Source organism: Paenibacillus sp. LC231 (assembly GCF_001860525.1).
GTDB lineage: Bacteria > Bacillota > Bacilli > Paenibacillales > Paenibacillaceae > Paenibacillus_AQ.
This window is the reverse complement of the sequence record NZ_JFOM01000049.1, coordinates 230,686-288,356: the sequence shown is the minus strand read 5'-3', so window position 1 is coordinate 288,356 and position 57,671 is coordinate 230,686. Positions and strand designations below refer to the sequence as shown.

Genomic DNA, 57,671 nt, shown 5'->3' with positions numbered 1-57,671 from the left:
CTGGAGCAAGATAATCTTTACCTATTCAATTCGTTCCAGGTTACCGTTTGCGTCCATTTTAAAGCGTGTCTTAAGTTCCTCGTCTTCTTCATTTAAGAAAGCAAGTCTGCGTGCCCGATCCATAATCTGAATCAGTGCCTTATAATCGTCATTGACTACATGATAGTCCGTTTTCACTTCGCTGACTTCCTTCAATAACCTTTGATTCTCACTGCGGAGTCTTGAAAGCTCTTCCTCTTTTTCACGCAAGTTCTTCTCAAGCAATTTATACTGACGTGAACTTTCCTGAAGCCCGCCCTTCCACTGACGAAGGAAACGGATAACGGCATCGATGGACAGTGTTTCTTCGCTTGCACCATCATTCTTATAGACATCGTGCTCCAGTTCCGGAGCAGCCAAACCGGCAACCTGCGGTCCGCTTACCGAAGGCTGTTTTTTATAATAACTTCTCTTTTGACGCTGAGATTTCGCCAAGCTGATAGCATCCTCATATTTCTTGCGAACGCAGCTGTTCCAACGAAATCCACAAGCCGCCGATGTCCGGCCGATTCTTTCTCCCACTTCCTCAAAGGCAGCCAATTGGGTGCTGCCCTCACGAATATGACGAAGGGTCACCTCCGCCAATATTAGGTCGTCCTCTGCACTCCATGCATCCTGTCTCACTGCTGACATACCATAAAACCCTCCTAACGACATCCTAAAATAACCGTCTTCAATACCGTAAATCGGCTGCTGAATAGGGTATAAAAACTGCTTAATTCATTTCTATGCCTCTCATAGAGTTCATAGAATCTATTTGATACTAAAATGTATTTCCATTTTGATTACAGATCATACTCTTACGAAGGCAAAAGGGAAGATTCGTCTAAATTATTCACGAATTCATTGTCCTGCTTCTGGTTAATAATAAAAAATAAAGGGTTTTCTTGAGTTAGGCGTTTACACGTTTTTCCCATAACGCTATAATGTTCATAGTAGCATTATGTGCGTACATACGAGAGGAGGATATAATCGTGGCACGGATGTTTCGAGTCCTTGGCTTTTTCACCCTGACTATCGGGTTGATGGCCTTTGCCGGAGATCATATTGAAATGGCACTGCTTTTCTTCCTGCAGACTGCATTTTTCGTGATCCTGGGATATTTGAAATTCACGGAGAGAACCTATATTCTTCTCTTCTGGGCTTATATGATCGTGACCTTCACAGGCTTTAGCTATTGGACGGTCTTCATTATGGGCAAACCACTCTAATAGGTAAAACCATGCAAGCGATGTTTGTGATCCGCCGGCGCTCAACCTGGACAAACTGGGGCACGCAGGTGGATTTTCCTTGCAATTAGAGAATGAGAGTACTTAAAAGAGCGATCAGGTGCTTTAGCTGCCGGATCGCTTTTTTAATGCCCAAAGGTTGATATTTGAGTCGTATACGTCATATATTGGTTAAAATGAAGGGACAAACAGCGGTTGGATTCCTTTCGACTAACAACCATTCAAGGAGGACTCCCGTTTGAATGTACGAATAAAACAACCTCTCCTCCCGGTCATGCTGTGTATAACCCTGTTGTTCTGCTTCATAGGGGCTCCCGCTTCCGTATTTTCCGAGCAGGATGCAAGCCCGGTTATGCCTGATTCGGAAGAGGCGCGCAAACTTCTGGAGGACAGCCTCTCCATTGTGGAGATCGATCATGAAATCGAACGGATAACCAAACGTATCGCCAAATTGCAGCAGTTCCAGAGCGAACTGCAAACTAAAATTCAGGAGATGGGCTTGCGAATCGAAGACCGGCGAGATCGGGCGGCTGCCGTCCTTCGGTCATATTACATGGGTGAGCGGGATAACTTATTCCTCATGCTGTTGTCTGCAAAAGACTTAGCCGGTTTTTTCCGGATCATGGACTATTACGATATGATTATTCAAAATGATCGGGATACACTTGCGGAATATAACCTTCAGTACCGCTCCCTTGCCTTCGCCCAGGCTGAAGCCGCACGCAATGCTTCTCAGCTCGTCGAAGTAAAGGACAGCCTTGTCAAGCAGCGTGAACGGGTGCTGGCGCTTGAACAGCAGGTTGAAGGAGCACTGACAGCCAGCGCCAATCCGGATGCCATGAAGAAATTGATTGAGGAGTTCACCCTTTATTGGGAGAACGTGGGCCTGTATGAGGTAAAGCGTCACTTCCAGGCTTTAGCCAGCGCCATGGAGAATTTGCCCCAATTTGTTCAGGGTAGCAAGAATATGTTGAAAACAAACGGCAAGGAGTACACCATCGACATCCATGAGAATGATCTCAATGCATTTTTAAGATCCGAAGATGAAATCTTTAACAGCTTTGCTTTCCATTTTGACGATGGAAAAGTAATAGCCTCGGGTGAGAGCGGAAATCTCTCGCTTCTGATTGAAGGAAAATACACCGTCATTAACGAACCGGAGAATGCCATCATGTTCCAAGTCGACAAACTTGTGTTCAATCGGCTGGAATTGCCTGACACCACGCGCAAAGCGCTGCAGGAAGAATTCGACATGAACTTTTATCCCAAGCAGCTGGTGTCTTTCTTAAAAGCAACGCAGGTATCCAGCCAAGATCAAAGATTAGTGGTCAAAATGGAGCTGGATTTATAGAAAAAGCTGCCCTTCGCTCTGAACTGCACCCCAATTGTTAGACACATCTAACAGTTGGAGGTGCAGTTCACTCGGGCAGCTTTTTCTTTTATGGTTGAGCAGGCGTGTACATTTTCATATATTCTTCGATCGTGATTTCGCCAAGCAGCAATCGATTCGCTGCTTCGCTATACGTTTGGAAACCTTCCGACTCTCCAAAATCCAAAGCAGCCGGCTCATTCCTGGAGAGGAGCACCTGGGCTGGAACGGCCGCCTTTTGCCAAATGCCCCGGTCACTTAGGTTCGTACCCGTGACATACAGCTCCGAAATAACGGGGAGCGTTCCCGCCGCTCCGCTCCATTCACGCTGCATCTCTTTGCCGGTCATATACGTAATCCATTTCATGGCAAGTGCCGATGATTCCGTGTGTGCGGCTACAGCAAAACTTCGGGTTCGGACAACCGGCGTATCCAGACGGGCCTCCCCCATTGCCAATGCATGCGACATTCCGTTGTCATCTTGATCTGATAAGCTCGAATACGGCTTAATGACCACGGCTGCTTCCGTCTTATCGTTGGTGGTCAACTCTACCTCTGCTTCCATGGCACCTTGCGCTGATTCTGCCCATCTTCCCTGATTGCGAATCAGCATATGAAGAACCTCTTGATCCGGCTTGGAGGGATCACCCTCGAGCAAATGAACCGCCGCACCGAACGCGTAAGGATCATTCGAATCAAATAAGAGGACAGGGCTTGCTTTATGCACCTCCGAATATTCCTGCCATGCCTGACGGCTCTGTGGCATTTTAAAAGGTTCGCCGTCCTTCCCCTTGGTCTGCCAGGTCATAATGTAGGGGTCTATATCAAACGGCATTCCCCATTGATACCCGTTCCACTGCAGCGGTGGCAGAAGGCCATTCAAGATGTCTTCGCCCGGCAGCGTGCCCTGAGAAGCATCAACAGGCAGTAGGCATCCACTCATTGCAAGCGCTTTAATATAGTGTGAATCCGTTAATACAATATCAGGTCCTTCACCAAGGGACATCTCGAGCAGAAACGACTCTTTGCTTGTTTCACTCGTTTCCAGGGGCAAGATTTCAACCTCAGCACCGGTCTCTTCCATAAAACGCTCATTAAGAGCTTTTAGTTGTCTCAGTTCATCCGGCTTTACCTGAACACCGACCTTGATCGGACCCAGATCGGTCTCCGGTACCTCCGGCCTTTGCTGCGGAGGATTAGGCTCATCCCCCGGGGGCTCCCGTCTAGTGTGATGAGTGAAGTCAAAGCTGGGAGATAAACTGGATAAAGACAACAGTAAAATGGCAAATAAGAACCAATATTTCTTCCGCTTCATATCCCATCTTCACTCCTTCAATAGTCGCATGCCCTTATTTTACCAAACTTCTAGTACTCTTGTCCTATCTTTTTTGTTAATTATCTAGTCCAGATTTTACTAGTTACGATGGGAAGGAAAAAAGACTGTCCTATGAATCTGGAACAGTCTTAAACCTACAAGTTATTTTAGAAATCATTTCTCGGGAAATATAAGGTTATAACAAGTCGGCAGCCAGCTGAGCCAGCTTGGAGCGTTCCCCTTTAGTCAGTGTAATATGCCCGCTCAGATTTTCTTGCTTGAATCGTTCAACCACATAGGTCAACCCATTACTCACAGCATCCAGGTACGGATGATCAATCTGCTCCGGATCTCCCATAAGGATCACCTTACTTCCTTCTCCCGCCCGGGAAACAATCGTTTTGACTTCATGACGGGATAAGTTTTGGGCTTCATCCACAATGATGAACTGGCCTGGTATCGAGCGGCCCCGGATATAAGTCAGTGCTTCCACCTGGATGCTGCCGAGCCCCATCAATATTTTATCGATATCGCCCGATTTCTTGGTGTCGAACAAATATTCCAGATTGTCATATATCGGCTGCATCCATGGTCTTAGTTTCTCTTCTTTTTCGCCAGGCAAATAACCGATATCCTTCCCCATCGGAACGACCGGACGCGCAATGAGCAGTTTTTTGTATTTATGCTCATCCTCCACCTTGGATAGGCCTGCTGCCAATGCCAACAAGGTTTTTCCCGTTCCGGCTTTCCCGGTAATGGTGACTAGCGGAATATCGTCGTTTAGAAGAAGCTCAATCGCCATTCGCTGTTGGGCGTTGCGGGCGCTGATGCCCCATACAGGTTCGTTGCTTAAATGGAGCGGCTCCAATCTGGTTGCATCCTCATTCACATGAAGGAGAGCTGACTTTCCAGTCCCCATCTCATCCTTCAGAATAACAAATTCATGCGGATAAAGCGGATAAGACAATTGAAGAGGTTTAATCGGCAAATAACGATAGCTGTAGAATTCATCGATCACCGAAGGATGTACCTTTAAGGTAGAGAATCCAGGATACAATTCACTTGGATCGGCTGTACGGTCCGATAAATAATCCTGGGTCGTGAGTCCGAGCACATCCGCTTTAATTCGAACAAGCACATCCTTGCTGACTAGAACGACGGGTCTTCCGTCCTCCTTTGGCTCCTCCTCCAATTTATAATTTAACGCGACAGCCAAAATTCGGTTGTCGTTGGATGCTTCGCTAAATAACTCCTGTACCTTGACGAAGCTGCGATGATTCAGCTCAACCTTCAACGTCCCGCCGTTCTCCAGAAGAACTCCGGCATGAAGATGACCTTGCTCTCTTAGCCCATCGAGCAATCGGGAGACCGTGCGGGCATTTCGGCCGATTTCATCTGCGTTTCGCTTCTTCGAATCAATCTCTTCAAGAACCACCGCAGGAATGATGACTTCATGCTCCTCGAATGCATAGATCGACTGAGGATCATGCAGCAATACGTTCGTATCCAGCACAAATATTTTTTTCATCTTATCCCTCCACTGCTTCTTCATCAGGTACACACATAAACCTTTCCGTCCGGGACATAATAAGCGTAGCGACTGGAGTAATTTAGCGAACTCTACTACGAAAGGACAGATCAATCCATGAGAGCTGCTCTATCCATCATGCTAGCGGTGTTGTTGCTCGCAGGCTGCGGGACCGCCAATAACAATGCATCACCCTCTCCTCGTAATCAAACCAATGGAACCACTGCTAACAATGTTCAGAATATGAATGAAAACAGAGGTTATACCACTAACAATGTAGACGGCTGGACTCCGGATACAAATACGGGACAGGTTGGCAACGCAAATGATAACAACGGACAAGTTGACGCTACAACCGCAAATCACTTAAAATCACTGGCAGAGAGTGTCCCCGGCGTTAAAAATGCAAACTGTGTTGTCATGGGAAATACGGCTGTTGTTGGACTTAATGTAGATGGAAATTTAGATCGGGCAGAAGTCGGAACCATTAAATACACAGTCGCGGAAGCCCTTCAATCCGATCCGGCAGGTGCCAATGCACTTGTTACGGCTGATTTAGACGTTACAAACCGGATTGCCGATCTTGGCCGGCATATTCAGGAGGGAAATCCGGTTTCAGGACTTGCCAGTGAACTCGCTGACATCGTAGGCCGCATCATTCCTCAGCTGCCTAAAGATGTAACACCTCGTGATCGTAATGCACAAGATAACGGTGCACAGACGGTAAATCCGAATAATCGGGGAAATGCACCAGCCAACCCGCACCGTAATAAATAGGCAAGAAGACAAATCCTGTCATAACCCGAGTTTGTCCGTCACCTGTCTCCAAATTTCATACAAAAAAGCCCAGTGAAGCTCACTGGGCTTTTTTTAAGGTCATAACAACGCCATTAGCGAGCATTTCTGCTTCGCCAGAGACGTCGTGACCCGTATCATATTCAGAGTTTTGTTGCCTGTTCGGTGTGGAATTGACACCCATGTCGAATGAACACGCCTGAGAAGACATGGAATCAGAAGGATGACATTTGAAAGGCTCCCATCCCCACATGGAATCTGCTACCACAAATCCATGGGCAGGGTAATCCGTCTGCCGAGTACAGATCAATGGGTGTGTCGTATGCATCATAAGGTAGGACATGCCTTCGGCCTCCTGTACAATGATCTCCATCTGATACATTGTATTATAGCATACAATAAAACTTGCCTTCAATTGTCACGGAGTTGTTGCAGAATCCGCTTCTGTCCCCTGCTCCCCGGCGGCGTTATGCTTGCCGGCAAGCTCGTCTTGCAGCGCTTGTCTGGCTGCATCCAGCTCGCTGCTGCTTATATACACATAAGGGCTCTTCCAATTGCCTGTAACCGGCATGAATTTCACATCATCTTTTCCGATATCATAATATGTCGCAATCAAATTCCGGATCTGCTCCTGCTCGAAATCGGTGGTCATGTTATCGCTGACCGCATCCAGAGCATTGCCCACCTTCGCAACGCCTCCGAGCGATTTCATCTTATCGAGCAGGGAATGCAATACTTCGCTTTGGCGGGCATTACGTTCAAAATCGCTTGACTCCTTCGTTCTCGGCGAACAGCTATTACTCGATTTACGGTAACGAACATAATCCAGCGCCTTCTTGCCATCCAGCTTCTGAGGACCCACAGTGAGGTTAATGTCGGTCCCGTCGGCAGTATCGCGGTAACACATATTGTATTGAACGTTAACATCCACTCCGCCGAAGGTGTCCACCACATCACGGAATCCCTGGAAATCGATAACCGTTACATAGTCGATATTAACGCCGAGATACTTGCTCATCATGACTTTCATTTCTTCTTCAGCCGGAATGCCGCTGCCCGGTTCCTTTTTCTCCGCAGCATTGTAAGCCGCTTTAAACCTTGGGTAATAAGCGTTCAGCTTCGTCGCTTTATATCCCTCGAGTTCAATGAGCGTATCCCGCGGCAGAGAAACCAGCGTCGACGTATTGGTTTCCGGATGCATGGTGGCGACCATGACCACATCCGTCAAGTAAGTCCCCGTTTCCGGGCGATGATCCGTTCCTAAGAGAAGCACCGTAATCGGTTTTTCTTTTGCGGATTGGCCTGGAGCTACAGGTTTGTCGATCCCGCTTTTTTCAATGATCTCATTGCCTTTGAAGAACAAGTAGCCGGCATAACCTGCTGCAGCCAGAACTGCAATTAACAAGACGATAAGAATGAGCTTAAAAAATGATTTCCATGCGCTTTTTTTCTTTTTTGGAACTGGCTGTTTCTTGCCCTTCCCCCCACTTTTGGCTCTCGGAGGGAGATTGGTATGAGTAGGATTCATATCATAACACCTGATTTCATTCAAATTAGATGAATGTCCGATAAACGCTTCAAATTTCGAAGCATTTACCGGACCATGGTTGACTTCTCTCTCTTATAAACGATGGGGATTGACAAAAAGTTGCCGTATTGTTGTTACCTGTGTTGCTAAATTTCTACAAAGCTTAAGACTTTGGTTCGGTCTGTGCCTTCTTCTTCTGACGATCTTCAACAAAATATCGAATACGCACCATCAGCATCAATGCCACTGCTACTAACAAGCACTGGATAATCGGCAGCTTATCAATCTGAAACACAAGCAGGATCGCCGAACCCAAGGCCATCAAGACATACAGGAGAATCTCCTTCAACAGAGGGAGCTTCTGCTTCACCCGGAATACCTTGTTGTAAACGTAGGTGATCAGCACAAAAATCACGATATAAGAGATGAGTGGGTGCGAGGCAAACCATTCTTGCATGATAGGTTCACTCCTTTTGGACAAGTAGATCTCTATCTATTATAGATTTGCTTGCGCCATTTTACGATGTTTTTCTGCACGTTCGCGCTCACTCTTGTTCAAAATCTTCTTGCGAAGACGAACGGACTTCGGCGTAATCTCGCAATACTCGTCGTCGTTCAAGTATTCAAGGGCTTGCTCCAGTGAGAAAATAACCGGTGTTTTCAATTTAACCGTATCGTCCTTCGTTGCCGAACGAACGTTGGTCAATTGCTTCTCTTTACAAATATTAACGACGATATCGTTATCGCGGGTATGCTCCCCGACGATCATACCTTCATAAATCTCAGTCCCCGGTTCCAGGAACAGGGTACCGCGATCTTCGACCGACATCATGCCATAGAACGTTGAAGATCCGTTCTCCGTGGAAACCAGCACGCCTTGGTGACGTCCACCCACTTGACCGCCGATAAGCGGACCGTAGCTGTCGAATGCGTGGTTCATAATGCCATAACCGCGTGTGAGGGTCAGGAAATGGGTACGGTAACCGATAAGTCCGCGAGCAGGAATCAAGAATTCCAGACGCACTTGGCCATTTCCGTTATTCACCATGTTCACCATTTCAGCCTTGCGCGTTCCAAGGCTTTCCATAACGGAACCCATGCTTTCTTCTGGTACATCGATCATCAAACGTTCGATCGGCTCCATTTTGACGCCATCAATTTCTCTAACGATAACTTCAGGCTTGGAAACTTGAAGCTCATAACCTTCACGGCGCATATTCTCAATCAAAATACTGAGGTGAAGCTCACCGCGTCCCGATACGATATAAGCATCAGGGCTGTCCGTCTCATCCACTCGCAAACTTACGTCCGTTTCCAGTTCTTTAAAGAGACGGTCACGCAGCTTACGGGATGTTACCCATTTGCCTTCGCGTCCGGCAAAAGGACTGTTGTTAACAAGGAACGTCATTTGCAGGGTTGGTTCATCAATTTTAAGGACAGGCAGTGCCTCCGGATGCTGTGGATCTGCAATGGTCTCTCCAATGTTGATGTCTTTGATCCCTGCAATCGCCACGATGTCGCCTGCGCCTGCTTCGGCAACCTCGATCCGCTTCAATCCCTGGAAGCCGAACAGCTTCTCGATACGAGCATTCTTGGTCGAGCCGTCACGAAGCATAACCGTAACCGGTTGGCCTTGCTTAATAACACCGCGGTTCACGCGTCCGACGGCGATACGTCCAAGATATTCATTGTAATCCATCAAGGTAACGAGGAACTGGAGAGGCTCGTCCACTTTCTCTGTAGGGGAAGGGATATGGTCAATAATGGTCTCGTAAAGGGCAAGCATGTTATCATCTTGCTTCTCGGGATCCATACTGGAAGTACCGTTTAAGGCAGATGCATATACAACGGGGAAGTCCAATTGGTCGTCATTCGCACCAAGCTCAATGAACAGATCCAGCACTTCATCGATCACTTCAGCTGGGCGGGCGGCCGGACGGTCAATCTTGTTCACAACGACGATTGGAGTCAAGTTATGTGCAAGAGCTTTACCTAACACAAACTTGGTCTGAGGCATACATCCTTCATAAGCGTCAACAACGAGCAGAACGCCGTCAACCATTTTCATAATACGCTCAACTTCACCACCGAAATCGGCGTGTCCAGGTGTATCCACGATGTTAATCAAGAAATCTTTATACGTAATAGCCGTATTCTTGGCTAGGATGGTAATTCCGCGTTCGCGCTCCAAATCATTGGAATCCATCGCGCGTTCCTGCAGCGTCTCATGCTCCCGGAAAATACCGGACTGCTGCAGCAGTTGGTCTACAAGTGTTGTTTTGCCATGGTCAACGTGAGCAATAATGGCAATGTTGCGAATCTGATCTCTTGATTGCATAAATATATCTCAAATCCCTTCTGTTCGAATGAGCCACAAAGAAAGCGCCGGACGACATGCCGACGCTTCAACATACATCCTATAATATAGGTAAACGAGCGGGAAAATCAAGTCTTTTCAGAAAACTTCCAGCAACTTTTACCTCTTACCAATTACCAGCCTCTGCTCCATTTATTATTGCGCCCGGAACGATTCCGCCCGAAGATCATCCAAACGCCCGCTGCAATCAGGATCAGGGCAATGATGTAGAACGCTCCAGTCTCAAGCCAGGTGAAGAAGAAAATCAAAACAGAAAGCACCGTCAGTCCAAGCGCAACCGGCAGCGCAGCGCCTGGTCGCGGGCTCTCGTACAGATAATATTCATACAAGCCGACAGCCACGCCGAGAATTAACACAGGCCATAATGAAGCCATCAGTCCCCATCCCCCAATAATACATATGAAGAACAGAAGGCCATATACCGTCAGAATACCGCCCGGAATCAGAACCGCGGCAGTGGCACGGCGACCAAAAAACATGATATGCAAAAAAATACCCGGCAGCAGCAGGACGAGCGGCCATAACGTTCTTCCCAAAAATCCAAATACACCAAGCTTGCCGAGCAAAATAACGACTCCAGCAACAACGATGAAAATACCCAGCGCCAAATCTTTTCTGGAGGACATTTGATCACCCTCTCTTCAATATATGTATCACCAAAAATAGCGGTTTCTAAAAGAAGCAGTTACGTTAATTTTAGCCCAAACCGACAAAAAAAACCATATCCCGAGCTTGTTCCACTTGAAATATCCTTTCCCCGTCCCATATACCTGTATGGACCCAACAAAAAATGGACGACTGCACGAGACAGTCATCCATTTTTCAAAACTTTCCTCTTATGCCGCCAAAGGGTTGTTAAAATAAACTCCCGTTACAAGGGCCGTCTCACCGTCTGTAATCCGCCAATGAGAACGACGGCACCTGCAATGACAATCGGCAGCAGATTGTGGGCATAAGGCATCCAGTAAGCCAGAAGCAGCCCTACGCGGGAATCCTGTATGAGCATTTCGCCTGCTGTAAAAGCTAGAATACCGGCACCTATGTAAAGCAGCACGGGAAACTTGTGAAGCAGGCTTGAGATCATCCCGCTTCCCCATACAACGATGGGAATGCTTAATAATATTCCGATGACAATCAAGGCGAGATCGCCTTTTGCCAGCCCCGCGATGGCCAAGACATTATCCAGGCTCATCACGAAATCGGCAATCAATATCGTATTGACTGCGGCCCATATCGTTGAAGCTTTGGCCAGGTTTGCATGGTCATGTTCCTTTTGCATCATGAGTTTGACTGCGATCCAGATCAACAGTAAGGCGCCGCCAGCCTGCAGGAATGGGATTTTCAGCAGCAAAACAGCCAAAAAAGTCAGAATACACCGTAAGAGAACAGCCCCAGCAGTCCCGATCCAGACCGCCCGTCTGCGGTGTATTTCGGGAAGGTCTTTGCTGGCCATCGCGATGACCAAGGCATTGTCGCCACTGAGTACAAGATTGATCATCAAGATCTGTCCCAACAAAAAAATCGTCTCCACCAGAACAACACCTCCACTTTACACATATGTGGCAATTGTCCAGGCTATGCTTGCACATCGGGAAAAATAGGCCTATAATAAATCCACTTTTGTTTAATGGTGGAACCGTATTCTAAGAGGAGTGACATTCATGGAAACCACAGCCGCTGAATTTTTTCTTGCATTAATCAACATTGTATTTTTGGATCTGATCTTGGCCGGGGACAATGCCATCGTGATCGGTCTTGCAGCACGCAATCTTCCGAAGGAAACCCAGAAAAAAGCAATTATCTACGGCACGGCCGGAGCTGTTATTCTTCGTATCATTGCCACCATCCTCGTGGTCTGGCTGCTTAACATCCCTTGGTTACTGCTTGTGGGAGGCGTACTCCTGATTGGCATTGCCTACAAGCTGATGACCGACGACAATAATGACCATGGCAATATCAAAGCCGGAAAAAGCCTTGGCGCTGCTATTCGTACGATCATTGTAGCGGATGCCGCTATGGGCCTGGACAATGTCATTGCCGTTGCCGGCGCAGCCAAACACAATATGATCCTTGTAACACTGGGCCTGCTCATCAGCGTACCTATCGTGGTATGGGGCAGCACGCTGTTTATCAAACTGATCAACCGTTTCCCATGGATTATCTATGTAGGTTCTGCGGTACTTGCGTACACGGCGTCCTCCATGATTACCGAAGAGAAGCATTTTATGGGATATTTCGAAGCGCACCAGATCATTAAATATCTCTTCATTGCTGCCATCATTGTCGGTGTGCTGACTGCAGGACATCTGAAAAAAAGATCTGCCGGACGCCGTCAGTCATCCAGCCAGTCATAATTAAAGGTCCATACGCATACAAAAAAACAACACCCCAAGGCTTTCTAAGAAGCTTTGGGGTGTTGTTTATGTTTGAAGCGGCGCACACTCGTACGGTTTACTCAACCCGTTGTTACCTTCGCCTGATACTCAATTAAAACCAGTCTTCGTTTACCACGGGCTCCGCATGCTTTTCTTCAAGCTCGCCGATGTTACTGTCCGGGGTAATAACCACCGTATCCGTACCTTCAATGGCTGCTTGGATCCGTGCAGGCAGCTCGGGAATGGAAGCCTCCACCTTCTCGATGATCTTCAAATTCGGATTGGTGGTGGGCGATTTAGGCACAAACAACGTACAGCAATCCTCATACGGCAATATCGATGTCTCGAATGTACCAATGTCCATTGCGATATTGATGATATCGTTCTTATCCATCATAACGAGCGGTCGCAGCAGCGGCAGCTCGGTGGCTCTGCCGATCACATTCATGCTAGGCAGCGTCTGACTGGCAACTTGTCCGAGACTGTCACCCGTCACGATCGCCAATGCCCCTTCCCGCTCAGCAAGCGAGGAAGCAATCCGCAGCATCGCTCTGCGCATAAACGTAATGATCAGATTATCCTGCCCGATGCCGACAAATGAAGTCTGAACATCGGTGAACGGAACGAGGTGCAGCTTGATTTTCCCGGTGTAGCCCGATAACAGCCTTGTTAACTCCATTACCTTTTCCTTCGCAAGTTGGCTGGTGTAGGGAAAACTGTAGAAGTGTACGCACTCAATTTCAAGTCCTCTGCGCATGGCTGACCAGCCCGCTACAGGACTGTCGATTCCCCCCGAGAGAAGCAGCATGGCCTTCCCATTCGTACCAATCGGATATCCGCCGGCACCGGGAATCACTTCATAATACAGATACGTCTCGTTCTCCCGAATTTCCACACGAAGCTCCATATCGGGCTGCTTTACCTTTACTTTAAGCTGTGGATAGGTTCGCAGCAAGGGCGATCCGACTAAATGATTCATCTCTTGCGAGGAATGAGGGAATTGTTTCCACACCCTTCTCGCATTGACTTTGAAGGTCGACGGGTCAGCCAGTTCCTTCTGTCCCACAAAATCAACCGCGGTTTCGATAATACGGTCTAGCTCGGAAGGACATACACGAACTGGACTGATGGATACAAGGCCAAATACTTTTTTAAGGACATGGATCAAGGCCTCGGGAGATTCTCCGTTAAGCTCGACGTACAAACGGCCGTATTCCTTAACGATTTTCGCTCCCGGAAACGGTTTGAGCACGCTTCGAATATGATTCAAGACCGATCTCTCGAATCGGTTGCGGTTTTTGCCTTTTAGAGTAAATTCGCCAAAGCGAAGCAGCAGTTTATCGTAAGTCATCTCCGGTTACCCTCTCTTTCTATAACGGGACGCAGGTTCCCGCAAACTTTTGCCAAGACTTCGACAAGCCGCGCTGCATCGCCGAGCTGATGCTCTTTGCCGAGACTGATACGAATTCCGGAGGAAGCAACGTCCATGTCCTTCCCCATCGCTAACAGGACCCGGCTGGGCTCGCTTAATTTAGAGGAGCAAGCGGATTTGGTCGAGACGAGCATGCCCATCTCTTCCAGAGCATGGACCATCACCTCCGGTTTTAGTCCCGGATACGAAAAATGAATGATATGAGGCGCATTTTGCTCGTTGCTGTTTAACACCAATCCCGGGATTTTGCGGATGCCCTGAACCAGAAGCTCCCTGATTTCCGTCATCCTTGCATAAAACTCGGGCTGGCGTTCTCTGGATAATCGCATGGCCTTCGACATCGCTACCGCTCCGGCAACATTCTCCGTTCCTGCCCGGTGTCCATTCTCCTGCGATCCTCCCGATACCAACGGGAACAATTGCACGCCTTGCTTAATATACAATACGCCCATTCCTCTCGGACCGTTGAATTTATGGGCAGACAGGCTGTATAAGTCGGCCTGCCACTGGGAAAGTGTCACCGGCAATTTGCCAAATCCCTGTACCCCATCGATATGCAGCAGCGTTCGTGAATTTCGCTCCTTAACGATACGCCCCACTTCAGTCAGCGGCTGGACGGCCCCGGTCTCATTATTTACATGCATGATGCTGACGAGTACGGTATCTTTGCGCACAGCTTCCGTCAAGGCAGCCAGATCCACCACGCCGGCGGCATCTACCGGCAGATAAGTCACTTCCCATCCAAGCGTTTCCAGCTGCTTGCAGCTTTCATATACGGAAGGATGCTCTGTTCCCGTCGTGATGATATGCCGGCCACGGCTGCTGTACTGCATCGCAGCCCCTTTAATCGCCATGTTATTGCCTTCGGTTGCCCCGGAAGTGAATACGATCTCCGTCGGCTGAACGTCCAGCGCGGCTGCACATACCTCTCTTGCCTTTTTCAACAGTTTAGCGGCAGCCTCGCCTGAACGATGAAGTGCTGACGGATTCGCATAATGCATTTTCATGACTTCTGCCAACGTGTCCACTACTTCATCATAGGGAGGGGTCGTAGCAGCGTGATCCCAATATATCAAGGTAATTTCCCCTTTCCATCATACGCATCGTACGCTGTAAAACGTATATTCCAGACCTTTATATTTACACAAAAAGACCAAACGGTAAAGCCGCACTCCATCTTTAGATCGGAAAGCGGCGTGTATCGTTTGATCTTCTATCATCTTCCTATTTAACCCTATGCGGGTTTATAACGTGTATTTTGATCGTGCGTTCATGACTTTACCGATGTATGCTTGGGTTTCCTGGGGTAATTCATGAGCAACGGACATCAGCTCTTCATCACTGGATACTCCCAAATTCGCGATACGGGTTGGACCTGCATTATACGCTGCAAGCACCATAGCCATTTCTCCGCCAAACCGCTGAATCAGATTGGACAGGTATTTAGTACCGCCTTCGATATTCTGAGCCGGATCAAAAGGGTTGCTTACCCCAAGTCCCCTTGCTGTGCCATCCATCAGCTGCATCAGTCCCTTGGCGCCTGCAGAGGACACCGCGTTCGGATTAAAGGAAGATTCCGCATCGATGACCGCTTTGATCAGCGATACCGGCACGCCATAGCGTTCCCCGGCTGCCGTTATTAAATCCTCAAAGGTCGTTGGCTTTGTTGCTCCTTTGTCATGCACGACCCCCTCCATTGGGAAAGACGAAGCAGATTCATCTACAGCTCCTAGCTGCTGCCATAACAGCCCATCCTTAAAGGTTACGCCAGGCGCAAGCTGTGTAATCGAACGTTCAACCGGCTTGGAGGTGGAATCTTCGGTAAGCAGGCTGCTTAGCACATTGACAAATCCGGTTGCCGACTCGGTGGAATTCGTATTCATCTGTGGTATATCCGCCATTTGCTTCCATGATATCGGATCTATTTGCATCGTTTAACTCACTTTCTGCAGCGAAATTTCAAACTTGTCCTTTATTTTATCATGGAACTGGAACAATCTGCTATACCTATTCGGCAAAAAATAAGCGAATCAACCGTTCTGGTTGACCCGCCCTGTGTTCACCATCATAAAATGAATTATCTACTGAAAGGAATCAAGATAAAATAACTGAGTGTTGCCAATATGCCGAGTCCGATCGACCAGGCGCCTGTCGTTTTGCTGCCTTTGCTGTAGGCGTAATATCCAACAACCGCCGCGATGGGTCCCAGGATTACCGACCACATGAACAAGGAGGCGATGCCTAATACCAAGCCCACATATCCGACGGTACGACCGGTAGAGACGTCTGCCTTATCCTCGTCTACTCTTCGTGCCGAAACATCCACAGGGGGAGCCACCTCGGCCGCATATTCTTCACGGTGATCCTTGCGCGGGAAGTCTACCCTGTTTCGCTTGCCTTCAACAACCTTCATTTTATGCTTGCGATGTTTTTTATCCATAAACTAGCTTCCTCCATTTCCATCATCCTAAAGTGCCCAGCACCCGGACTTTATCCGGCTTATTTCCCGTCAGCCCTTCGGCTTGAAGGTTAAACAGCAGGTCTCCGAAGACTTGTCAGCAACATCCTGATGGTCGTCTACATAAGGCTCTGCTCCATACTCTTCATTGAGTTTTACATTCGCATGACGGTCAATTTCAATCATGATCATCTCGGCATGACATAGGTTTTGTTCTCCCCAGTAATGGCAATTGCTGACACTGCACTTTACTAATGGTTTGGCTTCGTTGGCCATTTTAGCATCACCTCGTCAACATTTTTTCCTTAGTTTACTGCCGGTATGCACAAGAACGATTGTCAGTTGGTGCCTCAGGCCCGAAACGCAAAAAGAGATGCCAATGGTTGGCATCTCTTGAATGTTCCTTATTATGGCTATGCGTGTCTTTTCTCTGATTGCATACGGCGTTCCGTCAAATAGTCGCTTTCGTAGTAAGCAAGATCATCGCGGAGCTCTTCATAAATCTTGGTAATGTTCATAATGACATCACGGGCAGGACGTACCGGCTTCTTCCGGAAACGAATCGCATCCTGTCCGGTGTAGGCGTAACGACCATCTTCGGAATAACTTTCATTTTTGGGATAGAAGAAGCTGTTGACACATCGGTGATACAAATTATACAAAGCCTTCTCGGCAAAATCGATATCAAAATTAGGGCGACGCTGTACAACACCCAGCTTCTCATAGGAAACTTCAGAAAACACAAGCAAATGGCGAACATCCGACAGAAATCCTTTGTAAAAATGAACGGTTTCCTCGTCCTGTTCCGTTACCAATTGAGATAAAGCATGTTCATTCAAAAACGTTTCCATAATCGAAATAGCAGATTTCAACTTTTCTCTGGACTCCGAGCATAAATTCTGAAGATTGTCTGCTGGCATTACGATAGATCCCCCTTAAATGGTCGTGACCCTACAGGTCATATAGCCTGGCGGTCGTTATAATATGTACTATCCTAACACAAATTTTGGGATAACGAAATCCCTTTCATGAATACACTTACAAGGTTATTTTTAGTACATTTCATTTTGCGCGTTCCCATCTGTTTTACTCATGATATGGAACGCATAAAAAGGATTCACTCTCCCCACGCTAAGACTACTTCAATCATGATTGCGGCGAGGAGGAAAACTTGTGAAATCCCGTACCCTGTGGAGCATCCTAGGTGCAGCGTCAGTTATTGGCGCGCTTCTGATCTTACTGTTCATCCCCGGTTCGAAACAGCCGGCTCCCACGGCTGAACCAACACAGCCTTTAAGGCCCCAGCAGGAGAACAAGGCTAAGCACTTTACGATGCTAAGCGATATCCATGCGACGGATCAACTCAACCGTCTTGATGCAAAAGGCCACCTGCGCAAAATGCTGAACAATAACGCTTTGCGCAGTCCGGGTCAAATAAAAGCCTATACGCAAAAAGAACAAAAGCTGCACAAGCATTTTCAGCAAGTACGGTGGTATAACCTTAAGCAAAACAAAATGACGGATGTTCAGGGTCTGCTTCCCAAACTGAACAAAAAAGATAAAAATCTGATCACTCATCATTTCCAAATGGCACAGCAAAAGCTGAAACGGGGAGAAACTTATGATTCACCCAAGTTCAATGTCGCGGGACAGCCTTATTTTGTTGTTGCGGAGCCGTCCAAGGATGGCAAGTATGGCGCCGCCGCTTTGGTTAATCAAGGCGTACTGCATGAAGTAAGCAATCACCAGAAGCGGAATCTTCGCTTAATTCCGTACCCGAAGGAAGGTAAATTCAAGGTCGAATCCATTCATGCGGATACCCTCTCCGATATTACCGTCAAAACGGGACATGATAATGAAAAGGCCAGTCACTTTTACGAAAATGAAATTGTGGTGTCCTTTCAAAATGAGCCGTCTAAGCAGCAGCTCCTGAACATCTCTAAGGAGATATCATGTGAAACTCCGAGGAAACTTGGTTATGCCTATGTTTTTCGTTCCAAGGATATGGACTACCATAAACTCCGCTCCTATTTCGAGCAGAAGTGGAAAACGAAGTATACCGAGCCTCACTACATCTATTTAACCAATGACCGACACCCTCAATCCAGAATAAACTCGGATTTCATGCCGGATGGAGCGAACGAGCAGGTCAATATCCCGAATGATCTGCTGTTTTCTCAATATCAGTGGAATCTGCCCGTCATTGAGACGAACCGGGGCTGGGATCTGTCCAAAGGCAGTGAAGATGTCATCATCGCCGTAATTGACACTGGTGTGGATCTTCAGCATTCCGATTTGGATGGACAGTTGGTGGAAGGATACAACATCGTCGAGAAGGACAAGCAGCCGCTGGATGATGTGGGACACGGGACGCATGTAGCCGGGATCATCGGTGCCCTGGTCAACAACGGTGAAGGTGTTGCCGGGGTAAGCTGGTACAACAAAATCATGCCGGTCAAAGCGCTTGACGGATCCGGCTCAGGCACAACCTATGCCGTCGCAGAAGGCATAATTTGGGCCACGGATCACGGAGCCAAGGTGATCAATATGAGTCTTGGCAACTATGCGGACTCCCAGTTCCTGCACGATGCCGTGAAATATGCTTATGATCGTGACGTTGTTCTTGTTGCTGCCTCAGGCAATGACAACACGGAGCGCCCTGGTTATCCTGCCGCCTATCCGGAAGTGCTGGCTGTCGCCGCAACGGATTCCAATCAGAAGCGGGCGGAATACTCCAACTACGGCGATTATATCGATGTGGCTGCTCCCGGGACCAATATTGCAAGCACGTTTCCTGGGAATCAATATGCGGCTTTATCCGGAACCTCCATGGCCAGCCCTCATGCAGCCGCCATGGCAGGTCTCATTCGATCCCTTAACCCTGACCTGACCAATCAGGAAGTCATGGACGTCATGATAAACCAAACGGTCGATCTTGGCGATAAAGGAAAAGATAAATATTACGGTCATGGTCAGATTGATATTTTCCAATCCTTGAAAGCGGTTGGCGCACCTGAAGTCCCTCTTCAAATGTGGCCGGGTCAAACGCTTCAGAATCTGGAGCAGGAGCTTCGTAAATTAAACGGCTCCAACGAATAAAATACACGAAATAAAGCAGCTAACGCGATCGAGGCGGAAGCTGCTTTATTTATTCATATCGGAGGCAAGGAGCACTTACATTTATTTCTTCCGGCGGGAACGGCTAGTACGTACTGCAGCTTTCTTCGAACGCTTACCGGAGACCGTAACTCCACCATAGCCTACATTGTCGCTCACAACTTCTTCTTCGCTGTACGTGTATATATGTTTTTCTACAGGTACGCAGTGAATCTTATCCACCACTTTAATCGGATGAATAACAGGTACGATTTGCGGTACATAGTGGTCTCTAACGACAACGATCGGCTCGCACACAATCGGTGACACAGGAGGACATGGATTTTCTTTATGACAAGACATGTTTTTGCATCTCCTTTCCGTTGATGATTATAGCTTATTATCCCGAGGGCTATTTGGTATGGACGATTATCCGTACAGGGCACATGATCTGCCAATATTTTCACGAGGCCATAAAAAAAACGTCTATCGACGTACTTTCTCAGCAGACAGACCGCGGTTAGAGGATGTTTTTCTTGCGATATCAGGAAGACCCATGCTTCGTAGTTTATTCTTTCTGATATCTAAAAGAAAAAACGCGCATTTCCTCAACACCCCTCAAGAGGAGTCCTAAGAAAATACGCGTTTGTACCATAGCGGTATTAGTAAAGCAATATGTTGTTCAGTTGGGAAAGCTTTCCGTAAGCCGGGTTCTGTGCTCTTCGTGGTCATAACGGGAACTACCCTGCCACCATGAGCGACAATCATCTATCTAGGCCGATCATTACTAATCGACTCAAGCGACCAACCCGGACGCGCCTCGGGCTAAGGCTGTCTCCTCGAAAGAGACTGCGTCCCATTAGGTCTTGCTCCAGGTGGGGTTTACCAGGAACGAAGTCACCAGCGTTCCTCGGGGTCTCTTACACCTCGGTTCCATCCTTGCCTGTGCCACCTTAAGGCGGCCATCGGCGGTCCATTTCTGTGGCACTATCCTTCAACTCGCGCTGACTGGACGTTATCCAGCACCCTGCCCTATGGAGCCCGGACTTTCCTCTCGCGGCTTTGACACCGCCAGCGATTGTCTGTCAAACTTTCCGGACAACATTCATATTATACAGTGATTTGAAGCGGTACACAACCCATTAAACATTAACAATAGCTGATTAATTTCCCAGCTTGGCCGAAGTACTCTATAGGCCAGGCGGTGTCAGAATGAGGCCTCTTTTCCTTGCCTTACATTTCTGTTCACTACACGAACTGGAATGGCTCTGTATTGATGCGGGAAGCAACAACTCGGGTTTCATACTTATGTTCCTGCAGTTTCTGTTCCATCCACTCGGCGACCTTGACCTTCATAATCTTCTCGGCATTATGACCCGGATCAATGATGGTAAGTCCTGCTGCGAGCGCATCCTGTGCCGTATGATAATCGACATCTCCCGTTACCAGCACATCCGCTCCACGGAACAGCGCCTTCATCATGTAGCGTCCTCCGGATCCCCCGATGACGGCCGCCTTGCGGATGGTGCGGTCGAGCTCTCCTACGACACGAACATGAGGGACCTCCAGCTTCTCTTTTACCACGTCTACCAGCTCAGCCAACGTCATAGGCTCTTTTAACTTGCCGACCCGGCCAAGACCAAGGGATCTCCCCTTAAGGTCCATGGCATACAGATCATAGGCAACCTCTTCATAAGGATGCGCCTTCAGCATCGCCTGGATCACTTTGTTGCGGATGGCATGAGGAACAATCGTCTCGATCCGAACCTCATTAGCACGTTCCATCTTGCCTTCCTGACCTAGAAATGGGTTGCTGCCTTCTCGCGGGACGTAGGTGCCGAAGCCCTCAATGTTGAAACTGCAGTGGCTGTAATTTCCGATCCAGCCTGCACCGGCGCCGAGCACGGCATCCAGCACCTCTTGATGATGACTCTTCGGCACAAATACCACCAGCTTGGATAACTGTTCATTATGCATGTCATGGATAGGCGACGTATTCTCGATTCCCAAGGCCTCCGCCATCCAATCGTTCATTCCGCCTTCGGTTACATCGAGATTGGTATGACTTATATATACCGCGATATCGTGTTTGATCAGCTTTTCATACACCTTGCCCATCGGTGTATCCGTCTGCAGCTGCTTCAGCGGACGGTAAATAATCGCATGATGCGCGATAATCAGATCAGCCCCAAGCTCAATGGCTTCATCCACCACATCATCATTGACATCCAGTGCAATCAGCACGGTGCGAATGTCCTTTTGCAATGTTCCAAGCTGGAGTCCGATCCGGTCATCGGGTTCGGCCACGTGCTTCGGGGCCAATTGCTCCATATATTGAATTACGGTTTGTCCTTTGGCAAGCATGCCAGCACCTCCTGAATAAACTCGATATCCGAACGAATCTCACTCGCCTTGTCGGCTGCCGTGGTGAGATCTGAACGCGAAAGCGATTGAAGAATATACTCCATCTTCTCTATCTCCGATTTCCATTTATCATAGAATACCGGATTCGGGGACTGCGTGAGCCAAGGTCCCATACGGAAAAGCCAATCCGTAGATAATCGGAGACCGCCCCCAATCGCCCTATCCTTGTAAACCTGCTCATTCGTCAGGTCTGTTGTATGCGAAGGCTCGGCGACCAGCACTTCGTAAATTTTGCCGTCTTCCTCCAGGATCCATTCCTCAATCAGCACCCAGCCATGGGAGTACAGCCATTTGCGCAAAATATCTTCTCCTACATTCGGCTGCAGGACCAGCCTGCGGACGCCTGTCAGCTTATCGATGCCCCGGTCCAAAATCGCTGCAATCAAGCTGCCTCCCATACCGGCAACCGTAATAACGTCGGCCTCACCGACTGAGAGTACGTTCAAACCGTCTCCTCTTCGCACGCTGATGACCTCAGTCATCCCTGATTCGATGACCTGCTTGACGGCAGCATCATAAGGGCCGGGATTGACTTCACCGGCGATTGCTTGAATGGCTGCTCCGCTTTCTACGGCAGCCACAGGCAGCAGTGCATGGTCGGATCCGATATCAGCAAGTCGGCTGCCGCGTGGAATCTTCTCCAGTATTTGCGTTAATCTTCTTGATAATTTCACGGTTGATACACCTTACCATTCCATATTTTCGTCCAAATCACGATCTATACCTTACCCTAACAGAGACGATACCAAACTGCAAACCGGTAAATCCGGTTGAAAAACGTCGTGCCTGTTCATTTGCAATGGGTCTGGAAAAGAGCTAAAATAAAGACCAATAAAACAAATGCAGGAAGAAATTCCATAACTAAGAAACTCATACATGCCATGCATAATTTCGAAAAAAAGGACCTGCTGCCGTTACTGCAGAAGGTCCTTGGATTAAGCTATTCGAGGAAATCCTTTAACCGTTTGCTGCGGCTCGGGTGACGAAGCTTACGGAGCGCTTTTGCTTCAATCTGTCGAATCCGTTCGCGGGTAACACCGAACACTTTGCCGACCTCTTCCAGTGTTCTGGTGCGGCCATCATCGAGTCCGAAACGAAGACGAAGCACATTCTCCTCGCGCTCTGTCAGCGTATCCAGCACATCTTCGAGCTGTTCCTTCAGAAGCTCGTAAGCTGCCGCGTCAGCAGGAGCAAGTGCTTCCTGATCCTCGATGAAATCTCCGAGATGGGAATCATCTTCTTCACCGATCGGCGTTTCCAGCGAAACCGGCTCCTGGGCAATCTTCATAATCTCCCGGACTTTCTCAACACTGAGTTCCATCTCGGCAGCAATTTCCTCCGGCGAAGGCTCACGTCCGAGCTCCTGCAGAAGCTGTCTGGATACACGAATCAGTTTGTTGATGGTCTCGACCATATGCACGGGAATTCGGATGGTACGGGCCTGGTCAGCAATAGCGCGCGTGATCGCTTGGCGAATCCACCAAGTCGCATACGTACTGAATTTGAAACCCTTTTTGTAATCGAACTTCTCCACGGCTTTGATCAAGCCCATGTTGCCCTCCTGAATCAAATCCAGGAACAGCATTCCTCGTCCGACGTAACGCTTCGCGATACTTACAACGAGACGCAGGTTGGCTTCAGCCAGACGGCGCTTGGCTTCCTCATCTCCCTGTTCAATCCGGTTGGCAAGTTCAATCTCATCATCAGCTGACAACAGCGGAACCCGGCCAATTTCCTTCAGGTACATCCGTACCGGGTCGTTAATTTTGATCCCAGGAGGCAGCGAAAGATCGTCGTCAAACCCAAAATCCTCATTATCATGGGATTCGGAATCTCCCGCTTGCCGGTGAGTACCCTCTTCATCATTCTCATTAACTACATCGATACCCAGGTCGGCCAGCTGTTCATAGAACTCTTCCATCTGCTCCGTGTCCTGATCAAATGGCGATAATTTCTCCATAATATCTTTATAGCTCAATACGGATCTCTTTTTACCCTGTTCAATCAACTGATCCTTGACTTGATCCAGCGTAAATTCCGTTTCTAGTTCAGTATGCTGATCATTCGCCATCATTCGACTCCCTCCTCCCTAGAAACAGCAATGCGCGGGGCCTCATTGTCTTTCTAGGGCGATAATCTCACTTGCAATTTGTGCGGCTCGCAAAAAATCACCTGAGCGCTCCGCTTTAATCATCTCTTCTTTTTTCTGGTCGATCTCTCTCTGCTGCGGAAATTTCAGCACCTCACGTATGCAATCATCGAGCACTTGAACATTCCACTCGGCTGGTGCTTCCATCATCATGATCGAGCTGACCGTCATTTCCAAACGATCGTCGTGGAGCGATGACATGAAACGGCTGATATCCGGAGATTTACCCTGTGCGTAAAAAGCATATAGATAAGCAGCAATTGCCGCATGATCCTCAATATTAAACGCTTCTCCCAGGCGATCGCCAACGTATCGCGCGGCCTCCGCATCCTGCAGCATCAGCGACAGCAGCCGCCGCTCTGCAGCATGGTAAGCAGGCAGAAGTACCGGGGCGGGCTGGCGCCCTTTTTTATGCCTACCATTATTCCACCTTTTTTCCTTATTATCCCCATCGCCCATCTTTTTTTGCATCGATTGCCGAAGCAGATTGCAATCCTGCTTAAGACTCTCGTAGGAAAGATGAAGCTCGGAGGACAATTCCCTCAAGTAAACTTCTCGTTCAGTCGAGGAATTCAGTACGGCGATAATGGGCAATGCCTCTTTGGCGTACGCAATCTTACCATCTTCTTCTAGCAGTATATGGTTTTTCTTCAGATATATAAGTTTAAATTTTGTTGTTGAAACAGCTGTTTCTACTACATGCCTGAAACGCTCGGCACCGAATTTGCGGATGTAATCATCCGGGTCCATTCCTTCGTTCACCAAAGCGATTCGTACTCTGAGTCCAACGCCTTCCAGCATTGGAATGACTTTTAACGCAGCAGCCATACCGGCTTTATCGCCGTCATAGACAACAACAACTTCTTCAGCCACCGATTTCATGATTGCCACTTGGTTTTCCGTTAGAGAGGTTCCCATGGTTGCCACACCATTCTGTAGTCCTGCTTCCCATGACGAAATCACATCGCCGTAACCTTCGAATAACAGAACTTGACGCAATTTGCGTATGGATGTTTTGGCCTGGTGCAGGTTGTACAATGTGCGGCTCTTATTAAATAGAAGTGTCTCCGGGGAATTCAGGTACTTCGGTTGACCGTCCCCCAGTATTCTGCCAGCAAACGCAATGACCTTGCCGCTGCGGTCATGTATCGGAAACATGATGCGTCCGCGAAAACGGTCGAGATAGCCTTCCTGTTCATTTCTTGCGGATAATAAACCGCCCTTTTCCATCTCTTTCAAGTCAAAAGATCGCTTCGTCAGGAACTGTACAAGCGTGTCCCAACGATCTGGAGCGTAACCGATTTGGAACTGGTCAATCATTTTGTCGCTCATTCCGCGGGATCGTAAATACTTCATGGCTTCCGTACCATGCTCCGTATTCTTAAGCAGGAAATGGTACAGCTTGGCGCTAAGCTCATAGGCTTCAATCAAACGTTCTTTTTCCGGATTACGAGGAATTACGGGAACTCCTTGACCTTCCGGCAACGAGATATCATTCTCTTCTGCCATTGTCTTTACGGCTTCGGGAAAAGAAAATCCTTCGATTTCCATTCTAAATTTAATGGCGTTTCCGCCCTTACCGCAGCCATAGCAGTAAAAGATTTGGCGTTCCGGTGTAACCGTAAAGGAAGGAGTCTTCTCTGAGTGAAACGGGCACAAGCCCTTCAGGTATTTCCCCTGTTTGGTAAGATGCACGTATTTGCTGACCGTGTCCACAATATCGCTCTTGGCCAGTACTTCCTCAATGACATCATCCGGAATATTACCTTGTCCGGTACTCATCCAAACCACCTTCATCTCTTTTGGCACGTAAATAGTATTCGCTACGGGTGGACATTCTCCTGCAATTCATGCAAAAGTTTTGTCAGTTTATGTTGAAAAAAACTCCGGTCTTCGTCAAGCAGCTTTTTGGGCCCTTTGCCATACTTTCCTTGCTTCCTCGCCTTAGCCTGATGGTGACGGGAATCCAGCATGAAATCGATATCCCCATTATGGAAAATACGACCACGAAAGGAAATCACATGGCATGATTTGGCAAGCGCAAGTGCAGCCAGTCCATAGTCCTGCGTTACCACGATATCCCCCCTGGATATGTGGTTAGCGATGTATAGATCCGCACTTTGATCACTCCGATCCACCTGGACCGTCGTAACCCCTTCTTCTGCCTGCTGCAGATGATCATAGGAAGAAACAAGCAGTACCGGCACACGAAATGTACGAGCTGTCTCTGCGATTTCCTTCTTGACTGGACATGCATCACCGTCAACCACAATCGAAATGGAGTTGCTTTCGTTCATTCGCATCACCGGCTCTTATCGTTAATCTTGGATTCATCTTTACGCTGTATATTATTATATACGTCTTTGGCAGATTAAAATCCTTCTTCTAAGAAAAACGTCTATCGACGTACTTTCACAGAAGACAGACCGCGTATAGCGGAAGTTTATCTTGCGAGATAAGGATGGTAAGCCTCTGAAGCTTATACTTTCATATCTCTTCAAATAACAATGACCCAGCACTTGCTTGATTCAGGCCGTTCATAGCGAAAGCGCCATCCCGTGCATAACCGCGGGCTGTCGCTTTCACTGAACAATGCATTATAACATTAGTAAAATCATGCTGTCACTACTACCACACCAATTTCGTGAAATCGGCGTATCGCTTCAAATCTCCATCGATACCGGAGAGCAGTGCGAGACGATTGGCCCGAACCGCTTCGTCCTCTGCCATGACCATAACGGAGTCGAAGAATCCGGTAATCGGTTCTTTGAGTCCACCCAGCAAGGACAATGAACGTTCGCCGTCAGCAGCTTGCAGCGCGGCATGATAATCTTCGCGAATCGCGTTCCAAGCTTCGTACAGCTTGCCTTCTTCCGTTTCCGTAAACAATTCTGGATTGACAGCAGCCTTGCCTGCCTTGGCAGCCAAATTGCTGACCCGGTTGAAGGATTCTACCGTCGTTTTGAAGTCTTCGACATGATCGACAGCATTCATCAGCGCATGACCGCGGGATACAACCGACACCACGTGATCAAATCCTGCGGTAATTACGGCATCCACCACATCATAACGCTGATCTTCGGACAGAAGCTTCTTCACGCGAAGTCCGAAGAACTCTTTAAGGTCCTTGCGGATTTCGTCCGTCGAGCGTTTCAATACGCGAATGTTCTCGTGAACCTCCAGGGCCACACCGAAGACATCCGATAACGTCACCGGGAGTTTGTGCTCCAGGATGATCTGAACGATGCCCGCCGCCTGACGGCGCAGCGCGTAAGGGTCCTGGGAGCCTGTCGGAATGATGCCGATGGAGAAGCAGCCCACGATCGTGTCGATTTTATCCGCAATGCTCACGATGGATCCGACCGAGGTGGAAGGCACCGCGTCACCGGCGAACCGAGGCTGGTAATGCTCAAACACCGCTTTGGCCACCTGCTCCTTTTCACCGGCTTTTCTTGCGTAATCCTCACCCATTACACCCTGCAGTTCAGGGAATTCGTAAACCATCTGGGTCACCAGATCGAATTTGCAAATATCGGCCGCACGGCTCACGGAATCTGCATCGTCAGCCGAAATGCTAAGCTTCGCGGACAACTGATCGGAAATCCGGCGGATTCTGCGGACTTTATCGCCGATAGTCCCCAGTTCCTCATGGAACACGATGCTCTCCAGCTTCGATAAGGCGTCTTTGATCTGAAGCTTCTGATCTTCCTCATAGAAGAATTTCGCGTCCGACAAACGGGCTCGCAGCACCTTCTCATTCCCTCTAGCGATAACGTCCAGGGAACGGCTGTCCCCGCTGCGCACCGTGACAAAGAACGGAAGCAATTGTCCCTGCTTATCCAGCACAGGGAAGTACCGCTGATGCTCACGCATGGAAGTAATCAATACTTCCTGCGGAATATGAAGGAATGAGGAGTCGAATGATCCGTACAGTACGGTTGGCGTCTCTACCAGGAATAATACCTCTTCAAGCAAATCATCCTTGATGGCGATATTCCAATCTTTCTCTTGGGCCAATGCCTGGATCTGCGACACAATCATCTCCTGGCGTTCATTCACGTCCACGATGACATGCTGTTCGCGTAATACGTCGCGATAAGCCGATGCCTCAGGAATAACGGCTTCTCCGCCAAGGAAACGATGTCCACGGGTCACGTTCCCAGCTTTCACGCCCGTAATTTCCAGTTCTATGGTCTCACTGCCGAGCAGAGCGACCATCCACTTAATCGGACGAACGAATTTAAATTCGTGCGCGCCCCAGCGCATATTTTTCGGGAAGGTCATCGAAGTCAAAATGCCAAGAAGTCCTTCAGGCAGGATCGACTTCGTATCCACGCCGACGCTGTTTTTCGTCACATAGATATACTCTACCCCGCCGAGCTCCTTAAACGTAAAACTCTCGGGATCAACGCCCTGGCTTTTTGCAAAACCAAGCGCTGCCTTGCTCCACTGTCCGCTATCATCCAACGCGATCTTGCGGGAAGGCCCCTTCACTTCCTCGCTGACGTCTTCTTGTTTATCCGCAACGTTCTGTACCCATACCGCCAAGCGGCGCGGCGTAGCATATGCCGTTACTTCTCCATGCCCGATTCTGGAAGCATCCAGCCATTTGACCAATTTGTCCTGAAGCTGTTCCATCGCGGCGCGCAGAAATCTCGCCGGGACTTCTTCCAGACCGATTTCAAACAATAAATCCTTAGACATGGTCTGCGCCCCCTTTCTTAATCAGCGGGAAGCCCAGCTTCTCGCGCTCTTCCAAATACGTGGCTGCAACCTGACGAGCCAGGTTTCGCACGCGCATAATGTATCCCGTTCTCTCCGTTACGCTGATCGCGCCTCTGGCATCCAGCAGGTTAAACGTGTGGGAGCATTTTAGTACATAGTCGTACGCCGGGAATACTAAATTTTGGTTCATCGCTTTATTCGCTTCTTCTTCATACATGTTAAACAGCGTAAACAGCATTTTAACGTCGGACACTTCAAAAGTGTATTTTGAATGCTCGAATTCCGGCTGATGGAATACGTCTCCATAGGTGATGCCGTCTACCCATTCCAGATCAAACACATTCTCTTTATCCTGGATATAGGATGCAAGCCGCTCCATTCCGTAGGTAATCTCTACAGCGACTGGACTTGCATCGATGCCGCCAACCTGCTGGAAGTACGTAAACTGCGTAATTTCCATACCATCCAGCCAAACTTCCCAGCCAAGGCCCCATGCACCAAGCGTCGGCGCTTCCCAATTGTCCTCAACAAAACGGATGTCATGATCGAGCGGATTGATGCCAAGACGCTTCAAGCTCTCCAAATAAAGCTCTTGAATATTGTCCGGTGAAGGTTTCAAAATGACCTGAAATTGGTGATGCTGATACAGACGGTTCGGGTTCTCTCCATAACGGCCGTCAGCCGGGCGACGGGAAGGCTCCACATAAGCCACATTCCAGGGCTCGGGTCCGATCGAACGCAAATACGTCATCGGGTTCATTGTACCTGCACCCTTTTCCGTGTCGTACGGCTGCACAATGATACAATTCTGTTCCGCCCAAAATTGCTGCAGCGTCAAAATCATCTGCTGGAAATTCATGATTTTTAGCTCCTTTACATTCTTTTTCAAATTCATTCCAACATACATATCGATTCTCTGTACAACAAAAAGCTCTCGCCCTACGCCTGTTGTACAGACATAGGGACGAGAGCTGTAGCTTCCCGCGGTTCCACCCTACTTGGCCCTGCTGCGTCGCAGACATAATCTTGGTCTTCAGCGATCAGCAAAACCCACTTTATCGTTTCATCATGCTCCCGGGTGCCCTGTTCATGAATATCTCCTACCAGGCTTCCACCACCCCCGGCTCGCTTTCACGGATCGATTATTCACTACTTTCCCGTTCAATGCATGTCAGTATTCAAAAAACTAATAAACTGATAAATATAATACCTCATTCTATACCTTACGTCAAATATCGTACTTGTCCATTTGATCCAAAAAATTTTGCGATTTCAAACGCAGCCCAAGCTGCATATCCATCAAAGCTCGCATGACCTTTTTGAGCTCGGCCTTCGTTTCGTCCTTCACATCCACATTGCCCAGCCGTCTTAAATCCAGCCGTCCAAATAGGCGCAGCAGCTTCAGCGTTCTGGGCGAGATCGCCGTTGCCGGCGGATCCAGATGTTTGCAGTAACGGCACAGGACGCCGCCAAGGCGGGGGCTCACCAGCATATCCTCGTCTTTTCTGGATTGATTGCATGAAATGCAAACATCCAACTCCGGCCCGTACCCTGCCGCCTGCAAAATTTTCATCTCATACAGATTGATGATAATTTGGGGATCCTTATCCTCCTGAAGGGCTTCCAGGCAGGCCTTAAGCTGATGAAACCAAAAAGCGCCCGTCTCCTCATCCTGCAGCACCCGATCCAAGAGCTCGCAGGCATAAGAAGCATAGGCGGCTTTGATAAGATCCTCCCTGAGCCCGTGGTGAGATTCCATAATCTCACCGGCGTTCAAGTTGCCGAGCCCGGTACCATTCCGGAAGAACACATATTCTCCATAAGTAAACAGCTGCGTCAGAGCAGCATGACGGCTTTTCACCTTCTTGGCTCCTCTGACCAGCACGCCTACCTTGCCCGATTCTTTGGTGCAAAGTGTAATGATTTTGTTCCCTTCACCGTAGTCCATGCTGCGGATGACGATCCCTTCCGCCCGATATAGCATGCGCTTTCCCCCAACCATTCCTGGAACAACCAATGATTACTCGTCTTCTTCATGCGGGGCCGCCTCATCTTCAACGGATGCAGCTGTAAGAACCGACTCACCCTCGGTTTCCTTATACAGCAAATACGCATCGACATCTCCAGTCATCGCAAAATACTTCCACGAAAAATCTCGCATTCGTATTCATCCTCTCTTCGGAAATGGCGTTTCGCATCTACGAAAATTAGGATGTGCGCCTAGAGCAGATTTATGAAATGCAATTGTTGGCAGGCGGCTGCCGTGTATGATTTCCCTCTGATTTGCACAGCGGCTCTATTATTCCCCGCGGTGAAATCCGAGATCGCGAAGTACGCGTTCTTGGTTACGCCAATCTTTTTTAACTTTAACCCAGAGCTCCAAGAAAATCTTGGACCCGAGCAGTCTTTGAATGTCCTGACGGGCTTGTCTGCCAACCTCTTTTAACAGAGCACCCTGCTTGCCGATAATGATACCTTTTTGGGAGTCGCGTTCCACAAAAATCACGGCTGAAATATATACGGTTCCGTTCTCTTCCACCCGCATATCCTCAATCGTAACCGCAATGGAGTGAGGAACTTCCTCTCTTGTCATGTGCAAAATTTTCTCGCGAATCAGCTCTGCGCACACGAACTGCTCCGGATGATCCGTCACTTGGTCTTCAGGATAATACTGCGGGCCTGGAGGCAAGTATTTCTGAATTTGTTCAAGGAGCGTGTCGACATTGTTGCCCAGCTTGGCGGAAATCGGGACGATCTCTGCAAAATCATGCAGCTTCCGATACTGCTCAATCAGAGGGAGCAGAGCGGGCGGCTCAATCTTATCGATTTTGTTCATGACCAGGATGATCGGAGTCTTGATTTTCTGCAATTGCTCGGCGATGTAACGGTCTCCCCCGCCGATGCCCTCGGATGCGTCTACCAGAAACAACGCGGCTTCAACCTCGCCCAGCGTGCTTAAAGCGGTCTGGTTCATGTAATCCCCAAGCTTGGATTGACGTTTATGAATGCCCGGTGTATCCAGAAAAACCACTTGGGATTCGTTGGTCGTATAGACGCCATGTATTTTATTTCTTGTTGTTTGCGGTTTGTCCGACATGATGGCAATCTTTTGACCGATCACCTGGTTCATCAGTGTTGATTTCCCTACATTCGGTCTTCCGATAATAGCCACAAACCCGGATTTAAATTGTTTTTTTTGCATACCATTCCTCCGCTACTGTTCCTGTATCTACATGTTGTTGTTTTTAAACCTTAGTTCGATCCTGTTCAATTGCAAACTTACTGTTTGTTTAAATCCCAAGGACCAAACGCGCCCGGCAGCAGTTCACTGACGGTCGTTTCCTTGATGTCACCCTTCATATTCCCCATGATCACCTTCATATCGGGTTTGCACAGCTCCACCAGCACTTGCCGGCATACCCCACACGGCGTACACGGGCCATCTGTATCGGCAACGATGGCAATCGCCTGGAAGCTCCCTGCTTCATGGCCATCGGCAATCGCACGGAACAATGCCGTGCGTTCAGCGCAATTGGTAGGACCGTATGCGGCATTCTCTACATTACATCCAAGATGTACCTCTCCGCGCGAATCGAGCAGAGCTGCCCCTACACCAAATGTTGAATAGGGTATGTAAGCTCGCGTACGTGCTTTAATCGCTTCCTGCATTAACAATCCTGCATCCATATCCAGTTCCTCCTAATGTTCAACTTGTCATTGATTGTATCCATTCCCATACCGGTTCATAGAAGACCAGAATGCCGATTACGACGGCAAACACCGCTGCAACTAACGCTGCACCGGCTGCTGTGTCCTTAGCCACCCGAGCTAAAACATGTTCTTCTGGCGAGATCAGATCGATAATGGCCTCTACCGCAGTATTTACCAGCTCCGCGATAAATACGAGGGCAATCGCCAATACCAAAAACAACCAGCTCATTCGGTCCAATTGCAGCAAAGCTGCTGCGATGAATACAATCAAGGCAGCAGCAATGTGGATTTTCATATTGCGTTCCGTTTGTACAGCCGTCAAGATGCCGCGGATCGCGCACCCAAATGCCCTGTATAACGATTGTCTGTGCGGCTTCACTATCTTGTCAATCCTACTTCTGCAAGTACAGCCTCCTGCTTGCCCATCATTTCCGCTTCGCTCGCCTCATCCTGATGATCATATCCGAGCAAATGCAGAAATCCGTGAACAAACAGAAAACCGAGTTCCCGTTCCAAGGAATGACCGTATTCTTCGCTTTGCAGCTTTGCCCGAGGGACCGAGATAATGATATCACCCAGAACATCCGGCACGCTCTCCAGTTCTTCTCCTTCATCAAGCTCATAAATGATCTCGAGCTCATCGTTCGTAATCTCATTCATCGCAAAGGAGAGGACGTCGGTCGGACGATCGATTCCCCGGTACTCCCGGTTCAATTCATGGATCTGTTTATCATCGACAAAGGTCAGATCAACCTCGCCGTCGGAAACGCCTTCAGCCTCTCCGGCCTTCTGAAGAATCACTTCAAGCAAGGCGATCAAATCCTCGCTAATCTGAAAATCCTCTTGTTCATTATTCCATGCCAGCTGCAGGCTCATTCTTATACGCTCCTTCTCTGTTCCTCACTCGTTGCCGATGTCTCGGAAGCGGTCGGGTTATCTCCATTTGGCGCTGTCGGCTTGGGACGCTTCACATCTTCAGGATACTCGATCCGGGAATGGAAAATCCCCATCACCGTCTCCTTTAACGTCTTGGCGATAATATCCAGTTCCTTCATCGTTAAATCGCAATCATTAAACTGGTGGTCATCCAGACGGCCTTTGATGATCTTCTCGATCATCGATTCAACCTGTTCCACCGTCGGTTTACGCAATGAACGAACAGCCGCTTCCACGCTGTCGGCTATGCCGACAATCGCGGATTCCTTGGATTGAGCCTTCGGCCCTGGATAACGGAAATCATCTTCGGTGAAATCCAGTTCTATGCCCTGCTCCTCCGCCTGGCGAACCGCTTTATGATAAAAATAGTGTAAAAACGTTGTGCCATGATGCTGCTCTGCGATATCTCGTATCGGTTTAGGCAGCTTGTACTCCTTGAGCATTTCCACGCCATCCCTTGCGTGTGCAACGATAATGGATTTGCTCAGCTTCGGTTCAATGGAGTCATGCGGGTTCTCCATATTGTTCTGATTCTCGATAAAATAGATCGGACGCTTGGTTTTTCCAATATCATGATAGTAGGATCCGACGCGGCACAGCAGTCCGTTGGCGCCAATCGCTTCTGCCGCCGCTTCGGACAAGTTTCCGACCATGACACTGTGATGATAAGTGCCCGGCGTCTCCGTCAACAGTTTGCGGAGCAGCGGATGGTTCGGGTTCGATAATTCCACCAGCTTCAGTGCCGACAAAATACCGAAGGTGACTTCGAAGAACGGCATTAACCCGATGACCAGGATGGCCGTTAACAATCCGCCCGCGATCGCAAAACCGATCGAATACAGCGTTTCACTCGTGGTCCACGTATCGTTATTGAGCAGCAGCATGATGAACACGATCAGCGCGCCGAAGAGAGATGCCATAATGCCGCCCTTCAGCATGGTTGACCGCTGACTCGCCCGATGGATAGAGAAGATCGCCACGCATGAAGTCACGGCCGCGAATAAACCAAATTGGAAATCAAACAGCTCCCCTTGGACATTCAATATGACACTCGCCATGATGCTGAAAATAATGACGCTGAAATAGGCAAGCGAGATTTCCAGCAGCAGGGTTACCAAAATTGCGCCAATCGCGACGGGTGCAAGATAACCCACATATATCTGGGAATCACTCTGCAGAAATGCTGTCAAATGCATGGTGATCAATGTGATCACATACACCAGTACCAGCATTAACAGCTGCGAGTTGTTGTATTTAAATTTACCGGGATCCGATTGCCGGATGAACATTAGTATGCCGAGGGACAGCAAGATCGATAACAACAAGACCCCTAACTCAGGCCAATAGTTGATATCATCTTTCAGCAATCCGTTTTTACCAAGCAGCTCATACATCTCGGGTGTAATGAGTTGACCCTTAGCCACAAGGATATCCCCTTGTTTAATAAAGACAGGTGCGGTATTCTCGCGTTTTTCAACCCTTGCTTCCTTGGTCGCTACTTCGTCAAGAAATTTGTTTGGGGTGATCGCAAGTCGAGACAGCTCTTGAACAACTTCTCTTGAGGTACGATCGTTCAATCGACTTGTGCTTACCATCTCTGCAACCCGTGCCCGGGCTGTTTGCGCATCAAAGATCTCGTTGAGCATCAGCCTGGATACGATATCCCGGGCGACCGTTTTCATCTCGATAATCTCTTCGGAAGTCAGTCTCGGCAGCTTAATAAAAGTCTCTTCAGGAATCCGATAGGTCTGTTCATCAATGACACGCTGCATTTCTTCAAGCAGCTCTTTGGAGTAAGCTTCATTCGTGCTGTTGGCCGACACGAAGTTTTGCACGAATTCTCGAGCCATCCTCGGAATTTCATTACGATAAATTTCGACCTTTTCGCCAGAGCTGATATCGACGTCCTGATTCAAACGTTCAATGCGGTCAAGGATTTGCGTGACCAGAACGTCATTCCGCAGAGGAACGAGAGGGTAAATCGGCTGGACGTTCTCCGCCGCCGCCTCCTGTGCCTTTAGCGTTGCCTTGCTATCCTCAATTTGCACGGGCGCCACGATATTCTTTTCGCTTTTCGTATTGACCTGTATGTCATAGCGTTCCGGCAAAAGCTTGGATGCTAGACTGATATAAAAGAGTAAAGCAAGCAGCAAAAACAGAATATAGCGTGTTGCCACGCTATATTTCCATCCGCTGTTTTTACCCCATATGGACTTGTCCGTCGATGGTTCTTTGGAGGCCATTGCGACAATCCCCTTTAATCTTGGTTTTCTGCTGCTTTATCATAAGCGACGATGATTTTTTGCACTAAAGAGTGACGTACAACATCCTGTTCGGCAAAATAGACGAATCCGACTTCCTCAATTCCGCTTAATATCGATTTAGCTTCGATAAGTCCTGATTTCTTGCCCCGCGGCAGGTCAATCTGGGTCACGTCCCCTGTGATGACCATCTTCGAGCCGAATCCAAGCCGTGTCAGAAACATCTTCATCTGTTCCGGCGTGGTGTTCTGTGCTTCATCCAAAATAATAAATGAATCATCCAGCGTCCGCCCGCGCATGTAAGCAAGCGGCGCAATTTCAATCAATCCACGCTCCAGCGCCTTGGCCGTTTGATCCGGGCCCATAACATCGTATAAGGCATCGTACAGTGGTCTAAGATAAGGATCAACCTTCTCCTGCAGATCACCCGGCAGGAAGCCCAGGCTCTCTCCAGCCTCTACTGCCGGCCTTGTCAGAATGATCCTTTTGACGGAACCTTCCTTCAGGGCGGCAACAGCCAGAACGACAGCCAAGTAGGTTTTCCCTGTTCCGGCAGGACCGATTCCGAATACAACATCCCGCTTTTTGATGGTGGTCACATAGTGCTTCTGACCGATGGTTTTTACACGAATAGGCTTGCCCTTGAAGGTTGTCGTGATTTCGCCCTTGTACAGATCCAGCAATTGATCAGCTCTCAGATCCTTGGCGAGTTCTACAGCATAAAGGATATCACGCTCGGTCAAAATGTAGCCGTTGCGCACAAGCTGGAGCAGCACTTCAAACAGCTGCTGAAGACTCTCCACATTTCGATGTTGTCCACGAATCGTGATGACCGCTTCCCGTGAATCTATCGTCGCAGGAATTTCTTTTTCGATTAATTTAAGAAATGTATCTTGTGGTCCGAATAACGACAGACCTTCTGACGCGCTTTGAAGTAAAATTTGAATGCTGGTCGTTTGCTGTGACAAATAGCCTCATTCTCCTTGATCGTATACTATGGGAAGTTCTTTCGCGATGGTCTCTTCCACCTCAAAAAGCACTTTCATATAAACTTTACCATTCTCTTTCTTATCATGCAAAATTTTTTGGCTTACAAATCTTGAATCGGTCCCATATTTCGCCAAAATATCCCGGCGTGCCCCCTCGATTCCCTCTTTTTTCGCTTCATCCTCGCTTATGGTCCGCTGCACCTCGGTAACCTCCATGATTTTTTCCGTCATCCAGCCCAGCGGAAGCACGCGCGTCCTCCACGTAAGCGGATCATAGAAGGTCAAGGTCTCCTGCTGCGAAAACGGAATATCCCCGTAGCCCCACAACTGGACGGCCCGATCGCCAAATACGATATACGAACGCTTCTTTCCTTCCCCCGTATACACCTTATGGGTCTTCACCAATGGGATTTCGATATCGTATTCATGCCATACAAGGCCCTTCACTTCCCCTTTGGCTACAATTCGTTCCGAATTTTCCTCGTCCCCAAGGACACCGGAAATCAGAATGTCGCCTTTCTTCACCCGGCTGTTAATCCCTACTTTCGGGACCCCCTTCTCGGCGTAAATATGGGTGATCACAGCGTCCTGCGTACTGATTAGATGCCTCGGGCTCTGGAGCGGCGGTTTCTCCGGTACGGCCGCCTCTACGATCTGGATGCGAATGCGCGTCCCTTTGCGTTCCACCCCTACCCATGAAGTCCCCGGGAGGCGGGCGGTCATATTTCCGGACAGCTTGTCCATCGATTGCAGCTTGAATATCCACTGAAACGGATAAATGCCTTCCAACTTGGCCGCATCAAGCACATCTTCCGAAGCGATCGTTTCATTCCCCTCGACTTCCACGTTCCACACCATCGAGGAAAGCGTGAGCAGGATCATAAAAAACGCAACAATGCCGATAACAAACGCTTTGCGTATCAACAGACGGCGAGCTTTGAAGGGGTATCCGTAACGCCCCTTGATCCGCGTACGGCAGCCTGTCCGTTTTAACAGCGGCCGGAGCTCTTTGAAATCCTTCAGCAGCAGCTTAAGCTCTGCTGAGTGGGCCCCTGTCGGTGTTACATCCCAAACCGGAATCCCCGCCTCCGCCAATGAATTGATGAATGCTTCCACATGCTCACCGCGAACAGCGAGCTTCAAATATCCTCGAAGATGGATCATCGTCGGAATTTTCACGGTTTCTCCCCCGTTCCTATGTATTGAATATGATGAATGGTGCCAATGATGGTCACTTCATGGCTTTGAATAGCCTGAATCGCAAGTCCGGTCCCCGAAATCTCCAAAGAACCCTGCGTTAAAGACAACACAAGTCGTTCCTCGGAAAAATGCCGGACTCCGCGATGATTTTCGATATGCAGCTCTTTATTGCCAATCAGGGTCAACCGCGGCAAATCAAATAACAGGTCCTGTGGCAAATCAAGCATCTCTTGGGTCCATTTCTGCAGCTTGCGGCTGATGCGGGACATATGGAGACTTTCCCCCTTCCTGTACTGTACACCTTATGCCCCAGGAAGCCGTTTTATGAGATCAAAAGTAAAAAGACCGCCCCGTCAAAAAAATCTGACAAGGCGGTCTCCTGCTTCTATGAATCTATGAATTGTATCTTTACGCATATCTTATTCAAGTAATCGGGTCGAATGTCCCTTATGAATCCGCCAAGTTAACGACGAGGATTCATGGGGCGCTTGGCACGCGGAGTTCCCAGAATTTCGGCCCAAACAATGCCGTTTCGAGCTTGTTCTGCAAGAAACGATCCACTGCCCCTGGACTGTTCATGATCTTCATCCCGGCTTTCGACAACCGTTTCAGGTAATGCGATGGTCATCCGGTTCAAATTCGAGTGAATTCGGTTCAAATCCCGCTCCATCATCTCGAGTCTATGATCTATGCTGTCAGGTCGAGACCTCATCTCTTCCTCACGTCTGGCTCGGTCAATCTCTTGATGTTCAAGAGAGTATCCGTTGCCGGTATCCATTTCTTCTTCATCCATCCGCTCGATCCGGGTGCTTTCCTGAACAGGTGCTGGACGGGAGACTTGCGGAGTCGTCTGTACCCGTCTTGCTTCATGCCGCTGCTGCCCCGGTCTTGCAGGACGATCCCCTTCGCCGCCGAAGGACGGCATACGAGGGTTTTTCCCCTCCTCAGGGTTCTTGCCGCGTCTTCCGAGGGCGGAGATAATGAAGAAGCCTATAACAGCTACAACGTAAAAGTTTTCGATTAACCAGCTCACTATAGGCTCACCTCATCGTTACTTGGTTTTGTTGTCCCCGGAATTGTCATTATTCTCACCCATCTTACCGAAGGAACCCCTCATCTGCGTGTCGGCTTCGATATTCTTCAGGTTCATATAATCCATCACGCCCAATTGGCCGCTGCGAAGCGCTTCAGCCATAGCCAGCGGAACTTGGGATTCCGATTCCACAACGCGTGCTCTCATCTCTACGACGCGAGCCTTCATCTCTTGCTCTTGGGCTACCGCCATCGCGCGGCGTTCTTCCGCCTTCGCTTGGGCAATACGCTTATCGGCTTCCGCCTGTTCGGTCTGCAAGTAGGCGCCGATGTTTTTGCCTACATCCACGTCCGCGATATCGATGGACAGAATTTCAAATGCTGTTCCCGCGTCGAGTCCCTTGGACAGAACCGTTCTCGAAATCAGATCCGGATTTTCAAGAACATCTTTATGCGAATTACTGGAACCTACCGTCGTTACGATCCCTTCGCCGACACGAGCAATAATCGTCTCTTCGCCAGCACCCCCGACCAAACGGTCAATGTTGGCACGAACGGTAACACGAGCCTTAACCTTCACTTCAATACCGTCTCTAGCAACAGCTGCTACAACCGGTGTCTCGATAACACGCGGGTTAACGCTCATCTGAACAGCCTGCAGAACATCGCGTCCTGCCAGGTCAATCGCAGCAGCTCTTTCGAATTCGAGCGGAATATTCGCACGCTGGGCTGCAATCAATGCATTAACCACCCGGTCAACGTTACCGCCTGCGAGATAGTGACTCTCAAGTTGGTTAATATTCAGGCCTAGACCTGCTTTTGTCGCCTTGATGAGCGGATTCACGATCCGGCTCGGCGTTACGCGCCGCAGTCGCATGGCCACCAATGTAATAATCCCGATGCGCACGCCGGAAGCGATCGCCGAGATCCAGAGCATTAACGGGAAGAAACTGAAAAACACGCTTAGCACAATGATCGCGACAACCCCGATTAGTAGTACTGGTATCAAAGAACCATCCATATTTACTTTACCCTCCATTTTTAAAATATTTACGTTTCTCACTTGAACGCTTAAACATTAGCCCATTTAATACTACACAATTCCGTGACGAGGTTCACCCTTTTTCTTCCTCTACGACAATTCTGGTGCCGTCCGTCTTGATGACGCGGACCGGCCGACCGGAATCGATAAATCCTCCAAGGGTAACTACATCAAGGCGTCGCCCCTCAAGCTCCATCGTTCCAGCTGGTCGCAGCGGCGTTATCGATGTGCCGACCAGACCGATAAGTACATCCCGGTCTTCATTCGGAATATACCCTTGCTCTTTGGATAAGCTGTCGCTGAGAATAAACTTCCGCCATATTCCCCGTTCCTTAAATACGAGAGCGACCACGATGATAGCCACCAGAGCACAAGCCGCCCCAATACCCAGGGACAGAGCCACATGAGACGTGCTGTAGGCAGCCATAACAACGCCGGCAATCAAGCTGGCTGATCCTATGATGCCCAGTATCCCGAAGCTTGGCACAAACAGCTCCATCGCCAGCATCACGATACCGATCACAAACAGCAGCCAGTTCTCCCAACCGGCAAATCCTGCGACCTGGTTACCGAAGAAATACAGTACAAATGCGGTCACCCCTAGAATGCCCGGCACACCAAAGCCCGGAACTATCACTTCGATAATGACACCTGCAATACCGATGAAGAGCAGGAGCGCCATGACACCGGGATGCGTTAGGAAGGTAGCCAGCTTCTCTGAAAAGGTCTGCTCCATCCGAAATATGTCCTGCGTGGAGTAGTCCATCCACGTGATAACTTCTTCTGTGCTGTTCGCAATCGTATCCGCATAACCCGTCTTCAGCGCTTCATCATGCGTCAACGATATGATCTCCCCGGGTTGCTTCGTCAAACCGACTTCAGGTAGGTCCATCTTCATCTTGAGATCAGCCATCCCCTTGGCAATCTCCGGATTTCGACCTGAAGCTTCAGCGGCACTCGCCATGCTTGTTTTCCACCAGGAAACCATCTTGGCATCCTCGATCGGATTCCCCCTGGCATCCACCATATAAGCCGCGCCAATCATGCTGCCTTCCGCCATGGCAATCTTGTCTGCGTTCAGCGCAATGTAACTTCCAGCCGATGCGGCATCACCCGTGATGTGAGCCACAATCGGAATATCGCTGGCCTTCATCAAGGATGCAATTTTACCCGCTTGGTCGACCAGGCCTCCCGGCGTATCAATTTCCAGGATGATCAGTCCAGCCCCCATCTTCTCGGCTTCCTTAAATCCACGCTCCATGAAGCTGGTTAAGCCGCGCTCGATCTGCTGCTTGACCGGAATGACATACACCGATCCGATGTTAGCAGCCACCGCGGATTTCATCGGACCTACATACATTCCGATTGAGATCAGCATCATAACGACGGCTGCCGTGAATGTCAGGATTTTGCGGATCCAAAACGGTCTGCTCATCTGTTCCCCTCCTTTTCGACGTATTAAGCCATCTGTACCCTATACTTCGACAAAACGGGTTCAGCGACCTGCCTTTTGCATAAGCATATGTATCTACTTGCCCTCATATGGTAGTTACTACGAATCAGAAACGATTTCGTTTCAAAAAGTATGCCCATCCTTAGAAAAAACCATCGCCAAGAGGCGGTTCATGAATACATCCCCCGGATAAAAAGAAAAAACACCCCTTGAGAAAACAAGGGGTGTTTCACTTATGTTGTTACAGAAATTGTTGAACAACTTGATTGACAAGCTTTCCATCTGCACGCCCTTTAACTTTCGGCATGAGAGCGCTCATTACTTTACCCATCTCGGCTTTTGAAGAAGCACCGGTTTCCTGGATGGTCTGCTGTACAATGACTTTAATTTCTTCTTCAGTAAGCTGTTCCGGGAGGTAGGCGCTTAGGAGCTCAATTTCTGCTTTTGCATCGGCGGCAAGATCGTCGCGTCCCGCTTTTTCAAATTCTTGGAGGGCATCTTTGCGCTGTTTGATTTCACGACTAAAAATATCAAGCACTTCGTTGTCATCCAAACTTCGTTTCAAATCTATTTCAAGATTTTTTATCGTCGAACGAACCATTCGAATCGTTGAGAGTTTGAACTTGTCCTTACTCTTCATCGCTTGCTTCATATCTTCGTTCAATCGTTCGCTAAGATTCATGCTAGTTCAGATCCTCCTAAAACTTTCTCTTACGAGCAGCCTCGGACTTTTTCTTGCGCTTTACGCTTGGCTTTTCATAATGCTTGCGTTTCTTCACTTCAGCCAATACGCCATCTTTAGCAATGGAACGCTTGAAGCGACGAAGTGCAGCATCAATTGTCTCGTTTTTGCGAACTTTAGTTTCAGACACCAGTTTTCCCTCCCTCCGACCAGACCGTCCAAGAGCATTAACACGGTTCATCAAACTTCATTATAGGGCAAACGGAAATAAGGTGTCAACCTTAGGCGTCTATTTTACAATAGTCGCAGGAATTGGAACAACCCCGCCACGACGTTCCGCTGCGAGGCTGATCTATTTCTTCATTGGCCTAATGTTATGTATGCGCGGGCGAAATGCCTGTTAAAGCGCCTAAACGGCGACCGCCCATCAGATGATAGTGCACATGAAACACCGATTGTTCCCCGTCAGGTCCGCAGTTGTTAATTAATCGATAACCGCTCTCCGCAATGCCCAGCTTGGCAGCGGCTTCTTTCGCCGCTTTGTGCATCTCGCCAATCAACAGCAAATCTTCATCCTGAATATCGTTCATGGATGCGATATGCTTCTTGGGAATAATCAGAACATGAACCGGCGCCTCCGGGTTAATGTTTTGAAATACAAGCACCTTATCATTCTCGAGCACTTTCGTGGAAGGAAGCTCCCCCTCTACGATTTTACAAAAAAGACAATCCATCACGGTTACCCCTTTCATACGTTTACATGCTTTTATCATATAAGAAATTAGGCAGTGCGTCCAATAGATGACAATGAGACATACGCAAAAAAAAGAGAAGCACCACTGGAACGCAGCTGTCCAGTAAGGAGGCGCTTCATCACGAGAGCAAGGGAAAAGATTGGAGTCTCTCATGATCAAGCGCCTGCCCGGTGCTTCTTATATATGTCGGCTTATCTGTACTATAACAGCGCCATGTAGCTGTTTCCGTGATTTAGATCACATCAACCGTGCTACATCGATTCGATCGCAAGCTGTGATCCGGCTCCCGCTTGCTCCGCCGGCCGTACGACCAGCTTCCGCGGCAGACGCGCACGAAGCTCTGGCACATGACTGATGATGCCAACGGTCAGCTTATCGGTATGGAGTCGCTCAAGCGCGGTGATGACCGTTTCCAGCAGCTCCGGATCCAGCGTACCGAACCCTTCGTCGAGGAAAAAGAACTGCAGCGGATATTGCCCGCGCAGCTGAATCTGTGCCGAGAGTGCCAAAGCCAAGGCCAATGAGGTCAGAAATGTCTCGCCGCCCGATAACGTGGATACCGGACGCCGGACGCCGCCGTTGGCATCGTCCCGAATGACGAAGCCTCCACCGGAATCCACCTCAAGCGAATAGCGCTGCTTGGTTAAATAACGAAGACGCTGGGAAGCCGACTGACTCACCTGCATCAGTTGTTCTTCCGCAATATATTCAACAAATGCGTTTCCGCGCAAGCAGGACTGCAGTTTGGACAAGCGCTCGCTCTCTCGTTGAAGGTTAAGACGCTGCTCTTCCAATTCCATAAACCGGATGTGACGTTTGTTCAGGTCCTCCAAGTCACGCTCGGCTCGGGCTCTCGCCTGAAGGGCCTCCTCATCGGCTGTACGGGCCGCCTGAAGCTCGGCTGTGCACCGTTCCCACTCTTCTTCATGAAAAGGGCTCGCACCAAGCTTCTGCTCGACGTCGCGAAGCCTCAGCGTCCATTCCCGCTGTCCTTCCCGATGGGCTTTCACTAACTGTGCGCATCGTTCACTTTCTTCCGCGCTTAAACAGGCTTCCAGGACGGCAAGCTCCGTAGCGAACGGTGAGGCTGCCAGCTGGTTCACCCAGTCAAGCTTGGCAGCCTGATGCTGCTCCTGCGCAGATCTCTCAGCCTGTTCTGCAAGAGCCGCTTCCTTGGCTGCATGCTGAGCCTTCTCTTCTGCCTTCCTGCACTCGCTTCTGGCTTGTTCAGCAGCTTCCTTCAGCAGGGTCGCTCTGGTCCGGCATTCACCGAGCAGCTCTTCAGCCGACCGGTCGCCGATCCATGCCCGGAGACGCTCTACCTTATCCTTCAGTCCATCCGCCTTTCCCTCTCGCTGAGCATCCCATTGAATCAGCTGCTTCTCCAGCTCACGAAGCTGCTGCTCCAAGCGAAGGACGGCCTGCTTCTTCTCCTCAATAAATGGAACGCTGCGCTCCAGCCCTTCCTTTATGGACTCGGCTTCCGCATCCTTCTCTTGCATGAGCTGAAAACGGCCGGCTGCCTCCTCCAGAGAGAAGTCCGGCTTAACTTCCTGCCAGGAGGTTAAAATGCCTTCAGCTTCAGCTTCCAGTCCTTCCAGCTGATCCCGAAGCTGGTTCCAAGTCATTTGACCATTCTCAAGCGCGGCGCTCTGTTTCATAAGCTCCTGCCGGCATGTGGAGAGGCTCTGCTGTACCTTGGACGCTTCCTTGCGGCATTGCCCGATGGCTGCAGCCTGGGTTTCGGCTGCTTTTATGAGCCATGCCGTGTCTGAAGCCAGCTTTTCTACATCGTACGTTTTATCAGCGGCTGGTATCGTTGACACCGCTGCCTCCATCCATCCTTGTTGCTCCTGCCCGGCTAGTTTGACGGCAAGCAGCTCGTCATCTGCATACGGCTCAATCTGCGAACGCGTTTGGCTTGCCAGCGCTTCCGCTTCATTCAGTTGCCCCCGCAGGGTTAATCTGGCCTCCTGGATCTGATGAATGATCTGTACCAGCTGATTCAAGGTCTCATCGAGATGATCTTCAGGGTGCCCTGATGAGGCAGCAGGCTGAGGATGATGTTCACTTCCGCAAACCGGACAAGGATCTCCTTCCCGAAGTTCGGCGGCGAGCGAAAGGGACAGCGCATGAAGCTGCTTGTTGCGAAGCGAGTCGCTCATCGCCTGGTTTACCTGAGCTGCCGCAGCCGCCATCCGATCGGCAAACGACGAGGCTTCGGCTGCATCACGCTGCAAGCTGTCAGCTTGCACGGAGAGCTGTATGTAGTTCCGCTGCAATTCTTGCTCCTGCTTCTGCAGGGCAATAAGGCTTGCTTCTTGCTCCTTCAGCTTGCTCTCCTGCGATTTTAACTCGAGCTCAGCCTTTTGCTTCCGTCTGCCGGCTGACTCAAGAGCTTGGACCTTCTGCATCGCCATATGAAGCGCCTGGCGCTCACCAGAGCGGATCTCAAGCCCTTTCAGCTTGGTCTGCAGCTCCTCCTGCCGCTTTTGCCCCCGTTCGAGCAGCTCCTGTTCCTTCTGCAGTTGGGCAGTTACTCCATCAAGCTCTTTGCGTGCGTCCACTCGCTGAGCATCCAGCCTAATCAGTTCTTCACGTAATCCGTCACGTTCCCGCTGCAATAAAACAGCTTGCTCCAGCTGCTGCTCCCGAAGCACCAGCTTCGGCTCCTCGGCCCGAAGGGCTGCCTGGGCAGCTTCATCCGCCTTGACGGCTTGCTCCGCCGCGTTCTGAGCGGATGCGGCTTGCGCGGTGAGTCCTTCGGCAATTTGCCTCCGATATTCCCAGGCCTTGCCGGATTCGCGCCAAACTTCAAGCGCAGGAAGAACAGCGGCTGCCGCCCCTGTCAGCTCAAGCCGTCGTTCCAGCTGCTTCATCTCTTCCTCATGAAGGGCAAGTTCATCCAGCTTCCCTTGGAGTCGACGTTTTTCCATATCCAACTCACGGATTTTCCCCATAGCTTCATGGGCTTCAATGGCGGCCTGGAGAAGATTCCGTGATGACGCCGCGTGTTTCTTGGCATCCTCCAGCACCGTAGTCGCTTCCGCCAGAGCTTCTTTGCCTGCACTGCCCAGCCCTTGCTGCTCGGCTTCGACGGATTTCAGCGAACCCTCTGTATCCTTCACGCGGCGGCTGAGCTTGATCGCAAGCTGGTCTCCGTACCGTTCCAAATGAAACAGCCGCTGAAGCATCTGCCGACGCTCACTCCCCTTCAGGGAGAGGAATTCAGCAAACTTGCCTTGAGGAAGAACGACCGCACGGGTGAAATCATCCATTTTAAGTCCGATTTTCTCTTCTACGCAGCGGGTGACTTCGGCCAGTTTATCCGCCATCACCTGATCCCCATCGGGGGTAACTTGGATAAATCGACTCACCGTATTGCTGATGGAGAGCTCATTGACCCGTTTGAATCGGCGCTCTACCCGGTATCGCTCCAGTCCGGCAGCGGATGACAACTCAAACGTAAAAGAGACGGACAAGCTGTCCTCCGAATGGTTCATGATGCCCTGGGTTCCGTTAACCGCACGCTCCACCTTTCCGTACATGGCTAAAGTGATAGCATCCAGCAGTGTGGATTTCCCGCTTCCCGTCGGTCCGAAAATACCGAAGAGTCCGGTTTCGCACAACGTCTCAAAATCAATCTCCTGCGGTTCTCGATAACTCTGCAGTCCGGATAATTTCAACAAGATCGGTTTCATCTACGACTTCACCTCCGTCCCGTCAGGCTCCTCTTCCTCTACAAGCTCCAGAAACAAATCGACCAGATGATCCTCGGGCTCCGCCCCGCCGGTTTGCCGCTGGTAGAACTTTCGGAACAGGTCCGGCAGCGGCAGCCGGGAGCGCTCGCTCTCCAGCTCCAGCGCCTCCATCTCCGGGTAAACCGGACGAATGTGAACAATGCCGTCCCTGCTCTTTCGTAGTCGCTGAATGTCGGCAAGCCCCATGGCCTCTGTTAGGGATACCTCTAAATCGATGAATGCTTCAGGATCACGCCCCTCATCCAGCCACCGATACACTTCTTCCAGGCCGCCTTTGGCCTTCCAGCGAACAAGCGGGCGGCCGCTGCTAAGAAACAGCTCCTCGATCACGGGGGCTCCTCCTGGCGATACGTCAACCAGGGTCACCGATTTGGCCTGTCCCGCTTCCGAGAAGCTATAGGCCAGCGGTGAACCGCTGTAGCGGATGATCTCCTCCCCTTTTACTGCCTGAGAACGATGCAGGTGGCCAAGGGCCGTGTAGGATGCACCTACAGAAAGTGCCAACGGGTCAACCGTGTACGCTCCACCGACCTGAATCGGTCGCTCGGAATCGCTCTCGACGCCGCCAAGCACATAGATATGGCTCATGGCCAGATTGACCGTCTGCGGAGAAAAATCCTTCGCCATCTTCCTCATCAGTTGTCCGACTCTCTCGCTATAGGCACGGCGGAGCTGATCCTCATCTCCATCGATCGAAAGCAGCTCATTGAGCCTGGCCTCCGACGGATATGGGAGTGCCGCAATCTTGGCCGTTTCTCCGGTACGTGCCGCTGCAACAGTGACCGCATCGGCAATAGGTGTCCCGATCAGCGTTATGCCTCTGGTTGCAACAAGCGGCGTGACCGACGCAACCCGTTCTGGCTGATCGTGGTTCCCTGCAATGACCACCATAGGGCGCCCCCCTTCCGTAAGCCTGGCGGCCGCGTCGTAAAACAACTGCTCTGCCGCCGCAGGCGGATTTACGGAATCATAGACGTCCCCCGCCATAAGGATCAGATCGGCCTGCTCTTCGTCTGCCAGCTTAACCAGCTCATCCAGAAAGCGCTCCTGCTCGGCAAGCCTGCTCCGCCCTTCGAGCGTGCGCCCCAGATGCCAGTCTCCGGTATGCAAAATACGCATTGCTAATCTCCTCTCCCGCTTCAAACTTGCACATAAAATCAATAGAAATGCTAGAGTTGAACGGCATGTCCCCCATCAAAAAAGTACAGCCATTTTTCATGAATGGTCTCGCTTAAAATATCCTCCAAGGCCTTCGCATATAGATCCAGCTGAAAGCGGTACTGCTCAGCCAAGGCCGTAACGCCCCCGCGATGTTCCAGCACCCGGTCTGTTTTATAATCCAGCAGCACAAGTCTTCCGTTATGCCTGAACAGGCAGTCCACAACCCCTTGGATCAGGACGGTTTCGTCCTGAAGAAGCTGCACATCCGGGGCTGCTTGGGCCGCTTGGTCCGAGATTTGGTCCATGAAAGCGAGCCCTTGATAAGCTTCAGCTGCCGGGAGTGCATATGAAAACGGCATCTCGCGCCAGACATCCTCTGCAGTCAGCAGCTGCTTCCCTACCTCGCAATCAAAAAGGCCGCTGATCTCCTGAGCTTCTACCGCGGCTGCCTGCTCACCGGTTATGATTTCTTTTTCTACAAGATAGCGGATCGTGTCTTCGATCTCCGGCGTCGGTTCCGCAGCTCCCTCCAGTCGTTGAAGAGGCACATGCTGCATGATCGTATGATACACGGTTCCCCGTTCCGCGGGTGTCAGCTTCGTTGACTCCATAAATTTCGGCCGCCGCAAGCTCAGTGTGAAGGAAGCGTCTCCCCCGATATTTTCCTTGCTCTGACGTTGTACAGCCTGCTCCTGAAGCAGATCCAGGGAGGGGCTGTCCTGTAAGGCAAGCAGCTTCTTCATCTCCGTTACGGACGTTTTGGCGGAAATTTGACTAACCGTTTCATATCGATAACTCCAAGACAAACGCTCATAGATGCCTGCACGTTGATCGTCCCCACCCTTATCTTCCGCTTCGGCTATACCAGCCACCGGAACAATCGGCTCGAGCTTGCGCAGGGCACTCAGCTTATTCATCCGATCGTCGCTATCCGCCCGCGTGTCTTCCTCAATGCCGGTCATGCCCTGCGCCAAGGATTCCGGCGTCTCGATCGAAAATATCCATTGCGATCGATCTTCCCCCAACACGCGTGAGCTCGTCTCCCCGGATAATCCCGCCTTTTCGCGGAGCACACCCGCGGATGGATGGCGTATCACGGCCGGACCGATCCAATCCAAGTAACTCCGGCCCCGGGCAAGAACGTAATCCGGCAGAAGAAGCTCCGGGTTAAAATCGGCTTGTGCCCACGCAGTTACCTTCTTCGGCAAATCCTTCACCGTGCCGACCAGGATCATTTTCTCTTTAGGCCGGGTAAGAGCAACGTAAAGCACACGCATCTCCTCAGCCAACAGCTCCAGCTGTGACCTGCGCCGGATCGCCAGATTAGGCAGCGTCGGATAGCTAACGCGCATGCCTTCATCCACAAACTTCGGTCCAAAGCCTAGCTCCTTATGCATCAGGAAAGGGGAATTCAAATCCTGCTGGTTGAAATTTTTGGATAATCCCGCAACAAAAACAACCGGGAATTCCAGCCCCTTACTCTTGTGGATGGTCATCAAGCGCACCGCGTTGCCCTGACTTTCCGTACCGCCGGCCGTGCCGAGATCCCCGCCTCGCTCCCGGAGCCGGGAGATAAAGGTCAGGAAGCGGAAGAGACCTCTGGAGGCTGTATCCTGTTCATACTGCACGGCTCTGTCATACAAAGCAGTCAGATTGCCCTGACGCTGCTTGCCGCCGGGCAGACCGCCAACCCAATCCAAATAGCCGGTTTCACTGTAAATTCGCCAGATCAGATCGCTCAAACTTCCTTGGCGGGCTTCCTGCCGCCAGCGCTGAAGCCGATCCATAAACAATCCGAGTTTTGAGCCAAGCTCCGGGGATATTTCGATATTCTGACCTTCGGCTGATGGCGGAGCATCCGAAAGAAAGCTGCCAACCACAAGCTCATGACCTGCTGCTGCTTCAGCCAAGCCTTCCAGTTCTACGCCTGGGGTCCATTTGCCATCCACAAAGCCCACAGGGCGCGTCGAATCCATGACCGACGGGACGCTGCTTAACGCGACTGCCGCTTGAAGCGCATCGTAATAAGTCCCTTTGGCACACAGGCGTACCTGTGCCATCTCTTCCTCGGATAATCCGAGGATGGGCGAGCGCAATACGGAAGCCAGGGGAATATCCTGCCGGGGATTATCAATCACCTGCAGCAGCGATAAGATGATCTCCACTTCCGTCGCCTGAAAATATCCTTTGTTCTGCTCGCCAAACGCCGGAATTCCTTCCTGACGCAGCTCCTCTATAATTAACGGTGCCCATACCATGGCTGAGCGCAGCAAAATAACCATGTCCCCGTACCCCGCGGGCCGCATCGATTTCAGTCCCTTATCGTACACCATGAGCGGCTTCCCGCTTTCGCCTGTCATCTCACGGATTCTGCGGGCAATGGCGCGAGCCTCCAGCTGGGCGGTTTCCATTTCAAGCGCCTCAACCTCAAGAGGAGCCCCGTCTTCCTCGGAAGCCGAGTCTTCGGACTGCTCCTCCGCACCTTTTCCGGCACGATCGATCAGGAGCAATTCAGGGATGTAAGGATTCGTGCCATCCTGAATCTCCTGCTCCGGAAAGGAAGCCCCGCATACAAGCTCAGCCCTGGCATCATAGGCAATCTCGGCTACGGATTCATTCATGATCTGCCGGAACAGCAAATTGACGGCATCCACCACTTCCATCCGGCTGCGGAAATTACGGGCCAAATCAATCCGGATGCCGGCTTGAGCCGTGCTCGCGTCGGAAGAGAACGTCTTATATTTATCGAGAAACAGTCCCGGCTCCGCCAGGCGGAACCGATAAATACTCTGCTTCACGTCTCCGACCATAAACCGGTTACCCGGCATTTCCCGGGAGATCAATCGCACAATGTCTTCCTGTACGCTATTCGTATCCTGATATTCGTCGAGCAGCACTTCATCAAACTGCTCGCGATATTCCATCGCCGCATCGGAAGGCATCATATGGCCCGGTACGGAATCGGGGTGGCGAAGAATATGGAGGCAATAATGCTCAAGGTCGTTAAAGTCGACCATGCCTTTGGCTGCCTTGGCCTCCCGGTATCGCTCGCCAAAAGCGATAACCGTCTCGGCCAGCTCCATCATCAGCGGCGCTGCCGTGTGAAGTTCCTGTAAAAACTCCGATGCCGGACGGCCAAACAATGCACTTTTCAACTCGTTAACAATTTTCTTCACGTTATCGCGCAGTTCCTTAACCTGTTCCTGAAGCTCCGGCAGCACCTCATCCTTCCGAACGGATTTGAGCTTGCCGAAAGACGCCTCGCGGAAAATGCCGTACAACGATTCCCACGGCGAAATATCGATGGCCTCGAGCAGGGAGGCGACCAGGCGCAAGTCGTCATCCAGATTGTCGACATACGGCGCAGGACCTCCCGGCTGCATGGCGATCGCCCTGGCTTGCTGCAGCAACCCGGCTGCTCCATTCAAGGCCAACCGCGCATCCGCCAATATGCTTTGAACCCATGGCGTTTGCCCAAGAGCCTCCGTATCTTGCACCTGGAAGCCGGCAGCCGTTTCCCTAAGCCAATGTGCCGGCCAAGAATGGCTGCGGGAGAAATCGTAGAGACGCTGCACGAGTCGGTACAGCGCGTCATCTGTTCGCTCGCCGCTAAACCAGTCCGCCAATCTTACAAAACGGCTCTCCGAATCGTCCTCGGCCTCGCCGTATTTCTCTTCGAACAGCTCCTCCAGCAAATCCTGCCGCATTAAATCCGCCTCATGTTCATTCAGAATGCGGAATCCCGGATCCAGAGGTATTAACTGATAATATCGCCGAATGACTTCCATGCAAAAGGAATGCAGCGTTGTAATCGACGCCCTGCCAAGCAAAGCGAGCTGTCGCCGGATATGCTCATTGTCCGGATCCCGGTCCAGCTCACGGTCAAGCGCTTCCCGGATCCGTCCCCGCATTTCGGCAGCCGCTGCCTTGGTAAACGTAGCCACAAGAAGCCGGTCAACACTGAACCCCGCGGAATCGTCGAGAATTTTGCGAATGATCCGTTCAACCAGCACGGCGGTCTTCCCTGAACCAGCCGCAGCGGCAACCAGCATGTCATCGCCCGAGAGCGCGATGGCTTTCCACTGGTCGTCACTCCACATGCTGCCCTCGGGTTTTGCTATCATCTCTCTCACCGGCTCTCTCCTCCCTTCGGATGTCCAAGCATATCCCAAACCTGATCTTTACCCGGTTTACCCAGCAGCTGATATTCGCTGCCCTCTATTGCGTCGTCAAACTGGCATACAGGCCGGAAGGAACAGTACGTACAGGCTGTCTCCTGCTGAATCCGGTATGGCACAATCGCGACATCGCCTCCCGTAATTCTGGAACCGATATTCAGCATGTTCTCCCGCACGGCTGACAACAAGGTCTTCCACTGGTCAGGCGTTGCCACGGCCGCGCTGCTGTAGAAGCTGCCGTCCGTTTTGACGGCGACGGGCAGAATGGCCGAGTGCCCTTTTTCAAGGAACGAATCCATGAGGGAAACCGCTTCGCGGTCTGCCAGCAGCAGGCCCTTCATTTTGTATCGTTTAAGCAGCTCCTCTGCCGCCTGCTCCGGCGTCATGCCGTTTGCGGATTGCAGGATTGGATCATGAACGTGGAAATACAAGGTTCCCGCAGGCAAGGCCTGCTCGCCGAGCCAGTCCTCCGCAAACGTCAGCAGCACGTCCAGATAGGTCAGCATCTGCAAGGATAACCCGTAATAGACCTCATGCAATCGCAGATCCTTCTGGCTGGATTTATAATCAATGACCCGGAGCATGATCCCATGCTCTCCGCGTGCCATGTCGACCCGGTCAATCCGCCCGACAATCTCCATCTTGACCCCGTTCGGCAATTCAAACGTCAGCGGCGGCAGCGGCTTCCCGGGACCGAAATCGAGCTCGAGACCGATCGGCTCAAATTTGCCGCGCCTTGCTTGTTCGCCCAAAATTACGGACGCTCTGCCCACGATGTTTTTCAGCTTGCGCGAAATATATCCGTATCGCTTGGAGCTCAATAGAATTTCACCCTGCAGCATGGGAGCAAGCCGATCGACCGTTGCTTCCGCCTCGCGCAGGCATTCCTCCGCGCTCAAGTCTCCCCAGCTTCGATGCTGTGATTGAAACTTCACGGCCATGCTGCTTAAGGCAGCATGAAACAGCTGCCCGATGTCAGGAGCCTGAAGACGGTACAACTGCCGTTCTCTCAGCTTCAAACCATGGGAGGCAAAATGGGAAAACGGACACGCAACAAAGCGCTCCATCCGGGACACGCTCGTCCGCAGCTTCGTTCCGTACAACTGCCTGCTGGTTTCCTGCTTAAGCGGCCGGGCTTCATTTCGGTAAGACAAGGACGAGAGCATCGAAGAAAGACGCGGCCTTAATTCCGGCTGTTCCGCATACCAATTGTACACATGCCACCAAAAGTCCGGAATCTCCTCGCCATTCCTCCAGTCACGAAGGCGACCCGTTAAATAAGCAAGCGTCTTATCCGGACGGGCTGCATAATGCTCCTGCTCGCTGGCCGATTGCCCGGCATGCGGTCTTGGAAACAAAGGGACCTCTTCCATCTGAAACATCAGCTTCAAATGGCGGATGACCTCGGATGGCAGCAACGTCTTGCCTTCATCGTCCGCCGCAGGATAGCTGACCCACAGCTGATTACTGGCCGAAGTCAGAGCATTATAAATCAGGAACCGTTCATCCAGCAGTCTGCGGGATATGCTTGGAGCAAGCTCCAAGCCGCGGTCTTCGAGCTGAACACGCTCCGGTTCTGTCAGGATCCCATCGTCCTGGAACTGGGCTGGGAGAACTCCATCGTTAATGCCGAGCAGAAAAGCATATTTCACCCCGCCCGTCCGTGTCCGATCCATGCTGCCGATCAGCACTTGATCCAGAGAAGGAGGCACCAGAGCCATTTTCATCTCCGTAAGTCCCGTACCCAGCACGCCCGTGAACAATTCGGTGCTGAGCTTCTCCGCACCCATCATCTCCACAATCTGATCGAGCAGGTCAAGCACGGCCCCCCATACCTGGCGATGCTCCCTTGCTTCCTCAGGACGCCCGGCATCCAGAGCAGCGCGGCTTAACAGCTCGAGCTTCTCAGGAACAGCGGTTTCCTCCAAAAGCCGGTAGACTGCCGTGCTCTGATCCATTGCATTCGCTGCCTTCTTCATCCGCTTCTCAAACGCATACAGCGGCTCCGTAATCACCTTTCTGGCATACTCAATCGCCTGCATCCCATGCGGATTTCGCACCTCACTCTCTCCATCTTCTAATGAGAGACTTGGAATCCCCTTCCAGGGGCGTCCATCCGTCCAGCGTGTGCCCTGGATTCCGGAAGCCAGCACATGGTTCTCCAGACGGTCCATGTCCTCACGGGTAAGCGATCCGTCCAGCGGCAGCAGCAGATCCGTCTTCACGCAGCGGAATACGTCCTCATAACGCCAGCGGCGTCCGATGATATCCAGCGCAGAGCGAATAAATTCGACCAGCGGATGATGGAGCTCGCTTCGCTTCTGATCCAGAAAATAAGGAACGCCGTGTTCCCTGAACAAAGGACCTATCAGATGCTCATATTCTCCCATATTCCGGACAAACACGGCCATTTCCCGGTATCTTGCTCCTTCTTCCCGGGCGAGACGCACCATTTCGCGTACAGCCCCTTCAATTTCAGCCCGGCGGTGACTCGCAGCATGCAGAAGAAGACCTGCCCTGCTGCCGTCCGGATGGCTCACTGTAACTCCGTCCCGGGCAGCTTCCGTCCAACGTTTCTTCCGATCATAACCGCGCTCGAGATGGGCAAGCAGAGGGGATTCTTGAAACCGCGGAAGAACATCGGGTTGTAGAACACGATACTCCATATCCAACCCCATCTCATCGGCAATGCCTTCAAGCTTTATGTACGTCACCGCGGTAGGATGAAAGAGATCCAGCTCATGCGGAACATTCCCGTTCGTATAAGGCTTGTCCAGTGTCAACGCAATCGTTACGCGGTTGGCATGCGTCATAATTTCCCGGAGCACCCGGTACTCCTGCGGCGTAAAGCCATGGAAGCCATCGATCCAAATGTCCGCGCGCTTGATATACTCCGATTGGGTCACGCCCTCTGCCAATGAGGCCAGCGTATCTTCCTCATCCATGTAGAACCTTGAAATCTCAAGCTCAAAATCGCGGAAAACCGTAACGATGTCCTCCAGCTTGCGCCGAAGCATCGGAGAATTCCCAGAGCCTGACAGCATCTGTCCCAGCTGCTCCTCCATGCAGGCAGCGTCAATGCAATAGCGCTTCATTTCCGTATACAGCTCGCTCAGCTTACCGACAAAACCATGCTGCTCTCCCGAAGCACCGAACAATTGGAGCTCTTCTTTGCGCCTCCGCAAAATTTTGTACAGCAGCATGCGTTTTCCTTCTTCGCTGATCGCTACCTTCGCGGCCCCGCCGGTTTCCTGCATGACACGGTAAGCCAGTCGACGGAAACTGAGCACTTGCGCGCGCATCATCCCGCGAATGCCTCCCGCATTAACGAGTGCGTGCTCCGCTTCATAGGAACCTTGCTCGGGAACGATCAGTATCATCGGATTCCCCTTGGGATCCTGCTCCAATCGCTCGATCATCTCTTGGCGGATCGACGTGCTCTTACCGCTGCCCGACCTGCCGATAATAAATTGAACGCTCATGCTATGCCTCCTTTACATCGTCTGGCGAAAAGGACTCCTTCACCCTCCAAAACAACTGCCTGTCCGGTGAAATCATACCCTTGAATCTATTGGTCAAATCTATCAAAATTCATGTGAAATCCACGTCTTGGTTCGTTCTCTATCAAAAAAGATGCTGATTACTAGTATAGCATAAGTAACGTTTGATGGAACATACGTTTGGATTTCATTCCCATTCCAAATTATTGCGGGCATACAAAAAAGGACCCTGCCACGTGGTTCACCCACCATGGCAAGATCCTTCGCTTCTACCGTGCTGCTGCACTTTAAAGTTTCGATTTGCTGCGCACTTCAAACACGGCAAATTTTAAATAATGCCCCTCGTCGACCCCGAGAATTTGCGGATGATCCTTGCCAGCCGCACGCCATTCCACGAGTCTCAGAATTTTTCCGGCGTCTTTTGCCGCATCCTGAATGGTCTCCAGGAACAAATCCGGCCGCATATGGTACGAGCAGCTTGCCGTAACCAAATAACCGCCCTCATTCACCAGTTTCATGCCATGAAGATTGATGTCTTTATATCCGCGGCAAGCCCCTTTGACGGCAGACCTGGTTTTGGCAAAAGCAGGCGGGTCCAGAATAATCACATCCCAGGAACGTCCGCCTCCTGCGGTCAGCGGTTTGGAGGTATCCACTTTTTGATCCCCTTGCGCACGCAACTCGCGTTCCTCCAGCCCTTTTACCTGATTGCGCAAATATTGGAAGGCATCGTCCACTACAAACTCCACGCGATCCTGGAATCCGTTCAATTCCACATTCTCTTTGGCGCTTTCAATGGCATGCTCCGATATGTCAAGGCAGGTCACTTTCTTGGCGCCATAAAGGCAGGCATGCAGCGTGAAACTGCCCGTATGCGAAAAGCATTCCAGCACCGTGGCTCCATCCCAATAAGGAAAAGTAACTTCCTTTCCGCTTTTGTTCACCGGTAAGGTCTTCTTCTCACCGTCTCGTTCCACAGTCTGGAGCGAGATCCCGCTGCGGCTTCCCCAACCGTTCATTAACGGTTTAATGGATGCCCGGTTCTCGCGCTGATCAAAGAAATATCCGGTCTTCTGGCCTTCTTCGATATCGACCTTGATCTTTAGGCCGTTCTCCATCACCGTGACGTGGCGAGGACATTCCCCGTATAGAATACCCGTGCGCTGCTCCAGCCCTTCCAGTTCCCGGATGGATACGTCGCTTCGTTCATAGATTCCTTTCGGCTGGACTACCTCGATAAGCGCGTTGACGATGTCCTCACGGCAGCGATCCATACCCAGCGTCAGCAGCTGCATGACCAGTACGTCATCAAACCGGTCCACAATCAGCCCCGGCAGAAAATCCGCCTCGCCATATACCAACCGGTAGGCGTTCTCATCTCCGATAAACCGTTCCCGGTGTTTCAGGCATTCCTGAAACCTGGCGGCGAAAAAAGCCTTGTCCATCGTCTCAACGGGCTCGTACGAAACGGTCCGTACGGTGATTTGCGATTGCGGGTTGTAATAACCGGAGGCGAGAAAACGGCCTTGATGGTTTAGTACCGATACGATATCCCCCGGCTTGGGTTCACCTTCAACAGAGGCAATCTCGCTTTTATAAACCCAGGGATGCCCCTGCTCCAGTCTCTTTTTTCGACTGCGCTCCAAAATTACCGATGGCACTGTATTTCACTCCTTAAGTTATCCCTGGCCATTCCATAGGCATGCATGTCCGCCAAGGGTCATATACGTAATTAAGAAAATAAGTTTTTCGCCGGACTTTCACAGCAGCGGATGCTTCATATCCCCATTTTATTTCACAAAAAGGAGAACATCATGCTATCCTCACTCTGGTTTCCCATCTGTTATGATCTTGTCCTGTTCCTGTTCGGCATGAAGGTCATGGAGGTTGCCCTCCAACGCTGGGCCGGTCCGCTGCTGCATAAGTGGCTTCACAAAGCGACATCCACGCCCCTTAAAGGCATGATCGCCAGCACGGCGGTCACGGCTCTGCTGCAAAGCAGTACCGCCGTCACCGTGCTGGCAATCGGTTTCGCCAATGCCGGATTGTTAAGCCTCGCCGGTACCCTGGGCGTTATTCTCGGCACCAACATCGGCACAACGGTAACTACCGAGCTCATCAGCCTCCAGATCGGACAAGCCGCCATGCCGCTGCTTGTCCTCTCGCTAATG

At 50.3% G+C, this 57,671-nt stretch carries 50 protein-coding genes and 1 other RNA gene (1 of these 51 running past the window's edge); 6 read left to right on the top strand and 45 right to left on the bottom strand.

Annotated elements, in window-relative coordinates; genetic code table 11:
• Nucleotides 1–21: 21 nt before the first annotated feature.
• Nucleotides 22–672, bottom strand: a complete 651-nt coding sequence (locus AK95_RS26820; protein WP_071222968.1) for an RsfA family transcriptional regulator — start codon at nt 670–672, stop codon at nt 22–24.
• A gap of 341 nt (nt 673–1,013) precedes the next feature.
• Here AK95_RS26820 and AK95_RS26815 point away from each other — a divergent pair, with 341 nt between their 5' ends.
• Together AK95_RS26815 and AK95_RS26810 are read left to right on the top strand one after the other, a co-directional pair.
• Nucleotides 1,014–1,250, top strand: a complete 237-nt coding sequence (locus AK95_RS26815; protein WP_006209059.1) for a DUF2626 domain-containing protein — start codon at nt 1,014–1,016, stop codon at nt 1,248–1,250.
• Between the two features lie 256 nt (nt 1,251–1,506).
• Nucleotides 1,507–2,619, top strand: a complete 1,113-nt coding sequence (locus AK95_RS26810; protein ID WP_071222967.1) for a coiled-coil domain-containing protein — start codon at nt 1,507–1,509, stop codon at nt 2,617–2,619.
• An 88-nt stretch (nt 2,620–2,707) separates the two neighbouring features.
• Here the strand turns inward: AK95_RS26810 and AK95_RS26805 are convergent, their stop codons facing one another.
• Nucleotides 2,708–3,952, bottom strand: coding sequence for an extracellular solute-binding protein (locus AK95_RS26805; RefSeq protein ID WP_071222966.1), 1,245 nt, complete (start codon nt 3,950–3,952; stop codon nt 2,708–2,710).
• A 196-nt stretch (nt 3,953–4,148) separates the two neighbouring features.
• Nucleotides 4,149–5,480, bottom strand: a complete 1,332-nt coding sequence (locus AK95_RS26800; protein ID WP_071222965.1) for a PhoH family protein — start codon at nt 5,478–5,480, stop codon at nt 4,149–4,151.
• 117 nt (nt 5,481–5,597) lie between these two features.
• Between AK95_RS26800 and AK95_RS26795 the strand changes: the two genes are divergently transcribed.
• Nucleotides 5,598–6,257 (top strand): YhcN/YlaJ family sporulation lipoprotein, encoded by a 660-nt coding sequence (locus AK95_RS26795; protein ID WP_071222964.1) that lies wholly within the window; start codon nt 5,598–5,600, stop codon nt 6,255–6,257.
• A gap of 79 nt (nt 6,258–6,336) precedes the next feature.
• On the opposite strand, the gene AK95_RS26790 is transcribed toward AK95_RS26795, so the two are convergent.
• The 6 genes from AK95_RS26790 to AK95_RS26765 all read right to left on the bottom strand — a co-directional run bounded on the left by AK95_RS26790 (nt 6,337) and on the right by AK95_RS26765 (nt 11,711).
• Nucleotides 6,337–6,618 (bottom strand): hypothetical protein, encoded by a 282-nt coding sequence (locus AK95_RS26790; protein ID WP_071222963.1) that lies wholly within the window; start codon nt 6,616–6,618, stop codon nt 6,337–6,339.
• A gap of 75 nt (nt 6,619–6,693) precedes the next feature.
• Nucleotides 6,694–7,803, bottom strand: coding sequence for an LCP family protein (locus AK95_RS26785; protein ID WP_071222962.1), 1,110 nt, complete (start codon nt 7,801–7,803; stop codon nt 6,694–6,696).
• A gap of 163 nt (nt 7,804–7,966) precedes the next feature.
• The gene (locus AK95_RS26780) at nt 7,967–8,260 is read right to left on the bottom strand and encodes a YlaH-like family protein (RefSeq protein ID WP_071222961.1); all 294 of its coding nucleotides are present in this window, start codon (nt 8,258–8,260) and stop codon (nt 7,967–7,969) included.
• A gap of 39 nt (nt 8,261–8,299) precedes the next feature.
• A complete protein-coding gene (gene typA, locus AK95_RS26775; RefSeq protein ID WP_071222960.1) occupies nt 8,300–10,141 on the bottom strand; it encodes a translational GTPase TypA in 1,842 nt (613 codons plus the stop codon).
• Between the two features lie 152 nt (nt 10,142–10,293).
• A complete protein-coding gene (locus AK95_RS26770) occupies nt 10,294–10,806 on the bottom strand; it encodes a hypothetical protein (protein ID WP_071222959.1) in 513 nt (170 codons plus the stop codon).
• A 245-nt stretch (nt 10,807–11,051) separates the two neighbouring features.
• Entirely contained in the window at nt 11,052–11,711 is a 660-nt protein-coding gene (locus tag AK95_RS26765; RefSeq protein WP_071222958.1) for a TerC family protein, read from the bottom strand.
• Nucleotides 11,712–11,841: 130 nt separating this feature from the next.
• Between AK95_RS26765 and AK95_RS26760 the strand changes: the two genes are divergently transcribed.
• Nucleotides 11,842–12,534, top strand: a complete 693-nt coding sequence (locus AK95_RS26760; RefSeq protein WP_071222957.1) for a TerC family protein — start codon at nt 11,842–11,844, stop codon at nt 12,532–12,534.
• Between the two features lie 133 nt (nt 12,535–12,667).
• On the opposite strand, the gene thiI is transcribed toward AK95_RS26760, so the two are convergent.
• From thiI to AK95_RS26730, 6 genes are all read right to left on the bottom strand, one after another.
• Complete coding sequence (thiI, locus tag AK95_RS26755; RefSeq protein WP_071222956.1) at nt 12,668–13,906, bottom strand: tRNA uracil 4-sulfurtransferase ThiI; 1,239 nt, start codon at nt 13,904–13,906, stop codon at nt 12,668–12,670.
• Nucleotides 13,903–15,063 carry a cysteine desulfurase family protein gene (locus tag AK95_RS26750; RefSeq protein ID WP_071222955.1) on the bottom strand — a complete coding sequence of 387 codons (1,161 nt, stop codon included), beginning with the start codon at nt 15,061–15,063 and terminating at the stop codon, nt 13,903–13,905. Before AK95_RS26750 ends, thiI begins: the two co-directional genes overlap by 4 nt.
• A 168-nt stretch (nt 15,064–15,231) precedes the next feature.
• The gene (locus AK95_RS26745) at nt 15,232–15,918 is read right to left on the bottom strand and encodes a lytic transglycosylase domain-containing protein (protein ID WP_071222954.1); all 687 of its coding nucleotides are present in this window, start codon (nt 15,916–15,918) and stop codon (nt 15,232–15,234) included.
• Nucleotides 15,919–16,064: 146 nt separating this feature from the next.
• Entirely contained in the window at nt 16,065–16,427 is a 363-nt protein-coding gene (locus AK95_RS26740; protein ID WP_071222953.1) for a hypothetical protein, read from the bottom strand.
• Nucleotides 16,428–16,496: 69 nt separating this feature from the next.
• Nucleotides 16,497–16,721, bottom strand: a complete 225-nt coding sequence (locus AK95_RS26735) for a DUF1540 domain-containing protein (protein ID WP_006209042.1) — start codon at nt 16,719–16,721, stop codon at nt 16,497–16,499.
• A 137-nt stretch (nt 16,722–16,858) separates the two neighbouring features.
• Complete coding sequence (locus tag AK95_RS26730) at nt 16,859–17,365, bottom strand: YpuI family protein (RefSeq protein WP_071222952.1); 507 nt, start codon at nt 17,363–17,365, stop codon at nt 16,859–16,861.
• A gap of 253 nt (nt 17,366–17,618) precedes the next feature.
• On the opposite strand from AK95_RS26730, the gene AK95_RS26725 reads away from it, so the two are divergent.
• Complete coding sequence (locus tag AK95_RS26725) at nt 17,619–19,544, top strand: S8 family peptidase (protein WP_071222951.1); 1,926 nt, start codon at nt 17,619–17,621, stop codon at nt 19,542–19,544.
• A gap of 81 nt (nt 19,545–19,625) precedes the next feature.
• On the opposite strand, the gene AK95_RS33680 is transcribed toward AK95_RS26725, so the two are convergent.
• The 30 genes from AK95_RS33680 to AK95_RS26580 form a co-directional block, all read right to left on the bottom strand.
• Nucleotides 19,626–19,904, bottom strand: a complete 279-nt coding sequence (locus AK95_RS33680) for a hypothetical protein (RefSeq protein WP_074961960.1) — start codon at nt 19,902–19,904, stop codon at nt 19,626–19,628.
• Nucleotides 19,905–20,228: 324 nt separating this feature from the next.
• Nucleotides 20,229–20,635, bottom strand: an RNA gene (gene rnpB / locus AK95_RS26715) — RNase P RNA component class A.
• Between the two features lie 154 nt (nt 20,636–20,789).
• The gene (locus AK95_RS26710) at nt 20,790–21,905 is read right to left on the bottom strand and encodes a Nif3-like dinuclear metal center hexameric protein (protein ID WP_071222949.1); all 1,116 of its coding nucleotides are present in this window, start codon (nt 21,903–21,905) and stop codon (nt 20,790–20,792) included.
• On the bottom strand, nt 21,881–22,639 hold the full coding sequence (locus tag AK95_RS26705; RefSeq protein WP_071222948.1) for a tRNA (adenine(22)-N(1))-methyltransferase: 759 nt from the start codon (nt 22,637–22,639) through the stop codon (nt 21,881–21,883). The genes AK95_RS26710 and AK95_RS26705 overlap by 25 nt, the downstream gene beginning before the upstream one ends.
• Before the next feature lie 266 nt (nt 22,640–22,905).
• Nucleotides 22,906–24,036 (bottom strand): RNA polymerase sigma factor RpoD, encoded by a 1,131-nt coding sequence (gene rpoD, locus AK95_RS26700; RefSeq protein WP_071223068.1) that lies wholly within the window; start codon nt 24,034–24,036, stop codon nt 22,906–22,908.
• A gap of 42 nt (nt 24,037–24,078) precedes the next feature.
• Complete coding sequence (gene dnaG, locus AK95_RS26695) at nt 24,079–25,896, bottom strand: DNA primase (RefSeq protein ID WP_071222947.1); 1,818 nt, start codon at nt 25,894–25,896, stop codon at nt 24,079–24,081.
• A gap of 41 nt (nt 25,897–25,937) precedes the next feature.
• Nucleotides 25,938–26,417, bottom strand: a complete 480-nt coding sequence (locus AK95_RS26690; protein WP_071222946.1) for a YaiI/YqxD family protein — start codon at nt 26,415–26,417, stop codon at nt 25,938–25,940.
• Nucleotides 26,418–26,742: 325 nt separating this feature from the next.
• On the bottom strand, nt 26,743–28,818 hold the full coding sequence (glyS, locus tag AK95_RS26685) for a glycine--tRNA ligase subunit beta (RefSeq protein ID WP_071222945.1): 2,076 nt from the start codon (nt 28,816–28,818) through the stop codon (nt 26,743–26,745).
• Nucleotides 28,811–29,698, bottom strand: coding sequence for a glycine--tRNA ligase subunit alpha (gene glyQ / locus AK95_RS26680; protein WP_071223067.1), 888 nt, complete (start codon nt 29,696–29,698; stop codon nt 28,811–28,813). Before glyQ ends, glyS begins: the two co-directional genes overlap by 8 nt.
• A 369-nt stretch (nt 29,699–30,067) precedes the next feature.
• Nucleotides 30,068–30,823: a DNA repair protein RecO gene (gene recO / locus AK95_RS26675; RefSeq protein ID WP_071222944.1), complete on the bottom strand. Its 756-nt coding sequence runs from the start codon at nt 30,821–30,823 to the stop codon at nt 30,068–30,070.
• Between the two features lie 36 nt (nt 30,824–30,859).
• Nucleotides 30,860–31,000 (bottom strand): YqzL family protein, encoded by a 141-nt coding sequence (locus AK95_RS33670; RefSeq protein ID WP_074961956.1) that lies wholly within the window; start codon nt 30,998–31,000, stop codon nt 30,860–30,862.
• Between the two features lie 138 nt (nt 31,001–31,138).
• A complete protein-coding gene (gene era, locus AK95_RS26670) occupies nt 31,139–32,041 on the bottom strand; it encodes a GTPase Era (protein ID WP_071222943.1) in 903 nt (300 codons plus the stop codon).
• A gap of 77 nt (nt 32,042–32,118) precedes the next feature.
• The gene (cdd, locus tag AK95_RS26665) at nt 32,119–32,526 is read right to left on the bottom strand and encodes a cytidine deaminase (RefSeq protein WP_071222942.1); all 408 of its coding nucleotides are present in this window, start codon (nt 32,524–32,526) and stop codon (nt 32,119–32,121) included.
• Nucleotides 32,527–32,545: 19 nt separating this feature from the next.
• On the bottom strand, nt 32,546–32,929 hold the full coding sequence (locus AK95_RS26660; protein ID WP_071222941.1) for a diacylglycerol kinase family protein: 384 nt from the start codon (nt 32,927–32,929) through the stop codon (nt 32,546–32,548).
• Entirely contained in the window at nt 32,929–33,426 is a 498-nt protein-coding gene (gene ybeY / locus AK95_RS26655; RefSeq protein WP_071222940.1) for an rRNA maturation RNase YbeY, read from the bottom strand. The genes AK95_RS26660 and ybeY overlap by 1 nt, the downstream gene beginning before the upstream one ends.
• 2 nt (nt 33,427–33,428) lie before the next feature.
• Nucleotides 33,429–35,729 (bottom strand): HD family phosphohydrolase, encoded by a 2,301-nt coding sequence (locus AK95_RS26650; protein WP_071222939.1) that lies wholly within the window; start codon nt 35,727–35,729, stop codon nt 33,429–33,431.
• Between the two features lie 14 nt (nt 35,730–35,743).
• Entirely contained in the window at nt 35,744–36,715 is a 972-nt protein-coding gene (locus AK95_RS26645; RefSeq protein WP_071222938.1) for a PhoH family protein, read from the bottom strand.
• A gap of 6 nt (nt 36,716–36,721) precedes the next feature.
• A complete protein-coding gene (gene yqfD, locus AK95_RS26640) occupies nt 36,722–37,915 on the bottom strand; it encodes a sporulation protein YqfD (RefSeq protein ID WP_071222937.1) in 1,194 nt (397 codons plus the stop codon).
• Entirely contained in the window at nt 37,912–38,205 is a 294-nt protein-coding gene (gene yqfC / locus AK95_RS26635; RefSeq protein ID WP_071222936.1) for a sporulation protein YqfC, read from the bottom strand. The genes yqfD and yqfC overlap by 4 nt, the downstream gene beginning before the upstream one ends.
• 194 nt (nt 38,206–38,399) lie before the next feature.
• Nucleotides 38,400–38,969 carry a hypothetical protein gene (locus AK95_RS26630; protein ID WP_071222935.1) on the bottom strand — a complete coding sequence of 190 codons (570 nt, stop codon included), beginning with the start codon at nt 38,967–38,969 and terminating at the stop codon, nt 38,400–38,402.
• Nucleotides 38,970–38,987: 18 nt separating this feature from the next.
• A complete protein-coding gene (floA, locus tag AK95_RS26625) occupies nt 38,988–39,989 on the bottom strand; it encodes a flotillin-like protein FloA (protein ID WP_071222934.1) in 1,002 nt (333 codons plus the stop codon).
• Between the two features lie 94 nt (nt 39,990–40,083).
• Nucleotides 40,084–41,445: an NfeD family protein gene (locus AK95_RS26620; protein ID WP_071222933.1), complete on the bottom strand. Its 1,362-nt coding sequence runs from the start codon at nt 41,443–41,445 to the stop codon at nt 40,084–40,086.
• A gap of 259 nt (nt 41,446–41,704) precedes the next feature.
• Nucleotides 41,705–42,145 (bottom strand): GatB/YqeY domain-containing protein, encoded by a 441-nt coding sequence (locus AK95_RS26615; RefSeq protein ID WP_006209020.1) that lies wholly within the window; start codon nt 42,143–42,145, stop codon nt 41,705–41,707.
• Nucleotides 42,146–42,161: 16 nt separating this feature from the next.
• A complete protein-coding gene (gene rpsU, locus AK95_RS26610) occupies nt 42,162–42,335 on the bottom strand; it encodes a 30S ribosomal protein S21 (RefSeq protein WP_005547957.1) in 174 nt (57 codons plus the stop codon).
• 184 nt (nt 42,336–42,519) lie between these two features.
• Entirely contained in the window at nt 42,520–42,879 is a 360-nt protein-coding gene (locus AK95_RS26605; RefSeq protein WP_071222932.1) for a histidine triad nucleotide-binding protein, read from the bottom strand.
• A 272-nt stretch (nt 42,880–43,151) separates the two neighbouring features.
• The gene (locus tag AK95_RS26600; RefSeq protein ID WP_071222931.1) at nt 43,152–46,601 is read right to left on the bottom strand and encodes an AAA family ATPase; all 3,450 of its coding nucleotides are present in this window, start codon (nt 46,599–46,601) and stop codon (nt 43,152–43,154) included.
• Nucleotides 46,602–47,780 (bottom strand): exonuclease SbcCD subunit D, encoded by a 1,179-nt coding sequence (locus AK95_RS26595; RefSeq protein ID WP_071222930.1) that lies wholly within the window; start codon nt 47,778–47,780, stop codon nt 46,602–46,604.
• Nucleotides 47,781–47,830: 50 nt separating this feature from the next.
• Nucleotides 47,831–51,946: a helicase-exonuclease AddAB subunit AddA gene (addA, locus tag AK95_RS26590; RefSeq protein WP_071223066.1), complete on the bottom strand. Its 4,116-nt coding sequence runs from the start codon at nt 51,944–51,946 to the stop codon at nt 47,831–47,833.
• Between the two features lie 5 nt (nt 51,947–51,951).
• The gene (addB, locus tag AK95_RS26585; RefSeq protein WP_071222929.1) at nt 51,952–55,482 is read right to left on the bottom strand and encodes a helicase-exonuclease AddAB subunit AddB; all 3,531 of its coding nucleotides are present in this window, start codon (nt 55,480–55,482) and stop codon (nt 51,952–51,954) included.
• Between the two features lie 305 nt (nt 55,483–55,787).
• Nucleotides 55,788–57,161: a class I SAM-dependent rRNA methyltransferase gene (locus AK95_RS26580; RefSeq protein WP_071222928.1), complete on the bottom strand. Its 1,374-nt coding sequence runs from the start codon at nt 57,159–57,161 to the stop codon at nt 55,788–55,790.
• Between the two features lie 153 nt (nt 57,162–57,314).
• Here AK95_RS26580 and AK95_RS26575 point away from each other — a divergent pair, with 153 nt between their 5' ends.
• Nucleotides 57,315–57,671, top strand: partial view of a Na/Pi cotransporter family protein gene (locus AK95_RS26575; protein ID WP_071222927.1) — the beginning only. 615 nt of this gene lie beyond the right edge of the window; only the first 357 of its 972 coding nucleotides appear in the window; the start codon lies at nt 57,315–57,317; the stop codon falls past the right edge of the window.

What these genes read in the sequence shown, in the direction of transcription:
- AK95_RS26820 (WP_071222968.1), bottom strand. Translation starts at nt 672, where the DNA reads ATGTCAGCAGTGAGACAGGATGCATGGAGTGCAGAGGACGACCTAATA.
- AK95_RS26805 (WP_071222966.1), bottom strand. Translation starts at nt 3,952, where the DNA reads ATGAAGCGGAAGAAATATTGGTTCTTATTTGCCATTTTACTGTTGTCT.
- AK95_RS26800 (WP_071222965.1), bottom strand. Translation starts at nt 5,480, where the DNA reads ATGAAAAAAATATTTGTGCTGGATACGAACGTATTGCTGCATGATCCT.
- AK95_RS26795 (WP_071222964.1), top strand. Translation starts at nt 5,598, where the DNA reads ATGAGAGCTGCTCTATCCATCATGCTAGCGGTGTTGTTGCTCGCAGGC.
- AK95_RS26790 (WP_071222963.1), bottom strand. Translation starts at nt 6,618, where the DNA reads ATGTCCTACCTTATGATGCATACGACACACCCATTGATCTGTACTCGG.
- AK95_RS26785 (WP_071222962.1), bottom strand. Translation starts at nt 7,803, where the DNA reads ATGAATCCTACTCATACCAATCTCCCTCCGAGAGCCAAAAGTGGGGGG.
- AK95_RS26780 (WP_071222961.1), bottom strand. Translation starts at nt 8,260, where the DNA reads ATGCAAGAATGGTTTGCCTCGCACCCACTCATCTCTTATATCGTGATT.
- typA (WP_071222960.1), bottom strand. Translation starts at nt 10,141, where the DNA reads ATGCAATCAAGAGATCAGATTCGCAACATTGCCATTATTGCTCACGTT.
- AK95_RS26770 (WP_071222959.1), bottom strand. Translation starts at nt 10,806, where the DNA reads ATGTCCTCCAGAAAAGATTTGGCGCTGGGTATTTTCATCGTTGTTGCT.
- AK95_RS26760 (WP_071222957.1), top strand. Translation starts at nt 11,842, where the DNA reads ATGGAAACCACAGCCGCTGAATTTTTTCTTGCATTAATCAACATTGTA.
- thiI (WP_071222956.1), bottom strand. Translation starts at nt 13,906, where the DNA reads ATGACTTACGATAAACTGCTGCTTCGCTTTGGCGAATTTACTCTAAAA.
- AK95_RS26745 (WP_071222954.1), bottom strand. Translation starts at nt 15,918, where the DNA reads ATGCAAATAGATCCGATATCATGGAAGCAAATGGCGGATATACCACAG.
- AK95_RS26740 (WP_071222953.1), bottom strand. Translation starts at nt 16,427, where the DNA reads ATGGATAAAAAACATCGCAAGCATAAAATGAAGGTTGTTGAAGGCAAG.
- AK95_RS26735 (WP_006209042.1), bottom strand. Translation starts at nt 16,721, where the DNA reads ATGGCCAACGAAGCCAAACCATTAGTAAAGTGCAGTGTCAGCAATTGC.
- AK95_RS26730 (WP_071222952.1), bottom strand. Translation starts at nt 17,365, where the DNA reads ATGCCAGCAGACAATCTTCAGAATTTATGCTCGGAGTCCAGAGAAAAG.
- AK95_RS33680 (WP_074961960.1), bottom strand. Translation starts at nt 19,904, where the DNA reads ATGTCTTGTCATAAAGAAAATCCATGTCCTCCTGTGTCACCGATTGTG.
- AK95_RS26710 (WP_071222949.1), bottom strand. Translation starts at nt 21,905, where the DNA reads ATGCTTGCCAAAGGACAAACCGTAATTCAATATATGGAGCAATTGGCC.
- rpoD (WP_071223068.1), bottom strand. Translation starts at nt 24,036, where the DNA reads ATGGCGAATGATCAGCATACTGAACTAGAAACGGAATTTACGCTGGAT.
- dnaG (WP_071222947.1), bottom strand. Translation starts at nt 25,896, where the DNA reads ATGAGTACCGGACAAGGTAATATTCCGGATGATGTCATTGAGGAAGTA.
- AK95_RS26690 (WP_071222946.1), bottom strand. Translation starts at nt 26,417, where the DNA reads ATGCGAATGAACGAAAGCAACTCCATTTCGATTGTGGTTGACGGTGAT.
- glyS (WP_071222945.1), bottom strand. Translation starts at nt 28,818, where the DNA reads ATGTCTAAGGATTTATTGTTTGAAATCGGTCTGGAAGAAGTCCCGGCG.
- glyQ (WP_071223067.1), bottom strand. Translation starts at nt 29,698, where the DNA reads ATGAATTTCCAGCAGATGATTTTGACGCTGCAGCAATTTTGGGCGGAA.
- recO (WP_071222944.1), bottom strand. Translation starts at nt 30,823, where the DNA reads ATGCTATATCGGGCGGAAGGGATCGTCATCCGCAGCATGGACTACGGT.
- AK95_RS33670 (WP_074961956.1), bottom strand. Translation starts at nt 31,000, where the DNA reads ATGCGAGATTTTTCGTGGAAGTATTTTGCGATGACTGGAGATGTCGAT.
- era (WP_071222943.1), bottom strand. Translation starts at nt 32,041, where the DNA reads ATGCAAAAAAAACAATTTAAATCCGGGTTTGTGGCTATTATCGGAAGA.
- cdd (WP_071222942.1), bottom strand. Translation starts at nt 32,526, where the DNA reads ATGGATGCAGGATTGTTAATGCAGGAAGCGATTAAAGCACGTACGCGA.
- ybeY (WP_071222940.1), bottom strand. Translation starts at nt 33,426, where the DNA reads ATGAGCCTGCAGCTGGCATGGAATAATGAACAAGAGGATTTTCAGATT.
- AK95_RS26650 (WP_071222939.1), bottom strand. Translation starts at nt 35,729, where the DNA reads ATGGCCTCCAAAGAACCATCGACGGACAAGTCCATATGGGGTAAAAAC.
- yqfC (WP_071222936.1), bottom strand. Translation starts at nt 38,205, where the DNA reads ATGTCCCGCATCAGCCGCAAGCTGCAGAAATGGACCCAAGAGATGCTT.
- floA (WP_071222934.1), bottom strand. Translation starts at nt 39,989, where the DNA reads ATGGATGGTTCTTTGATACCAGTACTACTAATCGGGGTTGTCGCGATC.
- AK95_RS26620 (WP_071222933.1), bottom strand. Translation starts at nt 41,445, where the DNA reads ATGAGCAGACCGTTTTGGATCCGCAAAATCCTGACATTCACGGCAGCC.
- AK95_RS26615 (WP_006209020.1), bottom strand. Translation starts at nt 42,145, where the DNA reads ATGAATCTTAGCGAACGATTGAACGAAGATATGAAGCAAGCGATGAAG.
- AK95_RS26605 (WP_071222932.1), bottom strand. Translation starts at nt 42,879, where the DNA reads ATGGATTGTCTTTTTTGTAAAATCGTAGAGGGGGAGCTTCCTTCCACG.
- AK95_RS26600 (WP_071222931.1), bottom strand. Translation starts at nt 46,601, where the DNA reads ATGAAACCGATCTTGTTGAAATTATCCGGACTGCAGAGTTATCGAGAA.
- AK95_RS26595 (WP_071222930.1), bottom strand. Translation starts at nt 47,780, where the DNA reads ATGCGTATTTTGCATACCGGAGACTGGCATCTGGGGCGCACGCTCGAA.
- addA (WP_071223066.1), bottom strand. Translation starts at nt 51,946, where the DNA reads ATGATAGCAAAACCCGAGGGCAGCATGTGGAGTGACGACCAGTGGAAA.
- addB (WP_071222929.1), bottom strand. Translation starts at nt 55,482, where the DNA reads ATGAGCGTTCAATTTATTATCGGCAGGTCGGGCAGCGGTAAGAGCACG.